The sequence below is a fragment of the Niallia oryzisoli genome (assembly GCF_043641075.1).
GTDB classification, from domain to species: Bacteria; Bacillota; Bacilli; order Bacillales; family Cytobacillaceae; genus Bacillus_BD; species Bacillus_BD oryzisoli_A.
On record NZ_JBHZRC010000008.1, the window covers coordinates 57,672 to 115,342 of the forward strand.

At 39.9% G+C, this 57,671-nt stretch carries 45 protein-coding genes, 1 pseudogene and 1 riboswitch (2 of these 47 cut by a window edge); of the genes and pseudogenes, 37 read left to right on the forward strand and 9 right to left on the reverse strand.

The window, feature by feature from the left end:
- From uxaC to ACHUFV_RS19560, 19 genes are all read left to right on the forward strand, one after another.
- Window positions 1-768, forward strand: partial view of a glucuronate isomerase gene (gene uxaC / locus ACHUFV_RS19470; protein WP_394237007.1) — the 3' portion only. It extends 651 nt beyond the left edge of the window; 768 of the gene's 1,419 nt are visible here — the last part of the coding sequence; its start codon lies off the left edge, out of view; it ends in the stop codon at window positions 766-768.
- 16 nt (window positions 769-784) lie between these two features.
- On the forward strand, window positions 785-1,831 hold the full coding sequence (gene uxuA, locus ACHUFV_RS19475) for a mannonate dehydratase (RefSeq protein ID WP_394237009.1): 1,047 nt from the start codon (window positions 785-787) through the stop codon (window positions 1,829-1,831).
- A gap of 45 nt (window positions 1,832-1,876) precedes the next feature.
- Window positions 1,877-2,731, forward strand: coding sequence for an SDR family oxidoreductase (locus tag ACHUFV_RS19480; RefSeq protein ID WP_394237011.1), 855 nt, complete (start codon window positions 1,877-1,879; stop codon window positions 2,729-2,731).
- A gap of 153 nt (window positions 2,732-2,884) precedes the next feature.
- Complete coding sequence (locus ACHUFV_RS19485; RefSeq protein ID WP_394237013.1) at window positions 2,885-3,727, forward strand: HAD family hydrolase; 843 nt, start codon at window positions 2,885-2,887, stop codon at window positions 3,725-3,727.
- Window positions 3,728-3,745: 18 nt separating this feature from the next.
- Window positions 3,746-5,494, forward strand: coding sequence for a glycoside hydrolase family 3 protein (locus ACHUFV_RS19490; protein ID WP_394237014.1), 1,749 nt, complete (start codon window positions 3,746-3,748; stop codon window positions 5,492-5,494).
- A gap of 224 nt (window positions 5,495-5,718) precedes the next feature.
- On the forward strand, window positions 5,719-6,168 hold the full coding sequence (locus tag ACHUFV_RS19495) for a NanQ anomerase/TabA/YiaL family protein (protein ID WP_394237015.1): 450 nt from the start codon (window positions 5,719-5,721) through the stop codon (window positions 6,166-6,168).
- A gap of 408 nt (window positions 6,169-6,576) precedes the next feature.
- Window positions 6,577-6,843: a hypothetical protein gene (locus ACHUFV_RS27440; RefSeq protein ID WP_463516383.1), complete on the forward strand. Its 267-nt coding sequence runs from the start codon at window positions 6,577-6,579 to the stop codon at window positions 6,841-6,843.
- Between the two features lie 69 nt (window positions 6,844-6,912).
- Entirely contained in the window at window positions 6,913-8,538 is a 1,626-nt protein-coding gene (gene nikA, locus ACHUFV_RS19505) for a nickel ABC transporter substrate-binding protein (RefSeq protein ID WP_394237017.1), read from the forward strand.
- A gap of 16 nt (window positions 8,539-8,554) precedes the next feature.
- Window positions 8,555-9,499 carry a nickel ABC transporter permease subunit NikB gene (gene nikB / locus ACHUFV_RS19510; protein WP_394237019.1) on the forward strand — a complete coding sequence of 315 codons (945 nt, stop codon included), beginning with the start codon at window positions 8,555-8,557 and terminating at the stop codon, window positions 9,497-9,499.
- On the forward strand, window positions 9,496-10,329 hold the full coding sequence (nikC, locus tag ACHUFV_RS19515; RefSeq protein WP_394237021.1) for a nickel ABC transporter permease subunit NikC: 834 nt from the start codon (window positions 9,496-9,498) through the stop codon (window positions 10,327-10,329). Before nikB ends, nikC begins: the two co-directional genes overlap by 4 nt.
- Window positions 10,330-10,344: 15 nt before the next feature.
- Window positions 10,345-11,172: a nickel import ATP-binding protein NikD gene (gene nikD, locus ACHUFV_RS19520; protein ID WP_394237023.1), complete on the forward strand. Its 828-nt coding sequence runs from the start codon at window positions 10,345-10,347 to the stop codon at window positions 11,170-11,172.
- 17 nt (window positions 11,173-11,189) lie between these two features.
- A complete protein-coding gene (nikE, locus tag ACHUFV_RS19525) occupies window positions 11,190-11,993 on the forward strand; it encodes a nickel import ATP-binding protein NikE (RefSeq protein WP_394237025.1) in 804 nt (267 codons plus the stop codon).
- A 139-nt stretch (window positions 11,994-12,132) separates the two neighbouring features.
- The gene (locus tag ACHUFV_RS19530) at window positions 12,133-13,500 is read left to right on the forward strand and encodes an MATE family efflux transporter (RefSeq protein ID WP_394237027.1); all 1,368 of its coding nucleotides are present in this window, start codon (window positions 12,133-12,135) and stop codon (window positions 13,498-13,500) included.
- Window positions 13,501-14,120: 620 nt separating this feature from the next.
- Entirely contained in the window at window positions 14,121-15,176 is a 1,056-nt protein-coding gene (locus tag ACHUFV_RS19535; protein WP_394237028.1) for a DUF5105 domain-containing protein, read from the forward strand.
- Window positions 15,177-15,502: 326 nt separating this feature from the next.
- Complete coding sequence (locus ACHUFV_RS19540) at window positions 15,503-16,060, forward strand: DUF6143 family protein (protein WP_394237030.1); 558 nt, start codon at window positions 15,503-15,505, stop codon at window positions 16,058-16,060.
- A gap of 223 nt (window positions 16,061-16,283) precedes the next feature.
- Complete coding sequence (locus ACHUFV_RS19545) at window positions 16,284-17,903, forward strand: GGDEF domain-containing response regulator (RefSeq protein WP_394237032.1); 1,620 nt, start codon at window positions 16,284-16,286, stop codon at window positions 17,901-17,903.
- A gap of 1 nt (window position 17,904) precedes the next feature.
- Window positions 17,905-18,957 (forward strand): HEAT repeat domain-containing protein, encoded by a 1,053-nt coding sequence (locus tag ACHUFV_RS19550; protein WP_394237034.1) that lies wholly within the window; start codon window positions 17,905-17,907, stop codon window positions 18,955-18,957.
- Window positions 18,958-19,003: 46 nt separating this feature from the next.
- The gene (locus ACHUFV_RS19555; protein WP_394237278.1) at window positions 19,004-20,356 is read left to right on the forward strand and encodes a glycosyltransferase family 2 protein; all 1,353 of its coding nucleotides are present in this window, start codon (window positions 19,004-19,006) and stop codon (window positions 20,354-20,356) included.
- Window positions 20,349-23,588, forward strand: a complete 3,240-nt coding sequence (locus ACHUFV_RS19560; protein WP_394237035.1) for a hypothetical protein — start codon at window positions 20,349-20,351, stop codon at window positions 23,586-23,588. The genes ACHUFV_RS19555 and ACHUFV_RS19560 overlap by 8 nt, the downstream gene beginning before the upstream one ends.
- Window positions 23,589-23,851: 263 nt before the next feature.
- On the opposite strand, the gene ACHUFV_RS19565 is transcribed toward ACHUFV_RS19560, so the two are convergent.
- Window positions 23,852-25,318: an amidase family protein gene (locus ACHUFV_RS19565; RefSeq protein WP_394237037.1), complete on the reverse strand. Its 1,467-nt coding sequence runs from the start codon at window positions 25,316-25,318 to the stop codon at window positions 23,852-23,854.
- A gap of 175 nt (window positions 25,319-25,493) precedes the next feature.
- Between ACHUFV_RS19565 and ACHUFV_RS19570 the strand changes: the two genes are divergently transcribed.
- From ACHUFV_RS19570 to ACHUFV_RS19580, 3 genes are all read left to right on the forward strand, one after another.
- The gene (locus ACHUFV_RS19570) at window positions 25,494-26,549 is read left to right on the forward strand and encodes a LuxR C-terminal-related transcriptional regulator (protein WP_394237039.1); all 1,056 of its coding nucleotides are present in this window, start codon (window positions 25,494-25,496) and stop codon (window positions 26,547-26,549) included.
- A 397-nt stretch (window positions 26,550-26,946) separates the two neighbouring features.
- A complete protein-coding gene (gene recD2, locus ACHUFV_RS19575; protein WP_394237041.1) occupies window positions 26,947-29,331 on the forward strand; it encodes an SF1B family DNA helicase RecD2 in 2,385 nt (794 codons plus the stop codon).
- Between the two features lie 305 nt (window positions 29,332-29,636).
- Window positions 29,637-29,921 carry a hypothetical protein gene (locus ACHUFV_RS19580; protein WP_394237043.1) on the forward strand — a complete coding sequence of 95 codons (285 nt, stop codon included), beginning with the start codon at window positions 29,637-29,639 and terminating at the stop codon, window positions 29,919-29,921.
- A gap of 121 nt (window positions 29,922-30,042) precedes the next feature.
- Here ACHUFV_RS19580 and ACHUFV_RS19585 read toward each other — a convergent pair whose 3' ends face one another.
- Both ACHUFV_RS19585 and ACHUFV_RS19590 read right to left on the reverse strand, forming a co-directional pair.
- Entirely contained in the window at window positions 30,043-30,537 is a 495-nt protein-coding gene (locus ACHUFV_RS19585; RefSeq protein ID WP_394237044.1) for an aromatic-ring-hydroxylating dioxygenase subunit beta, read from the reverse strand.
- A gap of 18 nt (window positions 30,538-30,555) precedes the next feature.
- On the reverse strand, window positions 30,556-31,839 hold the full coding sequence (locus ACHUFV_RS19590) for an aromatic ring-hydroxylating oxygenase subunit alpha (RefSeq protein WP_394237046.1): 1,284 nt from the start codon (window positions 31,837-31,839) through the stop codon (window positions 30,556-30,558).
- Window positions 31,840-32,336: 497 nt separating this feature from the next.
- On the opposite strand from ACHUFV_RS19590, the gene ACHUFV_RS19595 reads away from it, so the two are divergent.
- The gene (locus ACHUFV_RS19595; RefSeq protein ID WP_394237048.1) at window positions 32,337-33,350 is read left to right on the forward strand and encodes a bifunctional metallophosphatase/5'-nucleotidase; all 1,014 of its coding nucleotides are present in this window, start codon (window positions 32,337-32,339) and stop codon (window positions 33,348-33,350) included.
- A 184-nt stretch (window positions 33,351-33,534) separates the two neighbouring features.
- Here the strand turns inward: ACHUFV_RS19595 and ACHUFV_RS19600 are convergent, their stop codons facing one another.
- Window positions 33,535-35,127, reverse strand: coding sequence for a bifunctional metallophosphatase/5'-nucleotidase (locus ACHUFV_RS19600; RefSeq protein ID WP_394237050.1), 1,593 nt, complete (start codon window positions 35,125-35,127; stop codon window positions 33,535-33,537).
- Window positions 35,128-35,432: 305 nt separating this feature from the next.
- Between ACHUFV_RS19600 and ACHUFV_RS19605 the strand changes: the two genes are divergently transcribed.
- Window positions 35,433-35,876 (forward strand): GNAT family N-acetyltransferase, encoded by a 444-nt coding sequence (locus tag ACHUFV_RS19605; protein ID WP_394237052.1) that lies wholly within the window; start codon window positions 35,433-35,435, stop codon window positions 35,874-35,876.
- Window positions 35,877-35,950: 74 nt separating this feature from the next.
- Here the strand turns inward: ACHUFV_RS19605 and ACHUFV_RS19610 are convergent, their stop codons facing one another.
- On the reverse strand, window positions 35,951-37,336 hold the full coding sequence (locus tag ACHUFV_RS19610) for an L-cystine transporter (RefSeq protein ID WP_394237054.1): 1,386 nt from the start codon (window positions 37,334-37,336) through the stop codon (window positions 35,951-35,953).
- A 327-nt stretch (window positions 37,337-37,663) separates the two neighbouring features.
- Between ACHUFV_RS19610 and ACHUFV_RS19615 the strand changes: the two genes are divergently transcribed.
- The 7 genes and pseudogenes from ACHUFV_RS19615 (at window position 37,664) to ACHUFV_RS19645 (ending at window position 45,679) form a co-directional block, all read left to right on the forward strand.
- Window positions 37,664-38,416 carry a DUF2161 domain-containing phosphodiesterase gene (locus tag ACHUFV_RS19615; protein ID WP_394237055.1) on the forward strand — a complete coding sequence of 251 codons (753 nt, stop codon included), beginning with the start codon at window positions 37,664-37,666 and terminating at the stop codon, window positions 38,414-38,416.
- A 300-nt stretch (window positions 38,417-38,716) separates the two neighbouring features.
- On the forward strand, window positions 38,717-41,119 hold the full coding sequence (locus ACHUFV_RS19620; RefSeq protein ID WP_394237057.1) for an ATP-binding protein: 2,403 nt from the start codon (window positions 38,717-38,719) through the stop codon (window positions 41,117-41,119).
- A gap of 25 nt (window positions 41,120-41,144) precedes the next feature.
- Window positions 41,145-42,680, forward strand: a pseudogene (locus tag ACHUFV_RS19625) (response regulator); the annotation flags it as partial.
- A gap of 530 nt (window positions 42,681-43,210) precedes the next feature.
- Window positions 43,211-44,053: a sulfurtransferase gene (locus tag ACHUFV_RS19630; RefSeq protein ID WP_394237059.1), complete on the forward strand. Its 843-nt coding sequence runs from the start codon at window positions 43,211-43,213 to the stop codon at window positions 44,051-44,053.
- A gap of 224 nt (window positions 44,054-44,277) precedes the next feature.
- Complete coding sequence (locus ACHUFV_RS19635; protein WP_394237061.1) at window positions 44,278-44,490, forward strand: hypothetical protein; 213 nt, start codon at window positions 44,278-44,280, stop codon at window positions 44,488-44,490.
- A complete protein-coding gene (locus tag ACHUFV_RS19640; protein ID WP_394237063.1) occupies window positions 44,490-44,843 on the forward strand; it encodes a CBO0543 family protein in 354 nt (117 codons plus the stop codon). Before ACHUFV_RS19635 ends, ACHUFV_RS19640 begins: the two co-directional genes overlap by 1 nt.
- 149 nt (window positions 44,844-44,992) lie before the next feature.
- The gene (locus ACHUFV_RS19645) at window positions 44,993-45,679 is read left to right on the forward strand and encodes a hypothetical protein (protein WP_394237065.1); all 687 of its coding nucleotides are present in this window, start codon (window positions 44,993-44,995) and stop codon (window positions 45,677-45,679) included.
- Between the two features lie 98 nt (window positions 45,680-45,777).
- Here ACHUFV_RS19645 and ACHUFV_RS19650 read toward each other — a convergent pair whose 3' ends face one another.
- On the reverse strand, window positions 45,778-49,479 hold the full coding sequence (locus ACHUFV_RS19650; protein ID WP_394237067.1) for a glycosyltransferase: 3,702 nt from the start codon (window positions 49,477-49,479) through the stop codon (window positions 45,778-45,780).
- Window positions 49,480-49,855: 376 nt separating this feature from the next.
- Between ACHUFV_RS19650 and ACHUFV_RS19655 the strand changes: the two genes are divergently transcribed.
- Window positions 49,856-50,299: a cell wall hydrolase gene (locus ACHUFV_RS19655; RefSeq protein WP_394237069.1), complete on the forward strand. Its 444-nt coding sequence runs from the start codon at window positions 49,856-49,858 to the stop codon at window positions 50,297-50,299.
- Between the two features lie 81 nt (window positions 50,300-50,380).
- Here ACHUFV_RS19655 and ACHUFV_RS19660 read toward each other — a convergent pair whose 3' ends face one another.
- The gene (locus tag ACHUFV_RS19660) at window positions 50,381-50,821 is read right to left on the reverse strand and encodes a MarR family winged helix-turn-helix transcriptional regulator (protein ID WP_394237071.1); all 441 of its coding nucleotides are present in this window, start codon (window positions 50,819-50,821) and stop codon (window positions 50,381-50,383) included.
- A gap of 108 nt (window positions 50,822-50,929) precedes the next feature.
- Here ACHUFV_RS19660 and ACHUFV_RS19665 point away from each other — a divergent pair, with 108 nt between their 5' ends.
- The 3 genes from ACHUFV_RS19665 (at window position 50,930) to ACHUFV_RS19675 (ending at window position 54,306) form a co-directional block, all read left to right on the forward strand.
- A complete protein-coding gene (locus tag ACHUFV_RS19665; protein ID WP_394237073.1) occupies window positions 50,930-51,517 on the forward strand; it encodes an NAD(P)H-dependent oxidoreductase in 588 nt (195 codons plus the stop codon).
- Between the two features lie 240 nt (window positions 51,518-51,757).
- Window positions 51,758-53,281 carry a cobalamin-dependent protein gene (locus ACHUFV_RS19670; RefSeq protein ID WP_394237075.1) on the forward strand — a complete coding sequence of 508 codons (1,524 nt, stop codon included), beginning with the start codon at window positions 51,758-51,760 and terminating at the stop codon, window positions 53,279-53,281.
- Window positions 53,278-54,306, forward strand: coding sequence for a uroporphyrinogen decarboxylase family protein (locus ACHUFV_RS19675; RefSeq protein ID WP_394237077.1), 1,029 nt, complete (start codon window positions 53,278-53,280; stop codon window positions 54,304-54,306). The genes ACHUFV_RS19670 and ACHUFV_RS19675 overlap by 4 nt, the downstream gene beginning before the upstream one ends.
- Before the next feature lie 125 nt (window positions 54,307-54,431).
- Here ACHUFV_RS19675 and ACHUFV_RS19680 read toward each other — a convergent pair whose 3' ends face one another.
- Complete coding sequence (locus ACHUFV_RS19680; protein WP_394237280.1) at window positions 54,432-54,647, reverse strand: Fur-regulated basic protein FbpA; 216 nt, start codon at window positions 54,645-54,647, stop codon at window positions 54,432-54,434.
- Between the two features lie 463 nt (window positions 54,648-55,110).
- Between ACHUFV_RS19680 and ACHUFV_RS19685 the strand changes: the two genes are divergently transcribed.
- The gene (locus ACHUFV_RS19685; RefSeq protein ID WP_394237079.1) at window positions 55,111-55,824 is read left to right on the forward strand and encodes a hypothetical protein; all 714 of its coding nucleotides are present in this window, start codon (window positions 55,111-55,113) and stop codon (window positions 55,822-55,824) included.
- A 236-nt stretch (window positions 55,825-56,060) separates the two neighbouring features.
- Here ACHUFV_RS19685 and ACHUFV_RS19690 read toward each other — a convergent pair whose 3' ends face one another.
- Window positions 56,061-56,558 carry a P-loop nucleotide/nucleoside kinase family protein gene (locus tag ACHUFV_RS19690; protein ID WP_394237081.1) on the reverse strand — a complete coding sequence of 166 codons (498 nt, stop codon included), beginning with the start codon at window positions 56,556-56,558 and terminating at the stop codon, window positions 56,061-56,063.
- A 294-nt stretch (window positions 56,559-56,852) separates the two neighbouring features.
- Window positions 56,853-56,932: riboswitch (glycine riboswitch) on the forward strand.
- Between the two features lie 184 nt (window positions 56,933-57,116).
- Between ACHUFV_RS19690 and ACHUFV_RS19695 the strand changes: the two genes are divergently transcribed.
- Window positions 57,117-57,671 carry the start of an amino acid permease gene (locus ACHUFV_RS19695; RefSeq protein ID WP_394237083.1) on the forward strand. The gene runs 849 nt beyond the window's last position, so 555 of the gene's 1,404 nt are visible here — the first part of the coding sequence; the start codon lies at window positions 57,117-57,119; its stop codon lies beyond the right edge, outside the window.

Below are 57,671 nucleotides of genomic sequence, written 5' to 3' on the forward strand. Positions count from 1 at the left end.
ATTCAAGCTTTGATCGATCGAGTTCACTATTTCCATGAAAAGGGCTGTCGAATTTCTGACCATGGTTTATCTGATATTCCATTTGCTTCATTTGAAGAGAGTGAATTAGAAGGAATATACCAATCTGGGCTTAGTGGCAGCCAGGTAAATGTAGAGGATGAAAAGAAATTTAAAACAGCGATTCTTTTCGCGCTTGCCAAAGCTTACAAGGAAAGAGATTGGGCGATGCAAATCCATTTTGGTGCGATTCGTAATAACAACACGAAAATGTTCCAAAAGTTAGGAGCTGACGCAGGCTTTGACTCAATTAGTGATCAAGGTGAGGTAGCAAGACCGTTAAATGCTTTATTAGATGCATTAGAAATGCGGGATTCACTGCCAAGGACCATCCTTTATAATCTGAACCCAGTCTATAACGAATTGTTTGGAACGACGATTCAGAACTTCCAAACGAACGAAGCAGGAATCGCGGGAAGAATTCAATTTGGTTCTGGCTGGTGGTTTAACGATACAAAGCCAGGAATGATCCGTCAATTGACAGCACTAGCTGATCAAGGCTTACTCATGCACTTTGTGGGAATGCTGACAGATTCACGCAGCTTTATCTCCTATAGCAGACATGAATACTTCCGCCGCATACTATGTAACTTTGTTGGAGCATGGGTGGAAAGCGGTGAAATTCCAAACGATCCGGCATTACTACAAAAGCTAGTTGAAAATATTTGTTTTAACAACGCTAAAAATTACTTCGCAATTGAAGTTAAATAATAGGGGGCAATTAATTATGGAAATGAGTTTTCGTTGGTATGGTAAAACAGATTCAATCTCATTGGAATATATTCGTCAAATTCCTGGTATGAAAGGAATCGTAACAGCTATTTATGATATCCCGGTTGGAGAAGCTTGGCCGATGGACGCTATTGAAGAATTAAAAAAGACTGTAGAAGAAGCCGGTTTACACATTTCAGTTATTGAAAGTGTTCCCGTTCATGAAGATATCAAAATCGGGCTACCAACTCGTGATAAATATATTGAAAACTATAAAGAAACATTACGCAATCTTGGTAAAGCCGGCATTCCTGTTGTATGCTACAACTTCATGCCAATCTTTGACTGGACACGTACGGATTTAGAGTACCGTCTTCCAGATGGATCAACAGCCCTTATTTTTGAAGAAGAAGTGGCGAAGAAAATGGATCCATTAACAGGTGAGCTTTCACTTCCAGGCTGGGATTCAAGCTATAAGAAAGAGGATTTACAAACATTATTTGACCATTACAAAAATGTAGATCATGAAAAACTCTGGGAAAACCTGGAATACTTTATTAAAGAAATTATTCCGGTTGCTGAAGAAGCTGGCGTGAAAATGGCGATTCACCCGGATGATCCTCCATACGATATCTTTGGATTACCACGTATCATTACAAACAAAGAAAATCTTGAAAGATTTATTAACCTATATGACAGCCCGTATAACGGTTTAACCATGTGCAGCGGCTCTCTTGGTGCAGAACCAAAGAATGATTTCCCTGAAATGCTGCGTTATTTCGGAAAGAAAGACCGCGTAAACTTTGTACATGCTCGTAACATAAAGCTAACAGGCGGATTGTCATTCCAAGAAAGTGCCCATCCATCTGTGTACGGCTCTATTGATATGTATGAAGTGATTAAAGCAATGGCAGACTTTAACTACACAGGTCCAATTCGTCCGGACCATGGAAGAATGATCTGGGGCGAAACAGGTAAGCCAGGCTATGGTTTATATGACCGTGCATTAGGTGCGACGTACCTTTACGGTTTATGGGAAGCTGAACAAAAAAATCGTAAATAATATATTTCAAAAAAAATAAATCATTCCTTGAGGAGGATCATTCACATGACAGTTCCATTTAAAGTTGATTTAACAGATAAAGTAGCGGTAGTAACAGGCGGCGGCGGTGTTTTAGGATCTTATTTTGCAAAAGCTTTAGCAGAATGCGGTGCAAAGGTAGCGATTATGGATCTTAATCAAGAGCCGGCAGATAAGGTAGCAGCGGAAATTAACGAAGCGGGCGGAAAAGCAATCGGTGTAGCGGCAAACGTATTAGATAAAGAAGCACTAGAAAAAGCACGTGAAATTATTGTAAAAGAACTAGGCACAGTTGATATCCTTCTAAACGGTGCAGGCGGTAACAATCCTAAAGGTTCAACAGATGATGAATTCTACAATGAAGAAGAAGTGAAAAAGAATCCAGAATTAAAAACATTCTTTGATCTAGACCCAAAAGGTGTTGGTTTCGTATTCGACTTAAACTTCTTAGGAACTCTACTTCCTTCACAGGTTTTTGCGAAAGATATGATTGGTAAAAAAGGTGCGAACATTATTAACGTATCTTCCATGAATGCATATACACCATTAACAAAAATTCCTGCTTACAGCGGAGCAAAAGCAGCTATCTCTAACTTTACACAATGGTGCGCGACTTACTTTGCTAAAACAGGTATCCGTGTGAATGCCATTGCACCAGGATTCTTAGTTACAAAGCAAAACGAAAAATTATTATTTAATGAAGATGGCACTCCAACAGCTCGTACAGGTAAAATTTTGAACAGCACACCAATGGAAAGATTTGGTGAGCCAGAAGAATTAATCGGCGGAATTCTTTATCTAGCAAGCGAAGAAGCAGCAAGCTTTGTTACAGGCGTTGTTCTTCCAATCGATGGCGGTTTCTCTTCTTACACAGGAGTTTAATGATATCTATTTTTCTTTAAAATAAAAGGTTGCTAGTCCAATTCATTTGGGTTGGCAGCCTTATCATTATGTTCAACACTGAACATTATTCGGTAATCTAGTACCTTTTTTCAAAAATAGTAAAAACAAAATATGAATAAAGGAGTTTCGTAGATGAAAGTTAGAGTAGAAGAATTCCAGAAAACAAAAGACTTTTTGGTATGTGTAGATTCTGACGGCTGTGCAATGGATACGATGGACGTCAAACATAAAGAAGCCTTCGGACCAGAGGCAGTGAACACGTGGGAGCTTCATGCCATCAAAGATCACTTTCTAGAAGTCTGGAATGATCTTAATCTATATACGAAAACAAGAGGGATCAACCGTTTCAAAGGTGTCGTTACAACATTTGCTGCACTTGAGGCAGAAGGTATTTCTATGCCAGATATTTCTTCTTTTAAAAAATGGACTGAAACGACAAATGAACTTTCCAATCCATCTCTTGAAAGAGCCATCTTGGTAACCAATGATGAACAGTTAAAGAAAGCGCTTGAATGGAGCCATGCTGTGAATCGTACGATTGAAGAAAAGCTGGCTGGCAATGACCAACCGGTTGCAGGTGCGAAAGAAGGATTGCAGGCTGCCACTCATGCTGCCAATGTAGCCATTGTTTCTTCAGCAAATGGTGCCGCTGTTTTAGACGAATGGACTAGACATGAACTGGCTGTACATGTTGACGTTATGCTGGGACAAGAAGCGGGCACAAAAGCGTACTGTATTGAACAAATGAAAACGTTCGGCTTTGACAATACCCATGTATTAATGGTCGGCGATGCACCTGGCGATTTGTCTGCTGCCGAGCAAAATGGCGTTCTTTACTATCCGATCCTGGTGGGAAAAGAAAAGTTCTCCTGGGACCGCTTTAGAGAGGAAGCTTTAGGAAAGTTCATTGATGGAAGCTTTGCAGGTGAGTATCAGCAAAAATTAATAGATGAATTTAATGATAACTTGAAATAAAGCTCGGGAGGGATAACCATGATTCAAAAGATTGCTAAAAATATTCCAATGCCAAAGGTCGATTTAAAGGCAAAGCCCTATAATCTATCTGACGATGATATCAAATGGGTAAAAGATACAATCAGTGGAATGTCAGACAGAGAAAAAATTGGTCAATTGTTTATTAATCTATTTTTCTTTGGCGAAGACAAGTTTAGCGGAAATACTTTTACCAATAAAGAATTGCTTGAAAAATACCATATTGGTGGAGCGCGTTACCAAGGTGGTACCTCTGAGGAAGTTCAAGACTTGATTAATAGTCTGCAAAAGGATTCGAAGATTCCTTTATTAGTAGCTGCTAACTGTGATGCAGGCGGTAACGGTGCGATGAATGACGGCACATATGTTGCTGCTGCCGCTATGTGTGAAGCTTCCGGTGACGAACAGGTCGCATTTGATGCAGGATATGTCAGCGGACGTGAAGAGCATGCGATTGGTGTAAACTGGAACTTTGATCCTTGTGTAGATATTTTGAAAAACTGGAGAAATACCATCGTGAACACTCGTGCTTACGGTATAGATGCCCAGACGGTTATTCAACATTCAAATGCGTACATTAAAGGGTTAACAGAAAGTAATATCGGCGTTTGTATTAAGCACTGGCCTGGTGATGGAACAGAAGAACGCGACCAGCACTTAGTCATGGGTGTCAATGAACTATCTGTTGCTGAATGGGAAGAATCCTTCGGTCAAGTATACCGCAATCATATTGATAATGGTGTCCATTCAATTATGGCCGGTCACATTGCCTTACCAGAATACCAAAAAGCGTTAGTTCCTGAATTGGAAGATAAGGATATTTTACCAGCAACGCTGGCGCCTGAATTACTTAATGGGTTATTAAAAGGAAAGCTGGGCTTCAATGGCTTAATTTTGACAGATGCTTCGCATATGTTAGGAATGACTGCTTCTATGAAGCGTGAAGAATATGTACCGCAAGCGATTGCTGCTGGTTGTGATATGTTCTTGTTCTTTAACGATATTGATGAAGATTTCAACTTTATGTTAAACGGATATAAGAATGGAATCATTACAGAAGAGCGTCTTCAAGATGCATTAGAGAGAATCTTAGGCTTTAAAGCAACACTTGGCTTACACAAAGCACAAGAAGATGGCTCGATCTTACGTACAAGAGAAGATTTACAGGTGGTTGGCTGTGAGGACCATATCGAACGTGCGAGACAAGCTGCAGACAAAGGAATCACGCTTGTGAAAAATACGTTGAATCAGCTGCCAATTCGTCCAGAAACGCATAAACGTATCCGTCTGTATTTCCTTGAAGGGGAAAAAGGCGGCATTTATGAAGCAGGTTCCAAAACACTTGATTTCATCGTTGAGGAGCTAACAAGAAGAGGATTTGAAGTAACGGTAAATGATGGACATACTCGTGTAAAAGGATCGACATTAAAATACCGTGAGGAAGTAGATGCAGCCTTAGTCTTTGCGAATGTAGTGGGATATGGTGCAGAAAACAACTATCGTATTAGATGGAAAACAGCGATGTCAAACGAAGTACCTTGGTATGTTCATGAAGTACCAACTGTTTTTGTATCACTAAACTTTACCACTCATTTAACAGATGCTCCAATGGTAAAATGCTATATTAATGCATACAAAGATTCTGAGATTACCATCAAAGCGGTAATTGATAAAATCATGGGTGAATCAGAGTTCAAAGGCACACCGAATGAAAATGTTTGGTGCGGGAAATGGGATACAAGACTGTAGACTTTAACTTCATTCAGCAGGGGTTGATACCCTGCTGAATGAAGTTAAGCCTCCGGCGGATGCCTCGGATTTTTTAAAGGTATTTTCTCGAGCGAGCTCGAGAAACATCCGGGCGCAAATTCGACGGGCGAATTTGATTATATGAAATAACAAAGGCTATTCGGGGGGATGGCCTTTGTTTTGAATAGAAAAGTATAACATTCTCACTAGAGGAGGAAATCATTTTGATTATTGATAAATTGTCTAATGCGAAACTATACGATAACCTGCATCCAAGAGTAAAGAAGGCGTTGGATTTCCTACTTGAAAATGATTTGGAGGCCCTAGAGGTTGGTACCTATCATGTGGAAGAAAACAATGTATTTGTCATGATTCAAGAATATGAAACAAAGCTGCCGGAAGAGTGCCGTTATGAATCTCATTATCGGTACACTGACATTCAATACGTCATCAAAGGCCAGGAAAGAATGGGCTATACTCATATAGAAAATGCGAAAGTAGTAGAAGAGTATACGGATAAAGACCTTATGTTCTTAGAGGCAAATGGAGACAACTTCACCGTCCATGAAGGGTCCTTTGCCATCTTCACACCAGAAGATGCCCACAGACCTGGCATGTGTGTTGACCAGCCCCAGCCAATCAGAAAAGCCGTAGTCAAAGTTTTATGTGATTAGAAAGAACCACGGGGACGGGTCCCGTGGTTTTCTTGACTTGAATGGTTGGACCAAAGGGCGTTGGCGCAAAATTAGGAAATACGGTGCTGTTCTATTCCTAACAAAGTGAGCAAACTGTCCTCCTACCAGTGATAATTTGTTTGTGCCATGTGAAGGTTGAAGTAAACATTTTTTAATAGGGTTAGGATTCTTCAGAAACTATTTCCATTGTGTAATAAGCAAATTAACAGTATTATAATCTCATAAGCTACATTGTTCGTATTTATAATTAAGTTTTAACCTTTAAGCTGTGATAGGGAGTTTAAAATTGAAACAGGAATGACAAGCCTCTGTCTATACGACAAGGAGGACATGCAGAAATGTTTCTGCGAACACCCACTTTTAGGAGTGGTGGTTTAAAACTTTCTTATGCTAAATACGGCAAAGGTGGCTTTGTATATTAAAGCAGATCAGTTCCTTATGGGACTGTTTTTTTATTGTCTAAAAAACAGGGATGGGGATAAGCGCCTCAAACCAGTTCATGTTAAACAAAATTTGTGCCGAGGGACCCGTCCCCATGGTCCTTTCCGCCATCCATCGCAAGGTGAAAAAAAGACCACGGAAACCCTTCCCCGTGGTTCATCACGCGCTTTGAAAACTGAATATTCAAATATAAAGAAAATTCTCCAAGTTTAATTGACAAAATGGAGTATTCTCCTTACAATTGAAAATGATTATCAACATCATTTGGGAGGTACCAACAGTATGTTTTATGGTAAAAAACGTAGAAATATTTTATCAATAACCGTCTTTATTTTAATTTTATCAACATTATTACTTGGTTGTACGGATACCAGAAAAGATGATACAGCATCGAAAGCTGCCAATGACAACATGCTTACGATTGCTTGGTCAAGGGATATAGGGGAGATGAATCCACATGTCTATAATCCTTCACAATTATTTGCCCAGTCCATGGTGTATGAACCGTTGGTTAGCTACGGAGATGGGGGAGAGTTAAAGCCGCATCTAGCTGAGTCGTGGGACATTTCGACGGACGGAAAAGAATACACATTCCATCTGCGGCAAGATGTGAAGTTTTCTGATGGAACTAGCTTTAATGCGGAAATTGTGAAAAAGAATTTTGATACGATTTTAAATCATATGGAATTACATAGTTGGTTGGGATTCCTTTCAAAAATAGCTAGTACGGAAGTTATTGACGAATATACGTTTAAAATGACATTAACGGAACCGTATTACCCAACCATTCAGGAGCTGGCTGTTGTTCGTCCTGTTCGTTTCTTAGGTGAAGCTGGATTCCCTGAAGATGGGGATACCACAAAAGGTGTTGTAAAATCAGTTGGTACAGGTCCATGGATTTTAGATGAGTATAAAGCGGATGAATATGCGATTTTCAAACGCAATGAAAATTATTGGGGCGAGCTTCCAAAAGTTGAAAAAATCCAAGTGAAGGTCATTCCTGATGCGGAAACGAGAGTACTAGCTTTTGAGAAAGGCGAGCTAGATTTGATTTACGGTGAAGGGGTTATCAGTTTAGATGCTTTCAAACAATTGGAATCAACTGATAAATATAAAACGAGCATTTCAGAGCCAGTTGCGACAAGACAGCTTGTCATGAATACAAACAAAGAACAGCTTTCCGACGAACGTGTTCGTCAAGCGTTACATTATGGTTTTAATAAGGAAGATATGGTGAAGGGGATCACTTCTGGACTTGAAGAACCAGCAGAGTTTATTTTACCAACAAACCTGCCTTACACATCCGATATTGATTTGGAATCTATTGACTATGATGTAAAAAAAGCAGAAGCATTATTAGATGAAGCGGGCTGGAAGCTTCCTAAGGGGAAAACGGTTCGTGAAAAAGATGGACAGCCGCTTGAAATCGAGATGATGTACGATTCAGCAGAATCGATTCAAAAGGCAATGGCAGAAACGCTGCAATCCGAGTGGGCTGCCATTGGTGTTAAATTAAATATTGTTGGAGTGGAGCTTGCGGTTCAAGTTCAAAGATTTAAAGATAATCAGTTTGATATTAATTTCTTTAGTAACTATGGTGCACCATATGATCCGCATACTTTTATCAACATTGTAGGAAAAGAAGGATTTGGATTTAATGAAGCCATTTCAGCTTATCCGAATAAGGCGGAAATACTCCAACAAATCGCACGGATTCCGCAGACAACGGACGAAAAGGAACGTCAGCAGCTTTACACATCTGTTTTAACATCACTGCAGGATCAGGGAGCGATTGTTCCTATTTCTTATATTAAGAAAACAGCCATATATCAAAAAAGTGTCACTACTTTCAATTTCTCTGCTAACCGTGACGAAAACCCATTCACAGGAATTAGCATAGAGCAGTAAGCAGCAGGAGGCAATTATGGGCACTTTTATAATAAAACGAGTGATGTCCATTATCCCGGTTTTTCTATTGGCCGCACTTTTGACGACCGGGATGATTCACCTTTCACCAGTCGATCCGGCCGAGGCCTATTTAACAGCAGCTCATATCGAACCGACTGATGAGATTTTGGCTCAGAAAAGACATGAGTTTGGTTTAGATCAACCATTCTTCGTGCAATATGTAATCTCTATTAAGAAGATATGCCAACTCGATTTTGGCATATCTTATCTTACAAATAAGCCCGTTTGGGAAGAGGTGATTTACCGAATTCCAGCGACTCTCCAGCTCGCAATAGGGAGTTTGTTCATAGCGGTGCTCGTTAGTGTTCCACTTGGCTTTCTGGCAGGGGTAAAGAAAAACAGCGCGATTGATCACTTTAGCCGCATACTCTCTTTTTTGGGGGCATCCATCCCGTCCTTTTGGCTGGGCTATCTATTGATTTTTTTCTTTTCTGTAAAATTGGACCTTTTCCCAGTCGAAGGGATTGGGACATGGCAGCATCTTGTTCTGCCTTCCATTACACTGGCACTTCCTTTAATTGCGATATACACAAGATTGCTGCGTTCCAGCATTCTTGAAAATATACAAGAGCCCTATGTGCTGTTTGCAAGGACAAGGGGAATGAAAGAAAAAACGATTATGGCTAAGCATGTCTTAAGGATTGCTATTTCCCCGATGATTACGGGGCTTGGGATGAACCTTGGAAAACTGCTGACTGGAACGATTATTGTGGAGACCGTTTTTTCTTGGCCTGGGTTTGGCCGTTATTTTATTGAAGCGATTTTTAATCGTGATATCCCTGTCATTCAATGCTATGTGTTCATTGCAGCGAGTTTGTTTATTGTTAGCAACCTAATCGTTGATCTGATTCAAATGTATATTGACCCGCGTATTTCCAGGAAAGAAGGGCACCAGAGATGATAACGAGTATACGTAAAATGTTCATAAGTCAAAAAATCATTCCCATATGTTCGATCATTTTAGGTATTCTGTTTATCGTGACCTTATTAGCTCCCTGGATTGCACCAAATGATCCGATTGCGGTCAATTTAGCGTATAAACTGCAGCCGCCATCCGTGGAATTCCCATTAGGAACCGACCATTTAGGAAGATGTAATTTATCACGCATCTTATATGGGGGAAGAATATCATTAGGCTTTGCTATGCTTATTTTCATTTCATCTTTAACGATTGGTTTAATCATTGGAACCTATTCTGGATATAAAGGCGGCTGGGTGGATCAGGTGTTGATGAGAATTTGTGACGGTGTGATGGCTTTTCCAAGTCTTATCCTGATCCTTGGGCTAGTGGGTATTTTCGGTCCTGGACTTCCGCAAGTTGTCTTAGCGCTGATGCTTGTGCAATGGGTCTATTACGCGAGAATGTTCCGAAGCATGGCTCTTAGTCTAAAAGAACAAAACTTTATTGCGGCTGCGAAAATAAGCGGATCTTCTCAGTGGAAGATTATTCGAAATCATATTGTCCCAAATGTACTCCCACCCCTTGTCGTCATGGGTACATTAGAAATGGGCTGGGCCATTATGGATATATCCGCGATGTCGTTTCTAGGATTAGGAGTACAACCGCCTGCAGCTGAATGGGGGGCGATGATTCACGAAGGAAAGTCGTATATTCGGACGAATCCAGAATTGATGCTTTATCCAGGTTTGATGATTATGCTCGTGATTGTGACCTTCAATTTATTGGGCGAAGCGTTATCCGAACGTTACAGTGTCAAACGTCGATCATAAAAAGGAATGAGAATGTTGGGTACAGAACAGTCGAATGTGTTACAAGTTAACAATTTACAGGTACAGGTAAAAACAAAAAATGGGGCTAGCACCCTCGTAGAGGATATCAACTTTGAATTAAAGCGCGGGGAGGTACTGGGTCTTGTCGGGGAAAGCGGATGCGGTAAAACCGTTACGAGTATGAGTATCCTTCAGCTTCTTAATCGGAAATCGACATCGATTGAAGGGAGTATCTTATTGCAAGGACGCGAATTGAATGGCTTAGGAGAGAAAGGCATGCGTGAGATTCGTGGTAAGGATATCGCCTTTATTATGCAAAATCCGATGAATGCTTTTACGCCTGTTTTTACGATTGGGCATCAATTTATTGAAACCATTCGGTCCCATACGAAATGGAATAAAAAACAAGCAACAGAGCTGGCCATTGAGGCGATGCACCATGTAAACCTGCCAGATCCTGTTAAGTTACTAAAATGCTATCCTTTTCAATTTAGCGGGGGTATGCTTCAACGAGTGATGATCGCAATGGCAGCATGCTTACATCCAGCTGTTATTATTGCCGATGAACCAACAACCGCCCTTGACGTGAATAATCAGAAGAACGTACTGTATCACTTAGAGAAAATTCGCGCTGAATATGGTACTGCTATTTTACTAATATCCCATGATCTCGGCGTCATTGCAGAAATGGCAGATCATGTAGCGGTTATGAAGAAGGGCAGAATCATAGAAAAAGCGGGTGTATTCCAGCTATTTGATGAGCCGCGACATGAATATACGAAAAAACTGCTAAATGCACGCTCCAAATTACAGTTTTATGAATCTGCCGTCCATTTGGCCTGACTTAAGGGGTGAAAAAAATGAGTTTATTACAAATAAATGAAGTAACTCATAGCTACGGATCCCGAACGTTTTTTAACTGGAAAGACCGTTCTAAAAAAGTACTAAACGATATTTCGCTCTCTATTGATGAAGGAACCTGCTTAGGAATGCTTGGTACGAGCGGAGCTGGTAAGAGTACTTTAGGAAAAGTGATTCTTGGTTTGGAGCGGCCGCAAATTGGTCAAGTGCTGTTTCAAGGGCATGATATTTATGCCGCAGATAAGCATATCCGTCAAAAAATCCGCCGCGACCTTCAGGCGGTTTTTCAGGATTCATACTCATCGGTCAACCCCCGAATGACAGCTGAACGGATAATAGCAGAGCCGCTGGAAAACTACGAAAAGCTAACGGCAGCTGAACAAAAACGAACCATTATTGAATTATTGGAAAGGGTAGGGTTAAGTGAACGGGACTTGAATAAATACCCTCATCAATTTAGCGGCGGCCAATTGCAACGAATCAATATTGCGAGAGCCGTCTCGCTAAAGCCAAAGCTGATTGTCTTAGACGAATCAGTCAGTAGTTTAGATATGGTGAACCAAGCTTTAATCCTAGGGTTACTAAAGGAGTTAAAGGAAGAATTCGGGCTGTCGTATCTCTTTATTACCCATGACATTAAAGCGGCCTATACGTTAAGTGATAAAGTTGGTGTACTTGAAAAGGGAAAACTAGTCGAGATTTATGATTCAAAGAATCAGTTTTTTACTTCAAAACATCCTGTAGTACATAGGATGAGAGACTCCATCCTTGCCGAGCACCCGCGTTTTCGTACAATTAGATGAAGCAAGGGGACGGTTCTTGTGCATCATTTGTTATGTTCAAAGGAAGCAAGGGGACGGTTCTCGTGCTTCCTTTGTTATGTTCAAAATGAAGCAACAGAACCGTCCCCCTGCTTCAAAATGATAGAAGGAGATCAATTAGATGAATCATCGTGCGTATCTTGCTTTGGCAATTCCCCTAACGATCTCAACCATGACAACGCCTTTATTAGGTGCTGTGGATACAGCCGTTGTCGGGCAGCTGCCTGATCCAGCCTATATTGGAGGCGTTGCCGTCGGGACCCTTATTTTTAATACATTGTATTGGGTATTTGGCTTTTTGCGGGTCAGCACATCTGCTTTTGCCGCACAAGCGAACGGGGCAAGTGATCCAGTACAAGGAGTACTAGCATTGTCTCGTCCATTTTTATTAGCTGTGATTGTAGGGATCTGTTTTATTCTTTTACAATGGCCGATTGAGTACGGAGCTCTCCTATTGATTTCTCCTGATTCTGATGTGAGTAGGTTTGCAGCTGAATATTTTCGAATCCGGATTTGGGGAGCACCCTTTACCTTGATGAACTATGTGATTCTTGGCTGGTTAATGGGGATGGCTAAGATTAAAGAATCATTATTTTTACAAGTGTTAATGAATGTTTTAAATATGATTTTGGCGATTCTTTTTGTCCATGTCTTTTCTTTCGCTGTAAAAGGGGTCGCTGCAGCTGCCTTGATAGCGGAAGTAACAGCCTTTGTACTTGGATTAGTCATTGTTTTGAAAGCATCTGGGTTTGAATGGAAAATACCATCCATTCAAGAACTGATAGATATTCAGTCCATGAAAAAGATGTTTAACGTTAACAAGGATTTGTTCATTCGAACGATTTGTTTATTAGTCGTGATTAATATGTTTACAGCAAAAGGTGCTTCGTTTGGGACAACATTTCTAGCTGCAAATGCTGTACTCTTTCAGATTCACTACATAATGGCTTATTTCTTCGAGGGGTTAGCTAACGCCTCTAGCATTCTTGTCGGCAAAGCGGTAGGATCTAATGACAAGGATTTATATAAAAAAACCCTTACGTTATCAAAGCAATGGTCGGTGATTACTGCGTTTCTCATAGCGTGTATTTATGGGTTATTTCAAGAACAAATCATTGGTCTTTTTACCAATTTGCCTAATGTGATCGATCTTTCAATAGAGTACGGAACATGGCTTATCATCTACCCATTTGCCGCATGCTTTGGCCTAGTCATCTACGGTGTCTTCACAGGAGCAACTGAAATTGCCCCCGTGCGGAACTCGATGTTTTACGCAATGATTGTCTATATTATCATACAAATCACAGCAACCCCGATCTGGCACAATCATGGCCTATGGCTGGCTTTCATTATCTATACAATCGGGAGATCAGGGTTTCTAATAATGTACACTCCTAGATTAAATAAACAACTATTTCATCTGGTCCACGGGGACAGGTCCCATGCCTCTCCCCTCAAAGACCATGAGGACAGTCCCGCGTCCCAGTGAAGGGGCCTGGACCTGTCGTTGACCCAGTAATCAAATAAAGAAATGAAGAAAAAAGTATTGAGATCCAGTTTTATAAAAAAATCAAAAAGGAAAGTTCTACGGAGATTTTACATTCTCACAGAACTTTCCTTTTTTTGTGTGGGACGAGGGTGACCGTCCCCCTGGCTCAAGTACTTGGCACTAGAGGCTCTTCATTTTTCATAGTGTGAAACGCGAGTAGTGTCCTTGTGTAATGATCTTGTTTCAAAAGAACTAGTACCTACTAACTATAACTCCCCTAATACAAAATATTAATTTTTATGAACAATGGTTTACCTGCAGAGGTATTAAACCCACTATTTTCAATATATTATGAAATTGATTCCCGTTTCAACAAGTAAACTAATCCTACTCCTTCATTCCTTTTATATTTTTCATATCAGTAGATATCACTCTTCTCCCCATACTTTTTACATATTGACCACATATTTCCATTTTATCTATGATAGAAAGCGGAATAGTGTTGAATAATGTGGGTTTTTGGTGAATGTTGTAGATTTACGCAAGGTTAATTAATTTATAGGATTCAATTGAGTTTGGCTTTAGAGAAATAAACTATTTTACAAAGGGGAGTTAGGATTGTGAGAAGGTTAGGTGTTTTTACTCTATTCAGTGCTTTAATCCTGTTATTGTCAGCTTGTAATGGAACTAGTGAAAAAACAGGCGCCGGCAGCAGCAAAATTATTGATGCTTCGATTGAAAATGCTTCATACATTTTAGCAGGGAAGGACGACGGCGTTTCAGAAGATAAAGAAACAAAGAAAGGCCTGTTAGCAGTTAAGCTAAAGGTTAAGAATAAAACCGATTCAGAGATTTCCATGTCTCCATATGATGATATTAAGATTTATGATGGGGAAAAACAATTGTCACCTGAAGACGACGTATACCTGTCTGACCTTGATATAGACTATTCACAAACTGGGGATATTGGCGCTGAAAAAGTGAAGGAAATGACGGTTATTATTAATGTTGAAAAGGATAAAAAATATGAGCTTGGCCTCAGACCATTCATAAAAGGTCCTGAAGATGCAGATGAGGTTAAGCTTGAATTAGATACGAAAAAGTATGCAGCGAGCTATGAGAAATTAAATGATCCTGCTAAGGCGTTAACCGCATACATCGAAACAATCTATATGGATAAAGAGAACGCTGATTACGAAAAATATGTTTCTGCTGACAAAGCAGTCCTTCAAGAGGAGGCTAAAAAAGCATTTAAAGAGGCAGTACAGGATGGATTCATTGATTTAGCGATCCCAGATGCGGAAATCGACAAGCAATATAAGAATTATAAATCAGCCTTATCCCAGAAGTCTAAGTTCGATGCCGTAACAGTAGGGAATGCTGAAGGCAAGGCCGTAGTTCTAGTAGAATACTCTAATATTCCATTGGATGACCTATATGATTATGTTAGTGACTACGATGAAGAATACTATCAAACAACAGGTAATTACGAGGGCGGCGAAGAGTACGCTCTTTCGAAATTCGACACCATTATCAACTCTATTGAAGCAAAAGAAAACAAAGAAAAATTGGAAATCCTAATGGTCAAAAAAGACGGAAAATGGACCGTTGATCTATCAGATGATTACGCAGAAGAACAATTAACAGACGCATTTGCCGCAGGCGTGGGGTATTAAAGAAAGATCAAGGTACGGGTCCCTTGGTTCTCCCTCAAGCGGAGGTATCGGATAGACCATGTACCAGCAGAATTGAAATTGCTCAATCCGAGTACAACTGGATTGGGCTTTTTATTTGTTCTGGAGCCCCTGTTAAAATTCAAGGGAATTCCAACAACAGACCATGGGAATGTCCCATGGTCTGTTATGGTGAACTCACAGCAAATATAGTTTTAGAAATGTTGTCGTTATTAATAATGTTAAACATTATTTGGTTATTAATATATCTTCGTCCATAACATTTCTATCAATCTCCATAAACTATAGAAAAGGAGTGGAGTTTTTATATGCGATTGTTCGATAATGACAGATTTAATAAAGCCGTCAACATACCTAACCCCCTGTATCAATCCGTACAGGGAAGATATTTTGTTGGACAAACGGAACACATTTGTTTCGGAAAAGGAAAAAATGGATGGGGAGGCTTAGTGAACAAATATAAATCCGATGTCGATTTGTTTGTAAATGCGTTTACAATAACCAATCATTCCGATCAACCTTTTGAGGCTGAAATTTGGTTTAATCCCATTCCCCCTGGTAAACCAATAATTTCGAGAAATGTAACCCCCGCAAACACAGCTCTTTCGCCGCTTCCAAAGCCCAAAGTAAAAATTGCCTATAGCGAGTGTGTGGAAGGATTACCTAGAAAAGGGGTAATGGCATTTAGGCGGATTGTACCTCCGCAAAGTACTTTAACCAGTGATGAAGATGGGAAGTTTATCTTTCCTCCAGGCGGGTCATTTATTATTTATTTACTTTCACCAACTAATGAAATCATTCAAGCGGAAGTAGCATTTGGCTGGTTTGAAAAAGAAAAGATCAAAAGGACGGGTCCCCTGGTCTGAAGAACCATGTAAATAGGTCCCAGAGATAATCAGTCAAGACTAATTGAAGGTAACCCAATCCAAGTATCAGAAGGATTGGGTTATTTTTATTGAATCAAAGATAAAATCAATAAAAAAGACCAAGGGACCGTCCCTGTGGCAGCATTTAAATTTTATTTTGTGAAACAATAGTTGTAAAACAGGATTTTTTTCGATGTGTCGCTGTAACCTAAGGAGAAGATCTATGAAAAATTATAAACAAGCGCTGATAAAGAGCTTTAGGAAAAAGCTTGAGTCTTGGCCATATGAGCGAGAGTATGTTCACCATCAAGATTTACATCAATTCCTCCAGTCGATTTCCGAGACAGCTGCCGTCATTGGGCTAGACAAGGCCGGGGACCTGATCCAGCTGTTAATCGAGCAACAACAGGAAAACAAGGAAAAAGAATGGACAAGGGAAGGTCTACGGGACTTTTTAAGCCCTTTGCTCTCTATTTTCTATTATGAAGAATCCTCCACTATAGAGAACGTGATTGAATATAATGGAGGCTTGTCTGAAAGGAAGCTCATTTTATTAATAGACGATGATCCGGCATTCATCATGTTTCTCAAGGATGTTCTAGGGAAAATTGGCTGGGTGGTCATGGCTGTGGCTGATCCGGACAGGGCCATTCACTCGTATTATGATTTAAGACCTGATTGTGTCATTCTCCATACTCATAGCGAGAAGGAAAATGGACTTGCAGTACTAGTAAGGCTAAAGGAAGGTCTCAGGCAGGAGTTTATTCCGACCATTATGATTAGTCATGATTTATCGAAGGAAATAAGGATGAAAAGCTACCAGCATGGTGCAGATGATTTCATCCAGCTTCCTTTCGAAATAGATGAGTTTATTGTAAGAATCAATCGGCAGCTGAAACGAAAACAGGCGATTGATGAGGTGATGCTGCTTGATGAATTAACGAGAGTATACAACCGGAACTATTTGCAGCCATCGTTTGAACGGTTAATCAGTCAGTTTAACAGAAGAAATGTGCCATTTTGTTTGGCTTTAATAGATCTAGATTGCTTTAGGCAAGTGAATGAAGCGCATGGTCATGCAGCGGGGGATTACGTATTAATTACATTTGCTGAAATGATTCAAAGCAGCTTAAGACAAGGCGACATCGTGATTCGCTATGGCAGCGATGAATTTCTCCTGCTGCTTCCGGGGGCACGAGCAAAGGATACGAAAAGGATATTGGATCGAATTCGACTCACCTTCTCGGAGAAAAAATTTGAGGATGTGAATCATCATCAATCATTCTCCTGTTCCTTTTCGGCAGGCGTTCATGAAATTCAACGCGATGAATTAGATCTAAGAAGGAACATCGAGATTGTTGATCAAGCATTATATGAAGCAAAGCAGGAAGGGAAAAATAGGGTAAAGGTTGTCCCGATAGATAACATTCGCTATCACCAAAAACCAATTCATGTGGGGATTGTTGATGATGATCCGATTATCCGAACGATGCTGACGGACTTAATTAGTAAAAGCAATTTAATAGAAGGAGTTTTATTGGACATTCAAACCTTCAAGGATGGCATGGAATTTATTGAATCCCATTGGTATTTGGAAAGCACCGATCCCTATTTAATTATTTTAGACGGAATGATGCCGCGAATGGACGGGATTGAGGTGCTGCAGAAGCTTAGGGAGCTGAGCTTTCAGGAAAGGTATACGATTATCATGCTAACCTCCCGCAAAAGTGACCAGGACATCTCACGTGCCATTCGGCTTGGTGCAGATGACTATATCACAAAGCCGTTCAAGCCATTGGAGCTGGAAGCAAGGCTCGGGCATTTAATCAAAAGGATGAAATAGTATGATTGAAATGAGTTTGGTACTGCTTTTTCTACTATTTCTTGCGCTGCTTTTCATCTTAATCAGTCTTTTTTTCTATTTGATCGTAAAAAAATATCAAAACAATCAATTGAGACAAAGAATAAACGCCATGAAGGATGAATATCGATTGGCTGTGTTTCATTATCTACAAAATGGTGAGTCCGAATTTTTAGGACAGGACCTTGGAGAGGAAAAAGTGAAGGCGCTTATCGAGCTTCTTAGTGATTATTCACATGTTTTAACAGGGCCTGAGGTGGAAGAGAAAATCCATCTTTTTGCGAAAGAGCATTTGTCCGATTTTATTAAAAAAGAGCTTACCAAAAAACGCTGGAGTCTTCGAATGAATGCTTTATTTGCTATAGAGGATTTCTATATGGAGCATTTAGTTCCCATTTTACACAAATTATATGGAAAAAGAGGCACCACCCTTTCCGAAAAGGCGCAAATCCTCAAGCTGCTTGCCGCATTTAATGATTCGAAAATTGTTGACTATATAAAAGGGATTGATCAGGAGCTATCTGAGTTTTCATTGGTTTCGATCCTCTCCAGCATGAACGATGATAAGCTTGACGAGTTATTCTCATGCTTAGATGAGCTTCCAAAAAGAACACAATATATATTGGTTGAGATGATTGGGAAAAAACAGCTCACTGAGCATCATTCTCTTTTACAAAAACTGGTGCTGCAGGATGAGACGGAACTTAGGATTCGAGCCTTAAAAGCTTATGTGAATTCAGGAATCCCTATTGATGCGGCTGCGATTGATGGGTTTTTTGAAGAAGACAATTGGCAGCTACGGATGATGGCGGCAAGGGTTGCGGGAATGCAGCGGTTGGATCTGTACAAAGATAGGCTTCTTACTCTTTTATCTGACCGTGAATATGTCGTACGTGCTGAGGCGGCGAAAGCGATTCTCAGATTTAAAGAAGGCGAAGCGATTTTAAAAAAAGTGACAGATGAGTCAAAGGATATTTTTGCGAAGGATATGGCTGTAGAGTGGCTTGAGAAAGGACGCGGTGGCTATACATATTAATTGGGCAAACCTACTTATTGTTGGTAACTGGATTATTTTTTTTTATATGATCATGATTATCCTAGTGTATGTCGGAATGCTGACCCTTTCACTCTTACAGATTCGAAGAACCTATCAGCTTGATGAATTTGAGCCATATGAGGAGCTGCTGTTGTCCGAATATACAAAGCCCGTGTCTATTCTCGTACCAGCCTATAATGAATCAGCTGGAATCTATGGCAGCATCCGATCGCTGTTAAGCATCGAATATCCAGAATATGAAGTGATTATTATTAATGACGGCTCTACCGATGATACGCTTGAAAAGCTGACGGAAAAGTTCCAGTTAGTGAAAATCAATCGAGTGTACCGGAAACAGCTGGAGACAAAGACCATAAAAGGAATCTATCAATCAGTACTTTACCCTAACCTAGTGGTGCTGGATAAAGAAAATGGCGGTAAAGCGGATGCCTTGAATGCAGGAATTAATTGCTCCAGATATCCTTATTTCTGTTCATTGGATGGAGATTCCATTATTGAACGAAATGCTTTCCTGAAGGTTCTAAAGCCTATAATTGAATCGGATGATGAAGTGATAGCCTCAGGCGGAAGTGTCCGAATTGCGAATGGCTGCACGATTCAGAATGGTGAGCTGATTGATGTCGGCCTATCGACGAAGCCGATTGTACTGATGCAGGTGATTGAGTATTTGCGGGCTTTTTTAACAGGAAGGGTTGGATTGAGCCGCAACAATTTACTTCTTATTGTATCAGGAGCGTTTGGGGTGTTTTCGAAAAAATGGGTCATCGAAGCGGGGGGCTATGCTCATACCGTTGGGGAGGATATGGAGCTGGTCGTTCGGCTTCATCGATATATGAAGGAAAAAAAGGTGGACAAAAAAATTATTTATGTCCCAGATCCTGTTTGCTGGACAGAGGCCCCTGAGTCAATCAAGTTTCTGCGCCGGCAGCGCAAGCGGTGGCACCGCGGCCTATTTGATAGCTTGTGGAAGCATAAAAAGCTAATGTTTAATCCAACATACGGCTCAATCGGATTATTTTCTATGCCTTATTTCTTTTTTATTGAATTTTTAGGACCGTTGGTTGAGCTGATTGGCTATATTCTGATGATTGTTTCTGTTTTTACAGAAAGTATTCAGATGGAGTATGCGATTTTGTTTTTCCTGCTTTCCTTGATATATGGCTCCATCTATTCAATGGCTGCTGTATTGCTTGAGGAATGGAGCATGGAAAGATATCCGAAGGTGCGGCATTTTGCGATTTTATTTTTCATGTCTCTCACGGAGACACTTTGGTATCGCCCGCTTACCGTCATTTGGCGGGTCGAAGGGATGATCGAAATGGTTGCTGGTAAAAAAGGATGGGGTGAAATGGTGCGAAAAGGTGTTTCAAATGATTAAGAAAAGCCGGCTGCTGATACCCGCTGGAATTCTGCTGCTGTTCCTGTTATTTACCTCACCAATCTGGGTATGGCAGCTGAAGCCTGCAGAAGAGCTGAATGTGTTCATCCTGGATAAAACCGTCCCTGATCAATCGTACCGTGAGCATAAAGGGTTGATTTGGCTCCTGAACCACTTAAAGCTGAAAAAGGATGACGGCGAAGCATACGATGCGAAGGAGGATTATGGAGGGTTTATCCCAAATAAGAAGCCGCCTGTATTTGATGTAAGGGAGATGCCTGAGGATTTATCCTCCTATGACGTTTTGTATGTGGCGGATACCTATGGGGTGTATGAGGATGAATATAATGAAGAAAACCGGGAAGGCAGGCGTTCGAAGCTTCTATATGGCGGGTTGACCGCTAAAGAGGCCAACCGAATGAGCGACTCTTTAGTGAAAAATAATCAAACGCTCATTGCTGAGTTTAATACCTTTGGCTCGCCGACGGAGCCCCCTGTAAGGGAGGAATTATACGATTTGTTGCATGTCAAATGGACAGGGTGGATGGGACGTTATTTTTCCGATTTGAACAGCGAGGAGGTACCAGTCTGGCTTAAGCAAAGCTATGAAAAGCAATCTGGTGAAGCCTATCGTTTCAAAGGGAAAGGTCTAGTCTTGGTTAGTGACGAGGAGCAAGTGATCTTTTTAACAGAGAAGGATCTTTCTGATGAGCCTGTTGTTTTTTCGCTAACTGACAGCGGCGCGAAGGAATATGAGATGAAGCAGCCTATTGCTTATTCTTATTGGTTTGACATCATTGAACGTTTTGATGAAAAAGAGGTTCAGGTGCAAGCGAACTTTGAGTTGTCACTAGCTAAAAGCGGGAAGGACAAACTTAGAGACGCCAACATTCCCTCTCGCTTCCCGGCAGTGGTTCATCATCAGGCAAAGTCATATGACAGCTATTATTTTGCCGGTGACTTTGCAGATATGGGACAGGTTCCTGATCTGTATCAAGTCAGTGGTTTGACTTGGTGGCAACGATTGTTTTCCTCTGAAAAGCAGGGAAAAGCGGATAGCTTTTATTGGGAAGCCTATACGCCGATGATGACAAAAATTTTAACAAAGGAAAATTCCCGCAGTGAAAAGGCTGCAGGTGTACCGGAAACGGAGACAGTGGCCGGGATGAAGGTAACTGGGCATAGTGGTGATGACTATCTGCAGGTTTATAAAGATGGGGATTGGGAGGATATTCTGATTAAGGGTGTGAACATGGGGATCGCCAAGCCTGGTGCATTTCCTGGGGAGACAAAGATTAGTAAAAGTGAGTATGCACGCTGGTTTGAGCAAATTAGTGAGATGAATGCCAATGCGATTCGAGTGTACACAATTCATCCGCCGGCCTTTTACCAGGCGTTGTATGAGCATAATCAGAATCGAAAAGACCCGTTATATCTATTCCATGGTGTTTGGGTCAATGAAGAGACCTTTTTAGCTAAAAAGAATGCGTTTGACCCGGCTGTTACGGATGATTTTAAAAAGGAAATCGAACGGACGATTGATTTGATTCATGGGAAGGGCGAGCTTGAGGAAAGGGCCGGACATGCGAGCGGAAGTTATTTATTTGATTTGTCGCCTTATTTATTAGGCTGGATACTTGGTGTGGAGTGGGATCCTGAGGGGGTTGTTGGGACGAATAAAGCGAATCCCGGTAGAACAAGCTTTGACGGGTCGTATATGACGGCAGAGAATGCCTCTCCATTTGAGGTTTGGCTTGCGGAAATGATGGATTTCGCCACGGTTTATGAGGCGGAAACCTATGGCTGGCAGCATCCAATAAGCTTTACCAACTGGGCCACAACTGATTTACTGGAGCATCCCGCTGAGCCTGATGCAGCAGAGGATCTTGTTTCGGTCAATCCAAATAGGATCAAAGCAAAGGAATCCTTTTACCCAGGGCTGTTTGCATCCTATCATATCTACCCATATTATCCGGATTTCTTGAACTATGAGGAGAAATATGTGGAGTATGTCGACCAAAGAGGGAAAAAGAACAATTATGCAGGTTATCTGCATGATATGAAGGAGCATCATGATCTTCCTGTGCTTGTCGCGGAGTTTGGCATCCCGGCATCAAGAGGCATGGCCCATGAAAATGTCTATGGATTTGACCAAGGAAACCACTCCGAGCAGGAACAGGGTGAGCTTTTGAAAAGCTTGTATGAAGACATAGTGGAGGAAAAAATGGCAGGGGGTATGGTCTTCTCGTGGCAGGATGAATGGTTCAAACGGACATGGAATACGATGGATTACGATAATCCAGACAGAAGACCGTATTGGGATAATATCCAAACCAATGAGCAGCATTTTGGCCTGGTTAGCTTTGATCCGGATACGGAGGAAACGCAATTACGGGTGGATGGAGATCCTTCTGATTGGAAAGCCAGGGGGACGGAGCCAGTGGGTGTGTCTAATGAAAAAGGTCCGATTCAAAGGGTGTATATGGCAAGTGATGCAGGAGGGTTAGTTTTGCGGATAGATTATGACAAGGAACTGTGGAAGGAAGAGGAGTTTCACGCATCGATTTTAATCAATACCATCCCAAACCAGGGGCAGTCGACAGTTCCGGGTGTGGCTGTTGCAAAAGAGGAAGGCGTGGATTTCCTTGTTGAGCTGAATGGAAAGGATGACTCCAGAGTGTTGGTTGATAGCTATTACGATACCTTCTATTATGACTATGGACATGTTCTGGGAATGATTGAGCCTGCGGTTTATGCGAGCCAGCCCAATAATGGGGTGTACCATCCGATTCGCTTGGCACTGAATAAGGAATTATCGATTGGTAAGCAGGAGGGCTCTTCGATTACTGTGCCGTTTTCAGCCTATGAAACAGGGAAGCTGACATACGGAAATGGAAATCCAGCATCAGACGACTTCAATTCCCTTGCCGATTACTATATGAAGGATGGAGTGTTAGAGCTTCGCCTGCCATGGCTCCTGTTAAATGTGAAGGACCCAAGCCAAAAGGAGATTATGGGAAACATTTGGTCTGAAGCTGGTCTGAACAGCTCAGAAACCATCGATAGCATTTCAGCAGCGGTAATTGTAACGGATAAACAGCAAGGAATCCAACAGCGCGTGCCGAATACCGAATCAACTTGGCTGCAATATACATGGGATAACTGGAACGAGCCGGTGTACCATGAACGATTGAAGAAAGGGTATGACGTGATGAAGAAGGTTTTTGAGTGAGTCAGGGAGATGGGTACCGTGGTTCGGTTATTTTAGTGGAAGTTGTGACGAGGGACCGGTCCCTATGACTCCTTATATCTCTATTGCTCTATGAAAGGTCTGCGCCAAATCCCTCTGCAGAGTAACAAAAGGGAAGCTCTATGAGAATTTAAATCACAGTAGAGCTTCCCTTTTCGTTTATATTATTGAACTATATCTATGTCTCTTTTTGTTCTTAACTTTTGCTTATTTAATACTGGGTCAACCTACCTTACGCCTAATTCCTACCAAGCTGGAGTTATTGGTGTTTTAATTGTATTGTATGCTTCCAATATTTCGGCTGCATCAAATAGTGTATCTTCACGGAACCTTCTGCCTAGCAGCTGAACACCAGTCGGGAGTCCGTTTTCGACGGAAGTTGGTACAGACATGGCTGGGAATCCAAGCATTGGAATAGCCATCATGGACCACTGGGCAGCCATGACGGACCGCATCCTGTCAACGCTTGCAATATCAGCATCGTGTTCAAAGGCTTGCTCAGCTGATACCGGCATTAATAAAAGCGGGTACTTTTCTAAAAATTTCTGTAGTTCCGCAATCAATGTGCCTCTACGAGCGTAGCCATTCATATATTCTGTTAAACCAGGCTGAGGTCCCCACCAATCCTTTGCAACCGCATAGTAATGCTCAGCAGCTTTTTTCATTCCATAGTCCCCGATTTCCTCAACTAGCGGCATGATTTGACGGAATTCCTCCATACATAATAAATACCAGAGTTTATACGCTTCCTCAAATAAAGGTACATCGACTTCTTCCACAATATAACCGGCATCAGCTAATCTTAAAGCCGCTTCATTCAGCGCTTTATCTACCGCATCAACCGGTTTCGCAATATTGGATCCTTTTAGAAGTCCTACCCGTATTGGCTTTTGAAGCGGTTCTCCAATTAACGGGACAGAAGCATGAATCGCATCACGAGGATCAAAAGCAGCCATCGCCTGGAGTGCTAATCGTAAATCTGCCACACTTCTTGCTAAAGATCCCTGTGCGAGCATCTTCTGCACGGACAACGGTTGATCTTGGTCTGCTGCTCCATACCAGCTTGGAACTCGTCCCATCGTTGGTCTCAGGCCGAAGATCCCTGTAGCATAAGCGGGATGTCGGATGGAACCGCCGATATCATTCCCATGTGCAATCGGCATCATTCCTGAAGCAACAGCAGATGCAGCACCGCCGCTTGAACCGCCAGGAGTTCTCGTTGGATCCCATGGATTTAGTGTAAGCCCGTGCACATCGTTATTTGTAAACCAACGATAGGAAAAAGAAGGTGAATTATTTCTCCCAACAAAAATAGCTCCTGCCTTACGTAAGTTCGCTACATGTGGTGCATCTTCGGCAGCTATATTGTCTTTAAAAGCAACAACTCCGTTTGTTGTCGCCTTGCCTTTTTGATCACTATTTATTTTAATAGACATTGGCACTCCATGGAGCGGTCCCAGTTCTTCCCCTGCTGCAACGGCTTGGTCAGCCCGTTCAGCTGCCAGTAATGCTTCTTCTGCGAATACTTCACCAAGAGCGTTTAATTTTGGATTTACTTCCTCGATTCGGTCTAATGAACTTTGAACGATTTCCCGTGATGAAACCTTTCTTGATTTGATAGCGCTTACCATTTCGGCCGCAGTCCATTGCCAAAGCTCACGTTGTTGTCCTTTTTCTTTTTCAATACTTGGAAAAACAGGTCTTTCACTCATTTTCATTCCTCCTCTTAATTAATAATTATCAAAATATTTAAAATTTTGATGAATTAATGTTATTCTATTAAAAAGAGGATTGAATGTATATGACTAGAATAAGTGATTTTTCGGTGAAAAAGGTACTAGAATTAGTACCCTAATGTACCCAAAATAGAAAAAAGGTAGGGAAAACATGACGGCCATGCACATGAATCTATCATCACTTGAATATGAAAAGATTACAAGGTTAATCCATACATTATCGATGAGCTTTAAGAAAGGAACGACTGAATTACAGCATTTGCTATCGGAGTACTTTGGTTATCATTCATCAATACTTTGGAAAATAGACCAAAATGGAAATCTTTCAAATCCAATTAATCACCGTATTAGTGATGATTTTTTAGGAGACTATATAGCCCTTTTTCAAAATCAAGACTATTTACATCCTAAACATCATTTACGTCGATTCCCGAACGAAATTGCTTTACGGTTGGAGGATGTAACTCAGCTGAAGGACTACGAAGCTTCCGATTATTATAGAGAGCTTATGAAAAAACACACATACTATCATGAAATGGTGGTTACGTTTCACACCGGTAATCAATTTAACGGGGTCCTAGGCCTGGCGAAACCGAAGTCACAAGGAGCATTTTCCGAGAAGGACCGGACAATTTTTCGGACATTGGCACCGATTATATCGAATTTATTACATTTAGAAAATGAATACGAAGAACAGCGCAAACTGAAGGATATGCTCGAGGCCTTTGCTGATAAAAATCATTCGGGACTTATTTTACTAGATCAACATTATCAAGTAATCTATATGAACCGGTCAGCAATGCGTTTCTCTCAGGAAGCTTCTATTAAAAGAAATATTGAAAGTTTTATTGAAAGCCTTTTCGCTGGATGGGGAAATGGCTTTTCCGGTTCCTCAATACAGCATCTGCAGGGCTTTAATTTTAGGATCATTACACATCATGAACCGTTTTTATCAAAAGAAAGCCGTTATGCAGTGATCATAGAAGAAGATAAATCAAACCTGGTACAGGAAGATTACCAATTAACAAAGCGGGAACAGGAAATTTGCTTTTTATTAAAAAAGGGGTGGACCTATAAAGAGATTTCCGAAAAATTATATATCAGCGTCCACACAGTCAATAAACATATCAAAAACATCTATCAAAAAATGGGCGTCAACAGCCGGGCAACATTACAGGCAAAGCTATTGAATAGGTCGGGGACATAGGGACAGTTCCTTGGTCCACAAAAGGACCGTAGTACCAACCTTCCTTGCGTAATCAGAAGAAATCCACGTTCATACGCTAAGTGATAATACTGGGGCAAATGCAAGAAATCTGCTTCCTAGTGTATTTTTATAAAAAAACTAGCACAGACCAATGACTTGGTTTGTGCTTTTTCGTGTTATCCTAATGAATATTTTGTTTAGTAATAACCAACTGGTAGTCTACTCATTAATCCTTTCGAGGTAGAAAAAGACGATGGAACCAAATGGTATTCCTAAATGTCAAGTTTTATGGAATGATAAAGTCATAGATTATATTTTATAATTTTAGATAGAGCAACAGTTTCCTGTACTGTAGGTCGTGTGTTTGAATCGCAATGAATGTATTTGGGGGATTAAAATGTCTGAGCAGCTAGTGGTGCAAGGTGAAGTTATAAAAACAATATTTATGTCAAACAAAAAATACTCGAACCCTTTTTCAGTTTTCATTATTAAAATACATACCAGTTCTACTCCATTAGACTATGATGAAATTACTGTCCAATGTAATGCTCCTTATCCTGAAAGGAACAAGCCTTACAACTTTTATGGTCAGTTCATAGAAAATGAAAAGTATGGTTTGCAATTTAAGGCAGAATATTATGTAAGGGAGCTGCCTGCAACTATTGAAGACACGATTGATTTCTTAGGCTCTGGGATGATTAGGGGAGTAGGGCCGAAGAAGGCGGAGCTAATTGTCAATGCGCTAGGGGAGAATTGCATATTTGATATCATTAAAGAGCCTGCCATTCTTAAAAATATTAAAGGTTTAAAACGCATTAATGAGGAGCAGGTTGCTGAGGAGTTAATTCAGCACTTTGCTATCCACCGATTCGCAACTTTTTTTAAATCGATAAATATTCATCATCATTTGGGTTTGAAAATCTTCCGAACTCTTGGTGACAGTACAATAGATAGTATAAAAGAAAATCCATATATTTTAATAAGTCTAATTGATGGTATTGGCTTTAAACGAGCGGATAAAATTGCTAAGAATTTTAACATTACCGGGAATAATCCAAAGCGCATTAAAGGATTGATAACAGCAGTCCTTTATAAACTGTTTGAGATCGAGGGATCATCATATACTAATAGAAAATTTTTATTTTTACGTTTGAATAAAGAGTTAGAGGAAATGGATGAACTTCCTATTGAATATGAGGATTTTGATAGATGCGTTAATGAGATGATTAAAGAAAAAACGCATAATGATTTTGGAACGATTGTTGAAATAGGCTATCGTATTTCATTATCCTCTATTATTCAACAAGAGATGGAAATCTGTGATTTGATAATTTCAAAGACTAAACAAAATGCGATGTCTATGTCAGATAATGAGTATGAGAAAATAGTTTATCATATCAATCGTATCGAAAATCAATTCAAAGAAGAAATTATCCCGGAGTTCCGCTTCTCTAAATCACAAAGCATGGCATTGGTTTTTTCTTACCTAAACAAAATACTCATGATTACAGGTGGTGCAGGTTCTGGAAAGTCTACAGTCATTAATGCCATATTGCGTTTATATTCCTATTGCAATAATGTTAGAACGATAGATGACTTGTTTAGCAGGATCAAATTATTAGCGCCAACAGGAAAAGCGGCTAAGAGATTAACTGAAATTACTCATATAGATGCATTTACGATTCATCGATTTATCTATAAAAAAGGAATTGAGCTGCCAGATGAACCGTGTTTATTTATTGTAGATGAAACGTCAATGATTGAGTTAGGTACCGTACATAAACTACTCAAATTAGTTAGGCAGCAAGATACGATTATCTTTATTGGGGATCCCATGCAGCTGCCGGCTGTTGGATCAGGTCGTTTTTTTTGTGATGTTCTAGATTCGAAGGTGATTCCTACGATCCATTTAAGCAAGGTTTATCGTCAATCAAGCGGTTCAAATATTTTGAAACTCGCGAATTTAATTCGTAATGATGAGATTCATAATGCAGATCAATACATGACGAAATTACATGACATGAACTTTTTCGATCGTAAAGATTACCCTATAAACAAAAGTCTTATTAATGCATTGAGCGTTGCGCAAACCAAAGGGATCGATATTCAAGATATTCAAATTCTTTCTCCAATGAATAACGGCATTCACGGTGTTAAGGCACTTAATAATATGTTACAAAAATCTTTTATTGAAGGAACGTTAACGCAATCGAAAGACAATTATATGCCAACAAACTATCAAAATACAGAGTATTCATTTTATATCGGAGATCGAGTTATTCAATTAAAAAATAATGGGGATAAAGAGGTATTTAACGGAGACATTGGTGTTATTGTAGATGTCTGGCAAGATACCGCTGCAAATGAAGAAGGGTTGCTAGTTCAGTTTGACAATATACATACCCCAATTCACTATTCAACTGAGGAACTAGACGAGCTGGCTTTAGCTTACTGTCTATCTGTCCACAAAGCACAAGGTTCTGAATATAAATCTGTCATTCTAATCTTAGTTAGTAATAATTATAAAATTATTACTAAAAACCTTCTATATACAGCTTTAACAAGAGCCAAAGAGTCGTTTATTTTCTTTGGAGATAAGGAGAAATTTAAGAATGGCTTGTACCGAAAACCGCTTTATAGATGCACTTCTTTGAAATACCTATTAAGAGCATGTATTAATGAGAATAAATTGATTGATAACACCACTCTAAATCAGTATCGAAACTTACTGAAAAAAGAAGCGGAAAATGACCAGCTAGAACTTGTACTTAATCCTTCGTAACTAATTAAGCCAGGGGGCGGGTCCGATGGCTCAAGGCTGAGGCTGTAGGTATTGATAATTTTACAAAAATTTAGTCAAATCTTAAAATTATGGGTTTAGTTAATATGCTATACTATCAGCAACTTGATGATAGTAGTAACTAATAAACCCGTGACTCTAGTAAAACTTTTATCATATTTCTTTCAGCTTTGTTAGTTTGACAGCCTGTTAACAATGCAAATCCTGCAATCAAAGACGTATCAATATACATCTTGAACTGGCAGGATGGGTGCATTCCTGCAAAATTTAGTTTTATGGAGGGGCATATGAAAAATGCTTTGATTGAGGATAGAAAAGGATATGTTTTTAAAACTGAAAGAGGGTACATAGGAAAGCTTTCGCCAAGAAAAACAGAAATAGGTACTCTTCATGGAATAACAGAGTTTAAAGAGGTAAAAAGAGCAGAAATATTCGAAGAAGAAAAAGGCGCGGAAATTGAAAAAGCCAAGGCTGATTTTCAGAGATACATAGACAATATCAACCATACGTTAGAGTGCATAGGAGAAAAAGCACTGGAGCTAGAATTAATCAACTTAGAAACATTTAAATGAGCCATGGAACCCGTCCCCGTGACACCTCGTCTATAAAAATAAAGGAAGCAGAAGAACCGTCCCCCTGCTTCGGAGGAGCGGATCTTCTGCTTCGGAAGAACCAATGGACCAATCCCTGGTTTTATAGGATGATGCTTACGCGGGAGTGTGGTCTTAGGGCTTCAAGGTCTAGGATTGCTTTGCGGTCTTGGATTTTTAGTTCGCCGTTTTGGTTTAGTAATGTGTAGTTGTATTTGCCTACATACGTATCAGTGAAACCGTATCTCATACGATAGACAAGGAAATTGGCTGTTATCTCTAATTTATCGTCTGTTTGTTCTTTAATTTGAACGTTTGTAATGTATCTTCTTGTGCGTGAGCGTGGGTTTTCTGCGTGTGCCCATTTATCAGAAAGACGTTTTACACGTGCAGTTAATCTATGGTAATCGTCAGCAATTAAAAATAAGCTGTCTTTGCTGTCGCCGTCTTGATTGTCTGTCGTAGGAACAGAATAGGTTCCACCTTCAGTAAATAATTGCAGCCATTCTTCTAATTTCCATTCATCTAGTAAATCTGCTTCTCTATATAAAAATTGTTCAATTGTTCTTTCAGTTATTTTTTCGTTAACGATATTCATGGTTTTCCCTCCCTAATATTATGCGTTTGTTTCTTGAACCGCTTTTTCTTCGGCATTCATTAATTGATCATACTTTCTCCAGAAGGCTCTCATTTGCTTTTCATCTGTTGTTGGAGAAACTTCTCTGTGCATTCCTCTTGAAATATCAGACCATTGAACTTGATTTACGGTGTTTTTGAATCCAAGCTGTGCGGTTTCTAATGATTCGATATCATCTGGAGTAGCAAAACCGCCAGGTCCTAAGAAGGTTAAGAAGTTATCTAATCTCAATTCTTTTTCAGCCTTATCTTCATCAATTGGTCCTAGTGCCCATGCGTTCACTTCCATATAGTCAGGGCTTACTGGATCCCATGTACGGATTGTTACGGACACGATGTCATTGATGATTAGGTTAGGGAAAATCCATACGTTTCTACTTATATCTGCCATCATACGTGCTTTTTCTTCACCAAAACGCTCGACAAGCTCTTCGCGTTTCTTCGCAATACGTGCTTTCTTTTCATCGTCCCAGTTATTTTGCGCTTTTGCAATAGGACGTCCCCAAGGTGCTTCATATTGCATAACGGCATGGCCACCTTCAAGAGCTTTTCCTTCGCCGTATAGTCCTTTCGAAACGTCCTGTCCTTCTTCAGCGATGAAATCAAGGTATGTTTTATGGTTATAACCAACATGGTAGCCATCGATGCTATTTTCACCTAATAGCTTCCAGTTAGCTCGAATGGCATATTTATGTGTTCCAGGCAATACTTCCATGCCAACAACGGATTGATCGGCAACATAATCTAAATATTCCTTTGCTCCGCCTAAGTACTCTTCCAGGCTGATCGCATTGTCATCAAAGTTACAGAACACAAAGCCTTTGTAGCTTTCATTTCTTACGCGGTGCAGGTCTAATGATCGTTTGTTAAAATTCTGCGCATATCCATCCTTTTCTAAAGGTACACCAACCAGCTCACCAGAGTTTTTAAATGACCAGGCATGGTACGTGCATAAGAACGTTTTGCAGTTCCCCTTTTCGCCGCGGCAAACAAGGGAACCACGGTGTGTACACGTATTTAATAATACGCGAACTTCGCCTTCTGCATCTCTTGTAAAAATAATTGGTTTTCCGGCAATCGTTCTTGTGTGGAAGTCGCCATTGTTTTTAATTTCAGATTCATGTCCAACATAAATCCAGCATTTTTCAAAGATCTTAGCTCGTTCTTGCTCAAAAATTGCTTGGTCAACAAATGCCTTACGGTTAACCAAAAATTGATTTTCTGCCTTATTGTCGATGATAAAAGTAGTAGTCTGATTTCCCATTACAGAATTCCCCTTTACAAATTTAATAGAAACTCCCATTTCAACGTCCCTTTTTTGCATAAAAACCAAAAACGAAAACCCTTACATTTTACTCCCCCCAGAAAAAATGTAATTTCATCATAAATACTCGGAAGCAGAGGGACGGTTCTTCTGCTTCTTATTCGAAATCGCTTACATTTCCAATCTAAGTATAAAGAGAACCCCCCAGTTTCTTTATGCTTATTATTGGTTAATGAAGAGTATTTGAATATTTGAATATTTACTAGTCTTCATAAGTAATTGTAGCAATTTTCCAAAATGTTTGTCTAATAGAAATAATTTGGAATATCGGGGCGAAATCACAAAAAATAGCTGGAGTTTTGTAGAAGCATGAGGATCCGGGAAGGTTATAGCGCTTCTTTTCGTAGTCTTAATCTGAGGTTAATCCTAGTTTTACATTCTAGTTTTACAATTTAATAGAGTTCTTAATGTGAACAAGAGGGATTGGAGGAATACGTGTGGATAAAAGGAAAAAGAATGTATTAACGGGCTGCTTATCGCTGGCGATGGCTGCCGTAATTGTTGGAATTCCCGTTACGGCAGGTGCTGAGGGAAAGCTAAAGGAGTGGGAAAAGTTTGAACTTACGATTCTTCAGACGAATGACTTTCATGGTCATTTGGATGACGTCGTTACGCTGAATGATGGAACTCTTCATCACAATTCGATTGCAAAGTATGCCACGATTATTGAAGATGTACGCAATAAAGAGGAGAATGTGCTTCTCGTCGATGGCGGCGATGTCTTCCTTCGCGGTGAGTTTCAGGCGGGTCAAGGAGAGTTGGAAACCTCACTTTTGAAGGAGATCGGCTATGATGCAATGGTTCTTGGAAACAACGACTTCCGCGTTTTTCCTGCCGGAGAGGGCACGCCTGATAGCCGTTATGAACAGTTAAAGGATTACCAACGCAACGTGAATTTCCCAATCCTGACTGGTAATGTCATTAACAAGGAGACAGGAAAGTATATCCAAAACGTTAAGCCTTGGACGAGCTTTACGTTTGCTGGTGTTAAAGTCGGTATGATTGGTCTTACTTCAATGAAGCCCGAGCTTCGCGGCTGGAATGATGTGGCAGACCTCGATTTCATCGAACCGGTAGAGGCGTTGAATACGTTGCTTCCCGAGGTTAGTGCCAAATCGGACATCAACATTGTCCTTTCTCATGCTGGAAACCCTGAAGATCATAAATTAGCTAAGGTTCCAGGAGTATCTGCGGTAATCGGAGCGGATACACACAAGGTCATCAAGACTCCTGAATACGAATTCAACGGTGAGTGGAATGTACCCATCACTCAAGCGGGAGGAGAACAAGAAAATTATTTGGGCCGCCTTGATTTGACTTTTGAAGTTGTTGACGGGAAAATGACTTTGGTCGATTCGGATGGACTCCTCTACGATGTCACAAATGTTCCGGAGGATCCGGAGGTACAAGCTATTATTGATCATTATCGTGCGGAGATGCGTGCGCAATAATTCGAAAGAGAATATGGGGAAGGTTCAAGGTTTCAGAAAAAGTCCATTTTAATAGAAAAGGAATCTGATTATGTAGATAATCGGATTCCTTTGTTTTCTATTGTAAAAATAGAATTTATTCAGCAGCCTCGGACGGTTTTGGTGGTTCCTAGATTAGGAAGCACCAGAACCGTCCCTCTGCTTCCTATTGGACATCGATTCTATCTAATGCAGGTGCTTTGATAGGTTCCTTGAATCCTTTCATATATTCAACCATGGCATCGAGGTCAACAGGGCCGTTCGTGCGATTCTTGCCTTCTTTTAAGACCGTGAACCCGTCCCCGCCGGTTGAAAGGAAGTTGTTTACAGTCACTGTATAGGTTTGAGATGGATTTACTGGATTACCCTGAGCATCTGTGATTTCTACAACTCGCTCGCCAGTTGATGCTTCCTTATCCCAGGTATAGTGAAGACCGGAAACTTGGAGCATACGCGGATAATTGCCGCTCCATTGTTGTTCTAGAACTCTTTTCATTTGTTCCCCTGTCAGCTCCATAGAAACTAGACTATTACCAAATGGGAACGTTGTGTATGCTTCGCCCCACGTAATATCCCCTGCATCGATATCAGCGCGAATGCCGCCTGGATTCATAAAAGCAAAATCAGTTCCCATTGCTGCACGCTGTGAGTCAGCTGTGAGGTTGCCAAGAGCAGATTCACCGCTGTCATCCTGGTCTCTTGTTAAAGGATCGGAAGCTTGTCCAATAATTTCATTCACTAAAGGCGCTACCGTTTCTTTATAGGAATCTACCATTTCTTTTACTTCAGCATCAGGTTCAATCCCTTCATGAAAGGTTGTAACGATTTCAGCCTTTTTTTGGACAATGTCTTTTGTTTTTGGATCAATCAATAAATCCACATCAGAAAATGCTGTTCCGTTTGCGTAAGATTGTATAATTAATTTATTATCTACCGTTGTATTGGCATACCCATGATTATGAGCGCCATAGATCACATCAATTTCATCATCTACCTGGTTTGCAAACTCAGCTGCATCACCAGTTGGATTAGCGCCGTTTAGTTCAGAAGAAACTGGATTATGAGCTAAAACAACAATGGATTGAACCCCTATTTCTTTTAGCTCTGCAGCTGCTTTATTGATCGCTTCTACTTCATCAGTAAATTCAACCCCTTCAACAGCACTTGCCGTAACAATATCAGGGGTCTCCGTTGTGACAATGCCGATAAATCCAATTGGCATTCCATTCACTTTTTTAATCACATACGGAGGAAGAATGTGTTCTCCCGTTTCTTTATCTAACACATTAGCCACTGTATAAGGGAAATTTGCTCCTTCAAAGGTTCCGGTAGCCTCGTGTTCTCCACCGTTAATTAGACGCATCATTTCTTCAACGCCTTCATCAAATTCGTGGTTTCCTACTGTTCCCACATCAAAACCTAGCTGATTTAAGAATTTAATTGTCGGTTCATCCTGTAATAAAGCGGAGGTAGGTGCACTTGCCCCAACAGCATCGCCAACCTGAACCATCAATGTATTTTTCTTCGCTTCATAATTTTTCAAATAGGCTGCTAAGTATTCAGCCCCGCCAACTTGCTTTCCACCTACCGTCCGGTATACATCAAGCTGACCGTGGAAGTCATTCACTCCCAATAGCTGAACCGGAATATACCTTTCTTTATAATTGGAATGCTCAGGTGGAGCAGCCGAAACCGCTGTACCCAAAATTGAAAAAGACAAAACAAGAGCTGGAATTACTTTTTTCTTCTTCTTTACCATTCTATCAATCTCCTTATTCGCTATTAATATAACAATATCTTTCTAGTGTTAAAGGATTGTCTTCGCACAGTGAATTTTTTGTAAAAAAGAAGCACAGTGTTCATTTGCTACGCGAAGCAGAGGGACGGTTCTATTGCTTCGCAATTAAGCAGAAAGTGGAAGCAGAGGGACGGTTCTATTGCTTCGCAACTAAAAAGAAATGAGGACCGAGGGGACCCGCCCCCATGGTTCGTCGAGTAACATAGAATGCTACGTTTGGTGTAGAATGTAGTAATTGTAATTTTATAAGGGGAGGTAATTCGATTATGGAAATCTATCAAGCTACGTTAGAGGATGTAGAGGGAGTTTCGTATTTATTTGATTTATATCGAGTCTTTTATCAACAGTCATCCGATGTAGAAGGTGCGAAGACTTACATAAAAAATCGTCTAGAAAGCAAGGAATCGGTTATATTTATTGTGAAAAGTAAAGAAGAGTATGTAGGATTTACACAGCTTTATCCTACCTTTTCATCCATTTCTATGAAAAGAGCATGGATACTAAATGATTTGTATGTTAAGGGGAATGCCAGAAAACAAGGAATAGGAGAAATGCTTTTACATAAAGCGAAGGAGTACGCGATAGAAACGGGTGCGAAAAGTATTGCTTTAAGTACTGCACCAGACAATTATTCTGCACAAAGATTATATGAGAAAAGCGGGTATGTACAAGATTTGCAATTTTTACATTATGAATTAAGTTTGTTTTGATAACTTTTTCAAGAATGGAAAATAGGGCGGATCTGAGGTTCGTAGTAGAGAAACGTCAGATCCGCCTCTATGTTTTATGATGCTTCAGCGATTTCAGGGTTTTGGTACACTTTTTCTTCGAAGTCACCTGTTATTTTGCTTGTTAAGATACCTGTTGTCATACTGCCGCTTACATTTAGGGCTGTACGTCCCATGTCAATTAGCGGCTCAACTGAGATTAACAGACCAACGATTTCGACGGGCAGACCCATAATGGAAAGCACGATTAAGGATGCAAATGTTGCGCCGCCGCCGACACCGGCAACACCGAATGAACTAATCATCACGACGACAATCAGAGTAAGAATAAAAGAAATACTAGTCGGATCAATCCCTGCTGCTGGTGCTGCCATGATTGCAAGCATCGCTGGGTAAATACCGGCACAACCGTTTTGACCAATTGAAAGACCGAAAGGACCCGCGAAGTTAGCAACCCCTTCGGATACACCAAAATCGTTGACTTGGGTTTTAATATTTAATGGCAATGTTCCCGCACTTGAACGTGAGGTAAAAGCAAACGTCAAGGTTGGTAATCCTTTTTTGATATAAAGAGATGGGTTTAATTTTGCCAGCATAAGTAAGAGTAAATGAACGACGAACATGAGGATTAACGCTACATAAGAAGCAATAACAAACTTGCCTAAGCTGACAATCGCTTCATAGTTGCTCGTTGCTGCTACTTTTGTGATTAACGCCATAATTCCGTACGGGGTGAGGCGCAGAACGAGAGTCACAACCCTCATAATAATCGCATATAGTGACTCTACGATCTTTGCAAAAAGCTCTGCTTCTGCCGGCTGCTTTCGCTTAATTCCAATGAAGGCCACACCGATGAATGCTGCGAATATGACCACAGCAATCGTCGAAGTTGGACGAGCGCCGGTTAAATCAGCAAAAGGATTGCTTGGAATCATCTCAAGGATTTGTTGCGGGATTGTCATATTTGCAGCAGTATCCACTTTTTCCACAAGCTCAGCATTTCGAGCTGCTTCAGCTTCCCCGTTTGTTAACTTAAAGCCATCCAAACCGAATCCAAGTGTTGAACCAATTCCAATGGCTGCGGAAATCCCAGTTGTTGCTAGTAAAATTCCAATCACAAGGAAACTGATTTTCCCAAGATTTTTCGTGATTTTTAATTTCGTAAAAGCTCCTACAATTGAAATGAAGACTAGTGGCATGACCACCATTTGCAAAAGCTTTACATAGCCGCTGCCGACAATGCTCAACCAATTGATTGTCTCCGTCGTAACAACCGAATCCATTCCATAGAGTAGATGAATGATATAACCTAAAACAATCCCTAATCCCAAACCTGCGAATACACGCTTAGAAAAAGAAACATGTTTTTTTTGCATTATAAATAAAGCAGCAGTCAATAGTAAAAATACTGCGATATTAATAATAATAAGAGCTGAATCCATTATTTTACCCTCCGTAAATAATATAATGTATAGTAAGTACGTATTAAAGGCTACTGTAATAATTCCGATGTGTCAAATAAGAATTGAAGAAAATTAATATTTAAATATAATAAAATGATCAGAAGCACCCAGACCCAAGCTTAGTGCCATAGGGACAGGACCTCGTCCCAGGTTTGAAATTGGATAAATGGAGAGGCTGTAGCATGGGGCAAGTTCGTTGACCAGCAGATAAATATTAATCCACGGAAACAGAGTCCGTTCATATATAATTAATTAATAGGAATTTTTTTAGTGGTTGAAAAACTGTCAATTAAGTGGTGAAGGTCATTGAATGAAACGAAGAAGCTACAAGAGGTAGATTTATATAAGCCAATTCAGAAATACTTTGTTCGTGAAGAGTTTGAGGTATACGGTGAAGTGAACGACTGTGACATAGCGGCGGTCAAGGATGATGTGTTGGTGATTGTTGAGTTGAAGTTAACATTGAGTGTTGATTTGCTAATTCAGGCAGCTAATCGGCAGCGGTTAACCGATCAGGTATACATTGCTATTCCAAGACCAAAGGGCCGATTGAATTCTAAGCAATGGCGGGATAAATGCCATTTAGTTAAAAGATTAGAGCTCGGGTTAATTTTGGTTGCTTTTCATGGGAAGCGGGCAACAGCAGAAGTTCTTTTTCATCCAACGCCATTTAACCGCCGGCAGAGCAAGTCACAAAACAAGCGGAAGCGCGAGGCTTTACTGAAAGAAATAGAAGGGCGAAGTGCTGATTATAATATCGGCGGCAGCAACCGAACCAAAATTATGACGGCCTATAAAGAAAATTGCATTCAGATTGCCTGCTACCTTGAACAATTTGGCCCCTTATCACCAAAGGCTCTGAGGGAAAAAGGAACAGGAGAGAAAACCTCCTCCATCCTAACGAAAAACTACTATGGTTGGTTCGAAAAAATAAAACGAGGAGTCTATACAATCAGTGAAAAGGGAAAAGAAGAAATAAAAGAGTATCCCGAGATTTCAGATTACTATTTAAAGCTGGTTGAGGGGTCCATGGGGACGGGTCCCTTGGATCAGTTATAGAATTAGAGAAATGATATCTGATCATTTGTACACCTAATAACTAAAAGGGAAAGTTCTGCAGAGAGGTCAATAATTCTCAAGGAGCTTTCTTTTATTTTTTTACCTTTTGAGCCGAGGAACCCGTCCCCGTGGCTCGCTCCATTTTTTACCACCTGAGCCGAAGAGACCGTCCCCCCTGGTTCAAATCCAAACAATCAAAATAATTAGTATTGCAAGAAAATATATTTTTCGACATAATAGTTAGAATAGCACTATAAATGGGGAGTAATTAGGGACGCGTTAGAATGGAGTTTTATACCTATGAATAATAAAACAAGTTCAATCAGAGGGATTATTAGCTTTTCGTTTAACGGTTTAATGGTTAGTACTCTCTTACTTATCGGCTATATCATCTTTTCTAGCTGGCATGCTTCTTCAGAGAGCATGATTTTAAAAATGGAGAATGCCTCCAATAAAGATATTCTTAAAGAAATAGAGGAAATGATTAATCTTCCCTATAGTATGAATGTCATTAATCACAATATCCTCGAAAACGGGATTGTGGACATCAATGATAAGGCTGAACGTGATGCCTTTTTTGCCAGTATCATAGATTCCAGCGATGAGACTATCTATAGCATCAGCTATGGGCTGGAAAACGGGGAATATTACGGAGCCCGCAGAAATGGGAACAATGAAATCGAAATCTATAGAAGAACTGCTGAAACAAATGGACATTCTATGTATTATTCAGTAACCGATGAGATGATGGAAGGACAGTTTGTGGAGGACTTTGGCGAGTTTGATCCCCGTACAAGACCGTGGTATAGCTTAACGAAAGAAGCCAATAAACCGCTTTTCTCTCCGTTATACAAGCATTTTATAAAAGATGACTTAGTCCTGACGTCTGCTTATCCCATCTATCAAAAAGATGGCAGCTTGCAGGGGGTATTGGGTACAAGGATTACGCTTTCAAGCCTAAGCGACTATTTGAAGGAAATTGTATCCGACCGGGTGGCGCAGGCCTATGTCATTGAACGAAGCACGGGTGAATTGGTAGCAAATTCACAGGATATTCCATCGATTCAAACCCTTTCCGATGGCACCTATAAAAGAATATCGATCGACACGATCGAAAACAAAGCCATTCTGGAAGCCTATGGAAATTATAAAAAAACAGCAGAAAACAAAGTCGTCAAAAAAACAGATGACGGCAATCTTCATATTAAACTAACAGAATATAAAAAGGACGGAATCGATTGGCTCATTATTACAGCCCTTCCCGATAGCCAGATTACTGCTCAAATTGACAAAAACATTCAAATGGCGATTCTGTTTTCAGTGATGGCCCTGCTACTATCGATGGTTATTTATAAAAAAATGACTGATGTTATTTTAAAGCCAATTAATAATTTAATCCGTTCAGCTGAAATGTTTTCCAAAGGGGAACTATTGCAGAGGGCCGTAGTCTATAAGAATGATGAGATTGGAAAGCTGGCACATGTATTTAATAACATGGCCGACCAATTATATAAACATATCCACCATTTGGAAGAAAAGGTAACCGCTAGAACGACGGAAATTGAAAAAACAAATCAGGAGCTGAAATTGGCAAAAGTAGAAGCAGACAAGGCTAATGAAGCAAAAAGTGATTTTCTAGCCAATATGAGTCACGAAATTCGTACACCGCTAAATGCGATCATTGGTTTGAGTGAGCTTCTTTCCAATACCATCAAGGATGAAAAACAGCAAAACTATATTCATACCATTTACAGCTCTGGGAAAAGTCTGCTGCTGATTATTAACGATATTCTTGACCTTTCTAAGATTGAAGCTGGAAAAATGGAGCTGCACAGAAAACCCATCAAACTTCCTGCTATTGTAAAAGAAATTCAAACGATTTTCACGCAAGAGTTTCATAGGAAGGAGCTTCCTTTTTACGTAGAACTAGCACCGGACATTCCGGAAACCATTCTGCTTGATGAAGTGCGATTCCGGCAAATTCTAGTCAATATCGTGGGGAATGCTGTGAAGTTTACGGAAAAAGGCTATGTAAAGTTATCCATAAAAGCAATACCTTCGAACATGGATGACAGAGGTCTAATCGATCTTCACCTATCCATTGAAGACACAGGGATTGGCATTCCTGAAAAGGAAAAGGAGCATATATTTGAAGCTTTTACCCAGTTATCAGGCCAAAGTATAAAAAAATACGGCGGCACCGGTCTAGGGCTTTCTATTACAAAGAAACTAGTAGAGATGATGAATGGGAAACTATCGTTAGAAAGTGAAGCTGGTAAAGGCAGCCTGTTTCATATTGACATTCCAAATGTCCAGATTGTAGACGATCAATCGATGCCAGAGGAGGAGGACAGCACTTTTGCTCTCTCACCACCTATACAAGAGGAAGATAGTGATTCTACGGACGTCCATAATATTGATGCAACCCGGATGACCGCCACCATAGCCTCTGACAAACTGGCCGATATAAGACATCAGTTGAATCCTTTATTAAAAAAATTAGAAACGTCCATCATCATTGGTTCTGTTAAACAGTTGGCCCATCTATTAATCTCGTTAGGACAAGAGCATCAATTAAAGCAGCTGACAGTTGAAGGAAAAGAATTAATGAGACATGCAGAATGCTACGATATTGTTCATATTAAGTCAAAGTTAAAAAAGATTGAAATATTACTATCAGAGGATCATTCATATGGAAAATAAGATCAATAATCTAGTATTAATCGTCGATGACAACCCCAATAATATTAAAGTACTTGCTACCATTATGGCAGAATGCGGATATGAGCTCGGCATTGCACAGCATGCACAGGAGGTATATCAATTCCTTGAAGAGAATACCCCAGAGCTTATTTTGTTAGATGTTGAAATGCCTGATATAGATGGATATGAGGTATGTGGTACGCTGAAGGCGGATTCCCGATATAAGAACATTCCGATCATTTTTTTAACAGTAAAAAGTGAAACTGAGGATATTGTAAAAGGGTTTGATTTAGGAGCCGTTGACTATATAACGAAGCCTTTTAACAGAAAAGAGCTGATTGCTCGAGTAAGGACCCATATTTCTCTTAAACGTTCCAAGGATGAGCTAGCTCGGAAGAATCTTGAGCTTGAAATGGTTTTACAGGCTAGAAAAAAGCTAGAGGAAGAAAAGGATTTATTAACGAAAAAGCTGCAGCAGCATCATGATTTTCTGGAAAAAACTGTTGCAGAACGAACAAAGGAACTGGCAGACGCAAATAAGAGAATCAACAAAATTGTCGACAGTGTTACGGATGGATTCGCTGCGTTGGACAGAAATTGGAACTACATTTATGCCAATAACCATCACTTTTTTCCTAACAATCAAACCGCAAAGGATGTAATAGGTAAAAGTGTGTGGGAGGTCTTTCCGACTGCGGTTGATACGATGCTGTATCAGGAATTTCATCGGGCTATGGATGAAAGAATTCCCATCCAATTCGAATCACCTTCCACCCATGATGATTCCTATTTTGAATTAAATATCTACCCGTTTGAAGATGGAATCTGCTGTTATTTTAAGGATATCACGCAAAGGAAGAAATATGAGCAAGAAATGAAACGCTTATCAGGGCTTAATCTAATCGGACAAATGGCGGCCGGAATCAGTCATGAAATTCGAAATCCGATGACAACCGTTCGTGGATTTTTACAGCTATTAAGTAAAAAGGATGAGTGCTTACCGTTTCATGAATATTTTTCGCTTATGATTGATGAAATTGACCGGGCTAATTCTATTATTACTGAATTCCTTTCAATGGGTAATACGAGATCCACAGATATGCAGGAGCAAGATTTAAATTCCATCATCCATGATATTAATCCTCTGCTTCTTGCAGATGCATCAAACCAAAATAAAGAAGTAAAGCTAGAAACAACGGAAATTCCCCATTTACAATTGAATCGGAATGAAATTCGCCAGTTAATTCTGAACCTCTACCGTAATGGGTTAGAAGCCATGGAGCAAGGGAAAACACTGACAATCAAGACTTACAAGGAAGAGGATTACATTGTCCTTGCAATCGAGGATCAAGGAAAAGGAATCGAGCCTGAAGTGCTGGAAAAACTAGGCACCCCATTCTTCACAACAAAGGATAACGGCACGGGACTAGGACTAGGCATAAGCTATGCCATCGCCGCCCGCCACCATGCCACCATTGATATCCAAACAGGAAAAGAAGGAACCACCTTTTTCGTCAAATTCGCCCAGACCACGGGGACGAGTTCCGTGGTTCAGAAATGATTGCTAGATCCGAGGGCAACTAATACCTGGACACAAAATATTTCTCAATTTGCTAAATTACAATTTCTAAGCTAGAAATGATATGAAAAGCTAATAAGGAAAGTTCTGTAGAGATTCTATTTTCTCACAGAGCTTTCCTTTACTTTTTCCTGTTGAACCGAGGGACCCATCCCCGTGGTTCTAAACCTGACGTAAATTGCTCAGTATTTCACAAGTTATCTTAAAAAATTACTTAACAATTTGTAGTCTACTATAAAAAAGAAATGTCATCCAGATTCCTACAATTAGAATGGTTTCCATAGTATTCAACCTCTTCTATCATGATTTTTTAAATTAGATGGTTAATTGATTACATTGTTATTATAATCCAATTAGTATAGATTATGTTTTGATTGTTCAACAATTCACATATAGTTCAAAAAGATTTGAACAATTATTGAAGCATTTAATCATCCCTTTCTCTATCAATTATGGTAATTTGTTCTTAGAGGAAAGTGAGGATTAATCTTATATGGATAGGGGTTGGCAGGATGAACTTTGTTGTGAATAAGGACTGGCTTGCTGAACAATTACAGAACGATCAGGTAGTCATTATCGATTGTCGGTTTGAATTAGGAAACCCGGATAAAGGTGAAGAGCTTTATCGAGAGGACCACATCCCGGGTGCTTACTATTTTCATTTAGAAAAACATTTATCTTCACCTGTTACAAAGCACGGGGGGAGACATCCACTCCCGGATATGGATCAATTCAAACTCGAGCTTGAAAAAGCGGGAATCGATCATACAAAAACGGTTGTCGCCTATGATGGTGGTGAGGGTCAGTTTGCCTCCCGTTTTTGGTGGCTGCTTACCTATATGGGCCATGAAAAGGTATATGTGCTAAATGAGGGATTTAAAGGCTGGGTTCAAGCTGGTTATCCAACGACAAAGGAAGTACCGACATATCAAACAGCTGAGTTTGAAGTAAACATTCAAAAAGAGATGTTGGCTTCTTATGATGAGGTAAAAGCAGCTGTCGAGGATAAGAAAAACGCTCTACTTTTAATTGATTCAAGAGATGAAGCCCGCTACGTAGGGGAAATTGAGCCTATCGATCGAATACCCGGCCATATCCCAGGCGCCATTAATAAATTTTGGGGAGAAGGCTTGGAGCAAGGTTCATTTAAAAATGAAGAAGAACAGAAGAAAAGATTTGCAGAGCTGGGCCAGGAGGGCCCGATTATCGTTTATTGCGGATCTGGCGTAACCGCGACTCCTAATGTCATTGCATTAAAAATGGCCGGTTTCAAACAGGTAAAGCTTTATGCAGGAAGCTATAGTGATTGGGTTTCATATGAAGAAAATCCAGTGGAAAAAGGGAAAAAAGGATAATATTGCGGATAAGGGGACAAATAGCTCAACTCAGTTCGATTGAGCAAAAACTGAGTGTGCCTGCCCCTGTATCTCAATTTAAAGAAACCGAGGGGCTCCCTCGGTTTTTATGATAACAGGAGAATTTCTAAACAAGGTCTGCCTTTTTTTAGAAAAAAAGGATAATTAGAGCGGCCTTGGAAAAAATAACTTTCAATGAATATGTTGTAAAAGGTGGATAATTTATGACCTACCAAGAAGGGCTGAACTTAATAGATGAAGCAACACAAAAAATTACTGAAGCAAAACAATCGATTGTTGACGCAATTATGAATGCTTTTTTATTCACTTGGCAATGGTGGATAGCATTAGCTATGATTGTTTTACCTTGGACGATTTGGTTCATATTGCGTGACAGAGAAAGTTCAGCTAGGATATTTCCCCTGGATTATTGCTAATGGTATTATCAGAAATCCTAGATACGATTGGTGTTAGCTATGGAATGTGGGCATACCCTGTAAAGGTAGTTCCTGTAGCTTCCATAAACTTTTCATTTAGACTTTCTGTTTTACCTGTATTTTTCATGCTGTTGTTGCAATATAAGCCCCGCTTAAATCCATTTATTAAAGCCATTATTTACGGTGTATTGGGTGCCTATTTGGGAATGCCAATCTTGTCTAAGATCGATTTATATAAGAAAATTGATTGGGCTTATACTTATTCTTTTTTCATTTTGACCGCATTCTATTTGATGGGATATTGGTTTAGTAATTTAAATACCTATAAAAAAATTGCTAATGGAAATAGTTAGTACGCGTGGGACAAGGGACAGGCGCCTCGGCACAGTACACAGGCTTGTGATTTATTAAGATTAAACAATTTGTCCAGCTACCCCCATAATCTATTTAAATGGTCCGTATTCTATTAAGATGATAATAGATTAGACACGAGGGGAAAAATATGAAAAAACTAAGCAAGGGAGCTTTTGCCATGGTTATAGCAGGGGCTGTTACGTTTTCTGTCACGAACGCCTTGTTATTCCAAGAATCTTCTAAACCAGTCGTAAAGGAAAAAAATGTCGCGCTATCTGAAGCACCCAAAAAATCAGATGGTATCAACCAGGAAGAAAAAACAACAAAAGATCAAACTGCCATGCCTTCACTTGATAATGATGCTTTACAAGCACCTGATAATAATAGAAATATGAATGAAACGACGATAGCGGCTAATGACCATAATGCAGAAAAGGTTACCAAGGTAGCTACAACTAACTCTACTTATACGAATGTGGACTCAACTATACCACCTTCTGGAACTAGTTCAAAAGGAGCGACGTCAACGACTCCATCTACGCCGACAGGAAATAATACACCAGGTGAACAAGCGCCAACGCCGACAGGAACGAATACACCAAGTGAACAAGCATCAACGCCGACAGGAAATAATACACCAAGCGAACAAGCGACAACAACCACACCTACGGCGACAGAAACAAATACACCAAGCGAACAAGCACCAGGCACAGCAGTTAAACCTGCTGCACCAGGATCTAATTCAACGAAAGCAGCCAATTATGGACAACAAGTTTCTCAAGCTGTAAAAGAAGAAAATCAGGCTAATAAAGCGAATAACGGAAAGAATATGTAGCTCTTCAAAAAGGATCACCATAAGAAGGTGGTCCTTTTTCTGCCATAAATTATGATAAAAAGGCCTTCCCAGATGGAAAGGCCTTTAGCCGATATTCCTTATATTTTTTCCTTAACCTCCACAAGAGGTGTTTCTTGTGTGACATTCCCTTTTCTTTTTAGCTTATTCCAACCAACCGTTACTCCCTTTATCGCTGAAAAGATAGATTTTATAACGACATAGGCCATAAGCTGCTTATATATAATTCGTTGTAAAAACAAGGAGGCTAATGGTTTAGGACTTTCTTTCTCCAATCGAAAGGCATATAGCGAAGTAAAGAAATCCAACAAGTAAAACAGGACAAATCCAATAGCTGCTTTACCAGGATGCTCGCCAAAAAGAGCTATAATAAACAATACATCTGCAATCGGTGATATGGTTTGATAAAGATATTGGAACAGCCACATGTTAGGCAGACCGATATACCCTAATGAGTGATGGTTTTTATTAAATAATGCCCCACGATGTTTCCATAAGCATTGTAACGTACCATAAACCCATCGGTAACGCTGCTTTACAAGGCTTTTTAGATCTTCCGGTACTTCTGTATAGGCATATGCTCTTTCTTCAAATTCAATTTTTTTCCCCAGACGTAAAAGAGTGAGCGTGATATCAGTATCCTCTGCCAGTGTATCTTCTTGATAGAAACCGGCCTTTTCTACCTCTGATTTTCTCCAGGCACCAATCGCTCCCGGAACAACCGTAATGCAATTCAGGACGGCAAAGGCTCTTCTTTCTAAATTAAAGCCTGTTACATATTCAATATGCTGCCATTTTGTAAGGAGATTCCCCTTATTGCCTACCTTTACATTACCTGAAACAGCGGCAACATGGTCATTTTTAAAATGGTTTACAAGCAGAGAGATGGCATTTTCGGCTATTAGTGTGTCCGCATCAAGAGCTACTACGATTTCTCCTTTTGCTGCTTTAAAACCAAGGTTAACAGCCGAAGATTTTCCCCCATTCGATTTTTTAATTAATCTCACTTGCGGATGATTGGCATAAGCTTTTTGAACAACAGCAGCCGTTTCATCCTTTGAACCATCGTCGATTACCAGTATCTCAAAGCTTGAGTAATCGCTGGATAAAATAGAATCAACCGTTTTACAAATAACTTTCTCCTCGTTATAGGCAGCAATCACGACACTTACAAAAGGTGTAAAGGAAGGATCGATCTCGGTTTCTTTATCCCTTTTTATCTGTATTCTAGAAAGAAAAACGAAGATAGCCAGGCGCAAGATTCCTAAAAGGATAGCAGAGTAGAACAAGATACTTATACCTGAACTCCAGCCTTGTAGGATCTTAAAAACTGCCTTGTCATAGATTAGATAAGGGCTATCCTGCTTTGATACTGGGGGCATCATTTGACTTTTACTTTTTCCGATTAGTTCACCGGTAGTGGTAAACGTGTATCCGCGCTTTTTCAGCTCTTTAATAATCATTGGCAAGGCCTCTACCGTGTTAGAACGATCGCCGCCAGCATCATGCAGTAAAATAACATTTCCTTCTGGAAGTTGATCTAATACACGCTTGACAATTCCTGCGCTAGAAATTCCTTGCCAATCGTCAGAGTCAATCATTTCACCAACCATGGTATAACCCATATCCTGTGCCCGCATGATAGGCAGCAGCTGATTCTTTGTACTTGGCTCTGCACCGGCCTCAAAAGGCGGGCGAAATAAGCTCATGGAATGACCTGTAATCGCTTGAAATAACCGTTGATTTAGGTTAAGCTCCATCTTCGTTTGAAAAGATGTGAGGGATGCCGCATTTGAATGGGTAAAGGTATGGCTGCCAATTTCATGGCCATCCTTATACATCCTTTTCACCAGTTCGGGATGCATCATTGCATTTTTACCAACGATAAAAAAGGTCCCTTTTATATTATTCTTGTCCAAAATGTCCAATACTTGTGTTGTATAGGTTGGATCCGGACCGTCATCAAAGGTAAGAACAACTTCCCTTTTCTCAGATTTACCATACCTAGCCACATGAACGGGCTTTGGTAATTTCGTATAGGCTTCATCTTGAATCAATCCATGTGAATCCAATTGAATTGTTCTTTTCCCTTTTTCTGATTGAGAAAGTATTTTTACGACCTCTCCAGCCCCTGTATGGTGAACAGGATTAGAACTGACCAAGGTTTTAAGGGCATTGGATGGATTGTCCATTTCCTTAGGTTTATTCATGTAATTCCAAATAGAAGGATCTTCAGAACCGAGGCGCCAAACCGCTATTCCTTTCGAGCCGCTGGCTATCGACAGCTTCATTTGATTATAAAACGTAGCAGCATCTAAAAACCAAACAGTATGATTTTTTCCGTTCTTTTTATAACGTACATAAGGATTTCCTGTTTGTTTGTTCCAATGGATTTGAAGGTTCGTTCCAACTCCGAGATTCATGATATCCCCGAACGTCATCGCATTTGCGGGCTGTTGAGAGTTTTCTTCCCAGTCATAGCCGTAGTTTCCTAAACTCACAATCAATTTTTCGGAAGGAATATCGAGCTTGTATAAGGTCTCTTGGAACCATTCAAATGAAGCGATAGGTCCAGGTGTACTCATGGAGTGGTGCTGGTCATACAGCATGACGAAAAGCCGGTCAACGCTGGCTCCTATAGAAACATAGTCAATACTATCATTCATCGGCGGGACAGCCGCTGTCACCATGAGATCATGCTGGTGAAAGGCTTCAGATACTTTTTTTATAAAACGGGAAAAATGATCTTTGTCCTGTTGAGCAATATTTTCAAAGTCTATATTAATCCCGTCAAAATCATTTGTTCTCACATAAGCCAATACATTTTTAATAAAAAGGTCTTCAGCGCCGGGAGTAGTAAATAACTGGTGTAGGAGATCGCCATCCCATTTATTATTAGTAAAATTACTAACTAATGGCAGGATCTTTACATCATTCGCCTTGGCTTCTGTAACAATCGAGTTGTCCGTACTCGTCTTTAGGGTAAGGTCCGGAGTAAGCTGAGCCCACTCCGGTACGATTGCTGTAAGAGAATCGATATTCTTTTTAAAAGAAGTTTTGCTTTTGTCGTCCCAATTGACATAAAAGCCATACACTTCCTGTTTGCTAGTCATTTGTTCTCTGTTTAATAGCTCCATCGTTTCTTCCATAAGTGGGGAAGGGGCCGTTTGTTGAATCTGAGAGGCGAGCTCTTCTTCACTGAAACTTGTCTGAATCGGCTCGATTGCCGCGCTATTCTGCAATTGAAGCTCAGGAAATTGTGGGTTAGTATAAAGGCTTTCGATGAAAAAAGACGATACTAAAACAATGAAAGCAGTAAAGCCTACACTTATTCGTATAATAATAGACCAGCGTCTTTTGCCAGGATCAAGAAAAACATGTTCTTGATTTTGTTCCCCTTTTTTCAACCCTAAATTGTAAAACCAGAGGAAGAAAAAATAGCACACAAGACCGATTAAGCCTCCTAGGACTCCTGCTGCAACAGATTGTGAAACTTGTGGATCCGTTATTAAGTCAGAAAATGGTCCTAAATGGTTCCAAAAGGGTAAATCGAGAACAGGTAAATCACGAATAGTAGGAATAAAAGTCGTAATAAACGCTCCAAGGAATAAGGCAATTATATTAAGACGCAACAATAGTGAAAAAGCAATTAATAATGGAATTTGTAAATTATCTAAAGGCATAAATGCCAGGAAAAAGCCGAGTGTACTTGCAATAGATCCTGCATGTCCGGTAACAGGGGCAAATAATGATCGGATAACCCACCTGAAAAATCTATTCATTAAACTCCTCCTCATTGGTGTAGTATCGAAAAAACTATCATTCTGTTTAATAGATTGATTTTATACAAGTAAGATCTTTAAACAATGGATTGGGACATTAAACGAAGTGATTTTGAATGATGCTTATATCCAGCGGAAGACTTTTCGACAAAAAATGACTATACATTATAAAGTTTAGGTGTTTAATTTATTTTTATGGGGGTCGTTGAAAAAGTTTTTTTATTTTAGTTTGTTTTTGCTCAAGTAAGAGGACATTTTATTGATAGTAAATTGTTATTTTCCCAATTTAAACCGGGAACCCGTCCCCCTGGTCCACTGAAAAAAGTCTACATGAATGTAGGCTTTTTTACATATTATCTATTTTGGGGGTGGGAAAATGCCGAGAATTAGTTATCGAAGTTCGGATGTGGATTTAATGGCAAGGATGATGAGAGCGGAGGCAGAGGGTGAAGGGTTACAGGGGATGTTGATGGTTGGAAATGTCATTGTGAATCGTGTGAAAGCGGACTGTTTAGACTTTAAAAATGTTAGAACAGTCTCACAGGTCATTTTCCATGTACAAGGAGGAAATTATTCCTTTGAAGCTGTTCAAAAAGGGAATGTATTTTATCAGAGAGCGAGGACTGCTGAGAAAAGATTAGCCAAACAGAATTTAGATTATTGGAGAGAGCACCCGTCAAAATATTCCCTATGGTATTTTAATCCGTATGGTCCATGTCCTCCAACGTGGTACGGTCAACCACACTCCGGTCAATTTAAACAGCATTGCTATTATGAACCAAAAGCTAACACCTGTGAAAGTGTTTATATCGGCAGTTAAGCTTACTCACTTGAGTAAGCTTTTTACATTGGGACAAACGGGAACACGTCAACCGTATTATGGTATCGGCGTTCTTGAGGCTTAAGATCTAAACAGCTTTGTCTGAAGAATATCGATTGCACGTTCAATATCCTCTAAATCGTCCATTGACGAATGTTCTATCCGCTGTAAAAAGCGGGACTCTATAATAGCGAAGGATTCCTTCATTAGGGCCTCGCCCTCTGGAGTAAGCCGAATATACTGCTTTCGTCGGTCCGTTCCATCATGAAACTTTTCAATAAGACGCTTCTCCTTTAACTTGCTAAGCTCTCGGCTTGTGTTCGGCATAGACATATTCTGGCATTCGTTAATTTCACTTGGTGTTACAGGCTGATTCACTGCGACATGCTCAAGAATTTTATATTGAACCTGTGATACAGAATCAGGCTTCGCATTTATGGTTAACTCATTTGCTACACGATGAACAGAAGATGTAAATGACACAAGTTTATAAAATAGAGCATTTTTATCCAAATTACTCACCTCTTCTAGTCAAAATAACAAATTTGTTATCAAATTACAATTATCAATTGATAACTAAAGTGAATGGTGCTACTATTTAGTTATCAAATGATAATTAAGAGGTGGACGATGAATCTGCTAATTGTTTTTACTTATCCGAATCATAACAGTTTATCCTATGACTTTTTACAAAAGGTGGTAAAAGGCAGCGGAGAGAATCCTATCATAAAGGAAATACAGGTGCTGGATTTGTATGAAGAGGGGTTTAATCCGCTTTTGGTATTTAATGAGGAAAAACGTAGACGCGATATGCATAAGGACCCTGATCTAGAAAAATATAGAAAACAATTGATGTGGGCGGACAAGATTGTCTTTATTTATCCCATTTGGTGGGGGCGGCCACCTGCTATGCTTTTGGGATATATCGATCAATTATTTGCCTCTAATTTTGCCTATAAAGATAAGAAGGGGCTCTTTCCAGATGGGCTTCTGAAAGGGAAATCCGTTGTATGTGTATCGACCATGAAGGGGCCAACACACTATCCGCTTATCTGGCTGCATAATGCACATAAAATTCTCATGAAAAGGGCCTTATTTAATTTTGTCGGAATCAAGAAAGTGAAGTTCTTTGAATTTGGTAATATGGAAAGCCCAAAGGGAAACCAGCTGAAAAAGCTGGAAAAGATTTATCGGTACTTTAAAACAATGGGACAGTAAACAGCAGCGACATTAAATTTGAGAAATTTTGTTCAACAACCCACCCGTTGAACCACAGGGATAAGAAGCCTCTTCTAACTAAGTCAGATCGAGCCAAGGGACCCGTCCCCGTGGACTTTCGTGGACTTTTTTAAAAATTTTTATTTCAATAGTGAATTTTATCGCTTTTCATTAAAGGGTAATGATTTATGATGAGAGTATCGATAGCGTGAAATAGAAACGTTTTAGGGTGGGGTTTATTTGTCTACTATAACTTTTTTGGAGAAGCAAAAGAAGAAATTAGAAAATCAGCTTCGTGTACTCTGGTCGCAGATCAATTATTGCGAGGATATTGAAACATCCTCCTTGGCCTTAAGCGACTATCTATTCAACATGAAAAAGATCTATATGGATTATACAAGGAATGAAAATTATATCACCTTGATGGCGGAAAGAACGAAGCAAAAAATAGACCTGCAATTGAGCCTATTTCTGGATGGTCTAGATAAAATGATTCAGCTTAGAGAGAACTATAGTGAAATCAATGTGAAAATCATGGAATTAAATAAAGATAATATTGAAGTCGATAAACATTTGCGCCAAACCTTTGCCTTATTACAGAGTGTATCCTCGCAAACCAAGGTCTTGGCGATTAACGCCAACATTGAGGCCCATCGTTTAGGGGCACAGGGCGCCGTTTTTAAAATTATCGCATCGGAAGTAAGGAAATTATCTGATATCACGAACGAATCTTCCTCTAATATTACAGATACAACGAGTAAGCTAACCAGCCAAACCTCAGAAATGACCCAGATATTGAATGAGAATAGTAACACCCTAATCAATGTTGTAGAGGAATTGGAGCAAGGAAAAGATAGCTTTGTTTCTATGTATCAGGATAGTGAAAATATCGTTAATGAGTCGATGGTTCTTGATGATAAGCTGCTAGCAATATATGAGCTTATTGAAAAAGTGAATGTTATGGTTGAGTATAACCGAGCCAGCTATACGAATGTGAAAAAAATCCTAAGAGAACAGGTTGATTTAACAAAGGAAATGCTCCATGATTTCAACCAAGAGCTAGGCGTACCAACGAACGGATTTAGTCTGATTGATTCTACTGATTTATATAAAAGCTTTTATAAAAGCTTTAAGGAAGAAAAAGTGGAACAATGCATTTCGCTTATTCAGCATGCGCTTGAAAAAGGGGAGGAAGCTTCCTTTATCACGACACATATTTTAGAGCGTACAGTTGAAACGGTTGGAAAAGAACAAATTGACAGGCTTGTCCCATTAAGTGAAATTTATGTGAATGGAAGAATTATTGAGGCTTGTATGGATATTTTACTTCCACTTTTAGAAAAAGACCACAAGAAGGAAAACTTAGGGAAAGTCATTATCGGAAATGCGTACGGAGACTACCATGCATTAGGCAGACAAATCATTTCGACCTTTTTACGAATGGCTGGGTTTGATGTAACTGATTTAGGTTTATCCGTTTCGAATGAGGCCTTTGTTGAAGCGGTAAAAGAGCAAAGGTCTAACCTCATCTGTGTTTCGGCCTTGATTCTCCATACAGCAGAAGAGGTCGTCCAATTAAGAGATTTATTGGATAAAAATGGACTACAGCATGTTAAAATCCTTGTCGGTGGAGCACCGTTTAATTTTGAACCGCGTCTGGTTCAAAAGGTAAAGGCGGATGCAATGGCTGCAAATGGAATTGAAGCGATTAAAGTGGCGAAGGAATTGCTAGGTTTAATGCATAGAAAGGTAGAGTACAAATGAATTCAAAAGAACGTTTAGTCGGAGCCGTTACATTTCAACCAGTCGACAGAGTACCTGTCATACCCGTAGCACTGTCCCAAGGATCGAAATTATTAAACATGGACCTGCCAACCTATCAAAAAAACGGGGTACATATTGCAAACGGACAATTAAAATTACTAGAGCAATTGGAGCATGATGCGGTATTTGGAGTCCCGCATGTGGTAGAGGATTTAGTCCCATGGGGCTCTCCTTTAACCTATTATAAAAATGGCTCACCGACCCTTTCGAAAACAGTAATACGCAAATTTGAAGATATTGTAGATTTAAAGGTTCCCGATCCTTCCGATTCCCTTGAGACAAAGGAATCATTAAAGGCGATCAACATTCTAGCTAAAGAGGTAGGGCATCATACGGCCGTAATCGGCGCACTGATAGCCCCTTTCAGTTTGCCAAGTATGCTGATGGGAACTGGTCCTTTTATGAGATTATTGTTGGAAGAGGATAAATCCGGTGATAAATATTTAAAGATGTTATTAGACAAATGCAGACGATATGTCGTTTCCTGGGCAAAGCAAATGGTTGAACAGGGGGCTGATATTATTGTCATGGCAGATGGTATTGCTTCCGAAACGGTGATCAGCAGGAGGCTTTTTCAAAAATTTGTTCATCCGTTAGTCATTGAAACCATTAAGGAAATCCCGGTACCTGTCGTTTACGAAGCAGTGGGAAGTACGCAGGGGATTTTAGATTTAATCGCAACAACAGGAGCCGTTGTGGCCATTATCGATTACAAGGATAATTTAGAGGAATGTAAAAAAATCGCGCAGGGCAAAATTGCCATCATGGGAAATTTCAATAATATCGAAATGCTCTACTGGAATTCCATCAGAACACAGCTGGAAGTAAAAAAGGCAATTAATAAAGCAGCTGACGGCTATGGCTATGTACTCTCCTCACAAGGACCTGAAATTCCATACGACGTCCCCTTCGAAGTCATCGAAACCATGGTACGTGCCACAAAAGAATTTGGTAAATATAAATAAAGGCCACGGGGACGGGTCCCTTGGCTCAGATGTAATATAAAAACGAAAAAGGAAAGTTCTGCAGAGACTCAATCCTCACCCAGAACTTTCCATTATTATTTTATTAGATAACAACCCCGCGGAATTTACTTTTCACTCTCAACCTTTGAATTAGATGCAAGTCCATTTGCCTCAATATACTCGTATTCTCTTTCAAGATCACTCAGTGTCAATTCATACAGATGCTGTTTATTTTTTTTATAAACACCTGATTTAATTAGCTTGTTAATTAACCTTGACCTTTTTAACTGAACAGCTTGACGAAGTAGATTACCTATTTTTACTACCTCTTTTCCTTGGATATTAGTTAAGAAAGGAGCTAATCATTAGTTGCCAGCTGTGAATCACGTTACGTCATATCCGTTACTCATGGAAACGACTATAAACCATATTAAACAACCAATCAATACCAAGAGAAATCAAGAAGTATGTGCTAATAAAGCTTACCAAGATCATTGCCAATACCATTTTTATTCCTCCCTGGTTAGAACATAATGTTTATCCCTTTCCTTCAACTATAGTCATTATAGACAAGTAATTTTTAAATAGCTGTCGATTTGTCTGTCATTTACAATTCTTAAATGAATTGTTACTTGTCTATAAAAAAAGACAAACTTTGTAATGTCAAGGACAATGAACCGAGGTCATCAGAGTAGTTTAGTTACGAGCGTTCTGTTAAACTAACAGTGGAACGATTATTACAAACGAAATAAAGAACAAGGGGTACTGTTCTTTATGGGTAGATCTGAAAACGGAGGCGTGTGTATGAAATCAAGTACAAACACCTTTAGAAAAAGTCTAAATGTGTTCATGACGGTTATGTTGTTAGTGATAGGCAGCTTTTGGTTACATAGTGGGAAAAATTATGTATATGCAGCAGTTGTGAATCCAGTCATCACACCAGAGCCCGAACCTCAGCCGACACCCGACCCAGCACCCACACCAGCACCTGCACCCACACCGGAACCCGTACCAGAACCAGCACCAGCACCAGCACCCGACCCTGTACCAACACCAGAACCAGCACCTACGCCCGCACCGGAACCCGGACCAACACCACAACCAGAACCTGCGCCAACACCAGAGCCAAATCCAAAGCCTGAGCCAGACCCAGCACCAGAAACTAATCAAAACTTGGAGTCACCCCCACAACAACAGTCAGAAACACAAACAAAACCGAATCCTACAGCAGAAGCTGAATCAAAGGAAAGGACTCAAGTAAACTCAAACACTAGTACATCTACTGATAGAAGTACACAGGAAGTAACAACCGATCCGAAAGATTTCGAGGAAATTGATCTTTCCACTATTTTTCCTAAAAAGGATTCCGATCAAAACGAGGCTGCTAATGAACAAAAATTAAAAAACTCAAAGTCAATAGAGAAGGAAGGGGCAAACCATAAATACCTTTATATCATTGTCGGTATCTTTGCCATAGGCGCCCTTATTTTTCTGATTAGGAAAAGATGGTTTAAGTGAGCCGCGGGGACGGGTCCTGTGGCCCAGGGTCAGTCGGGACTTGAATGAAAAGCACCCATTACATCAGAGCTACATGCAAAAGGAAGCAGAGGAATTGGTTTAAACCAAATTCACAAGGCTGTTATCAATGTGAAAATGCATACTTTTGGACAGAGAAATCACACAGAAAACCGCAGAGGTCTTACCACACTCTGCGGTTTTTATATTGGTTTTATAACGTTGTGTTGAATTACTTGTTATTCTTTTCCGCTAAACTCTATCATATTTAAACCCTCAGATTCTTTAGGTGCTTCAAAAAAATTAGTAACATGAATAAACATCGCTTCCGTGTCAAAAGCTGCTCTTTCGGGTTGTTCGTTACGCCTTTGTGCAATTTGACGCAAGCATTGCTCGTTAGTTAGATTAAGGAAAATTAGTTGATGGCTTGCATTGATCTCAGAAACAATTTCCAAAAACCATTTTCGTAGTTTTTGAGTGTTAGCTGGAAAATCCATCACTACATCTGTACCGACACTTAATATGTTTTGGACATGCTTTTTCACCAACGGTTTGAGCTGTGCTGATAATTTTAGATAGTCCTCAAATGATGTGAACTGATCGGGGTAAAGAGATGAAAGCCATTCATCCTCAGACAACAGTACTGCATTTTTATCGATCGCCAATTGTTTTGATTTCGTTGATTTTCCTGCACCCATTTTTCCACAGAAAAAGTATAGAGTCCCCAATTGTTTCATACTTTAACCCCCGTGTTTATTTTTTCGGTTGCTATCACACCTTGTATAATTATAATTTATTTTTTAAAACATGAAAAATACTCGAGATGCTCTTTAATCTGCTTGTAAGCTTTTTTGTAATAAGATAGACAAATATCTAAAAAAAGTTGAAAATATTTAGCGAAATATATTGATATAATTTTAGGATTAGTTGTACAATGTATAACAAATGATAAAGTAGCTGACTAAATCTATTTTTCAGCTAACATTTAATTTCATAATGATGCGATGAATGTTATGGGTCACACTATAACAGGAGCAGTTTCTGGAGAGATCGCAAGTATTTGCGGCGCCGAAGGGTTCACAATCTCAGGCAAACGGACAGAAGGGTAAACAGATATTACATATTTTATGTATTATTTATTGATATTTGTTATTCTACCGTTTCGAGAGATTGGAAAGTTCCAATCTCTTTTTTACGTTTTACTAGTTTAAAAGCAGTACCAGTGATCATTAGAATCACTAACCATTCATCCTTTAACGAGGAGTCGCGTTAAAGGAAATACGGGAGGAATACACATGTCACAGCATGAGTTAAAAAGAGACTTAAAGGATCGGCATGTCCAATTGATTGCGATTGGCGGAACGATTGGGACAGGATTATTTTTAGGAGCTGGGAAAGCTATTGCATTAGCCGGACCTTCCATTATCCTGGCTTATTTAATCGTAGGAATTGCCTTGTTTTTTGTAATGAGGGCATTAGGTGAACTGCTTTTATCCAATTCAGGCTATCAATCCTTTACAGATTTTGCCTCGGATTATATTGGCCCGTGGGCAGGCTATGTGACAGGCTGGACGTACTGGTTTTGTTGGATTATGACAGCCATGGCCGATATTATCGCTGTCGGCGTCTATGTTCAGTATTGGTTTGATATCCCGCAGTGGATTCCTGCAATTCTCTGCCTGGTCATATTATTAGGTCTGAATTTACTCACGGTTAAGCTTTTCGGAGAGCTAGAGTTTTGGTTTGCTATTATTAAAGTGATTACGATACTTGCGTTAATCGTTATTGGTATTATCATGCTAGTCATCGGTTTTCAAACCGATGCAGGAAGTGTTACGGTAAAAAATCTA

Excerpts from the sequence above, each read along its gene's own strand:
- ACHUFV_RS19555 (WP_394237278.1), top strand. The coding sequence starts at position 19,004 with ATGATCATGATTATCCTAGTGTATGTCGGAATGCTGACCCTTTCACTC.
- ACHUFV_RS19690 (WP_394237081.1), bottom strand. The coding sequence starts at position 56,558 with ATGAAACAATTGGGGACTCTATACTTTTTCTGTGGAAAAATGGGTGCA.
- ACHUFV_RS19545 (WP_394237032.1), top strand. The coding sequence starts at position 16,284 with ATGAAAAATTATAAACAAGCGCTGATAAAGAGCTTTAGGAAAAAGCTT.
- ACHUFV_RS19530 (WP_394237027.1), top strand. The coding sequence starts at position 12,133 with ATGAATCATCGTGCGTATCTTGCTTTGGCAATTCCCCTAACGATCTCA.
- nikB (WP_394237019.1), top strand. The coding sequence starts at position 8,555 with ATGGGCACTTTTATAATAAAACGAGTGATGTCCATTATCCCGGTTTTT.
- nikA (WP_394237017.1), top strand. The coding sequence starts at position 6,913 with ATGTTTTATGGTAAAAAACGTAGAAATATTTTATCAATAACCGTCTTT.
- nikE (WP_394237025.1), top strand. The coding sequence starts at position 11,190 with ATGAGTTTATTACAAATAAATGAAGTAACTCATAGCTACGGATCCCGA.
- ACHUFV_RS19610 (WP_394237054.1), bottom strand. The coding sequence starts at position 37,336 with ATGGATTCAGCTCTTATTATTATTAATATCGCAGTATTTTTACTATTG.
- ACHUFV_RS19565 (WP_394237037.1), bottom strand. The coding sequence starts at position 25,318 with ATGAGTGAAAGACCTGTTTTTCCAAGTATTGAAAAAGAAAAAGGACAA.
- ACHUFV_RS19630 (WP_394237059.1), top strand. The coding sequence starts at position 43,211 with ATGAACTTTGTTGTGAATAAGGACTGGCTTGCTGAACAATTACAGAAC.
- ACHUFV_RS19655 (WP_394237069.1), top strand. The coding sequence starts at position 49,856 with ATGCCGAGAATTAGTTATCGAAGTTCGGATGTGGATTTAATGGCAAGG.
- ACHUFV_RS19665 (WP_394237073.1), top strand. The coding sequence starts at position 50,930 with ATGAATCTGCTAATTGTTTTTACTTATCCGAATCATAACAGTTTATCC.
- ACHUFV_RS19490 (WP_394237014.1), top strand. The coding sequence starts at position 3,746 with ATGATTCAAAAGATTGCTAAAAATATTCCAATGCCAAAGGTCGATTTA.
- ACHUFV_RS19590 (WP_394237046.1), bottom strand. The coding sequence starts at position 31,839 with ATGGGAAATCAGACTACTACTTTTATCATCGACAATAAGGCAGAAAAT.
- recD2 (WP_394237041.1), top strand. The coding sequence starts at position 26,947 with ATGTCTGAGCAGCTAGTGGTGCAAGGTGAAGTTATAAAAACAATATTT.
- ACHUFV_RS19570 (WP_394237039.1), top strand. The coding sequence starts at position 25,494 with ATGACGGCCATGCACATGAATCTATCATCACTTGAATATGAAAAGATT.
- nikC (WP_394237021.1), top strand. The coding sequence starts at position 9,496 with ATGATAACGAGTATACGTAAAATGTTCATAAGTCAAAAAATCATTCCC.
- uxuA (WP_394237009.1), top strand. The coding sequence starts at position 785 with ATGGAAATGAGTTTTCGTTGGTATGGTAAAACAGATTCAATCTCATTG.
- ACHUFV_RS19550 (WP_394237034.1), top strand. The coding sequence starts at position 17,905 with ATGATTGAAATGAGTTTGGTACTGCTTTTTCTACTATTTCTTGCGCTG.
- ACHUFV_RS19645 (WP_394237065.1), top strand. The coding sequence starts at position 44,993 with ATGAAAAAACTAAGCAAGGGAGCTTTTGCCATGGTTATAGCAGGGGCT.
- ACHUFV_RS19650 (WP_394237067.1), bottom strand. The coding sequence starts at position 49,479 with ATGAATAGATTTTTCAGGTGGGTTATCCGATCATTATTTGCCCCTGTT.
- ACHUFV_RS19620 (WP_394237057.1), top strand. The coding sequence starts at position 38,717 with ATGAATAATAAAACAAGTTCAATCAGAGGGATTATTAGCTTTTCGTTT.
- ACHUFV_RS19485 (WP_394237013.1), top strand. The coding sequence starts at position 2,885 with ATGAAAGTTAGAGTAGAAGAATTCCAGAAAACAAAAGACTTTTTGGTA.
- ACHUFV_RS19480 (WP_394237011.1), top strand. The coding sequence starts at position 1,877 with ATGACAGTTCCATTTAAAGTTGATTTAACAGATAAAGTAGCGGTAGTA.
- ACHUFV_RS19585 (WP_394237044.1), bottom strand. The coding sequence starts at position 30,537 with ATGAATATCGTTAACGAAAAAATAACTGAAAGAACAATTGAACAATTT.
- ACHUFV_RS19540 (WP_394237030.1), top strand. The coding sequence starts at position 15,503 with ATGCGATTGTTCGATAATGACAGATTTAATAAAGCCGTCAACATACCT.
- ACHUFV_RS19635 (WP_394237061.1), top strand. The coding sequence starts at position 44,278 with ATGACCTACCAAGAAGGGCTGAACTTAATAGATGAAGCAACACAAAAA.
- ACHUFV_RS19675 (WP_394237077.1), top strand. The coding sequence starts at position 53,278 with ATGAATTCAAAAGAACGTTTAGTCGGAGCCGTTACATTTCAACCAGTC.
- ACHUFV_RS19600 (WP_394237050.1), bottom strand. The coding sequence starts at position 35,127 with ATGGTAAAGAAGAAGAAAAAAGTAATTCCAGCTCTTGTTTTGTCTTTT.
- ACHUFV_RS19560 (WP_394237035.1), top strand. The coding sequence starts at position 20,349 with ATGATTAAGAAAAGCCGGCTGCTGATACCCGCTGGAATTCTGCTGCTG.
- ACHUFV_RS19640 (WP_394237063.1), top strand. The coding sequence starts at position 44,490 with ATGGTATTATCAGAAATCCTAGATACGATTGGTGTTAGCTATGGAATG.
- ACHUFV_RS19580 (WP_394237043.1), top strand. The coding sequence starts at position 29,637 with ATGAAAAATGCTTTGATTGAGGATAGAAAAGGATATGTTTTTAAAACT.
- ACHUFV_RS19685 (WP_394237079.1), top strand. The coding sequence starts at position 55,111 with ATGAAATCAAGTACAAACACCTTTAGAAAAAGTCTAAATGTGTTCATG.
- ACHUFV_RS27440 (WP_463516383.1), top strand. The coding sequence starts at position 6,577 with ATGCTAAATACGGCAAAGGTGGCTTTGTATATTAAAGCAGATCAGTTC.
- ACHUFV_RS19605 (WP_394237052.1), top strand. The coding sequence starts at position 35,433 with ATGGAAATCTATCAAGCTACGTTAGAGGATGTAGAGGGAGTTTCGTAT.